The organism is Streptococcus sp. SP8 (assembly GCF_030440045.1).
Classification (GTDB): domain Bacteria; phylum Bacillota; class Bacilli; order Lactobacillales; family Streptococcaceae; genus Streptococcus; species Streptococcus parasanguinis_I.
In genome coordinates, this window is the sequence record NZ_JAQFJL010000013.1 from 1 (window position 1) to 57,671 (window position 57,671).

Consider the following 57,671-nt stretch of genomic DNA (forward strand, 5'->3'; position numbering starts at 1 on the left):
AAGCTCTTTGAAGCTTCTCCCTTGTTTTCTAAGTTCATAGACCTGAACTTTATCTTCATAAGTTAATTTCATTATAAAACACCCCAAAAGTTAGATTTTTTCTGTCTAACTTTTGGGGTGCAGTTCACTTCTTCTTGGACGTATTTGCAAAAGGAACTTACCTATCAAAAGTTTCGACTGAGAGATTATCTGTTTAGCAAACTTTTTAGAAAACCTATCCCTAAAGATCGCTCTGCTAGGATAGACATTAGTAGACTCTCTTCGCCAATCTTATTGCTCGGAAGTACTGTTGATGAAATATGGGATGCCTCGTCAGCAATAGCCAATATTGTCTCACATTATAAAGGCCACCACATTACATTTAAAAAATACCATGAAATAGGTCACATGTTGACAGTGGCTTATCAACCCAATCATCGCTATCGAAAAGATTGGCGTTTATTGATGAAAGAGAGTGAGGATTCTTGGTTGGCTACGATTCATTTTTTTGATAGGCATTGAAGAAGCAATAACATAAGATTATAAATATGCTATAATAGTCCCAACTAAGATAAAAACACAGTTCTGGTTGGTAGTCCAGACGTAGGCAAGCCTATCAGTAACCTTCCTCCTTGGTTGTCCATTCTTAGGGATAGATTTAAGGAGGTGCTGTCGTGGAAACAATTTCAATTGGATTGACAGTTTATTTTGAAGATGGATTTTGGCATGGTTTGTTCGAACAAGTGTATCGAGAAACTTATCAAGTTTGTCGTGTGACATTTGGTCAGGAGCCAAAAGATGATGAAATTTTAGAGATCTTACAGACTCAGTTTACTCATTTATCTTTTAGTCCAGAAGCTACAGTTAAGCAACATGTAAAAATCAAGAATCCTAAACGATTACAGCGAGCTGTGAAGAAACAAGTAAAGAAGAAAATTTCTTCCAAGTCGAAAGAACTATTGCAGTTGCAGTATGAGGAAAGGAAAAAGATTTCAAAACATCAATCTAGTGTCCAAAAGCAATTGCTCAAACAAGAGAAATTTGAACGCAAACAGCAAAAACGAAGGGAGAAGCGTAAAGGACATTAACCCTTATCTCTCTCATCAAAAAAGCTTCGGTAGGAAGAACCCTACCGAGGCTTTTTAACATGTTGAAAACGATTGTTGAATATCTGGATGATTTTCCCAATCAGCTCGATTGTAGCTTCCTGTAATAGTGTGCTCTTCAGAAAAGAGCAGAACCCGTTCCACAATCGGAGCGATTTGCTCGAAATGGTGGGAGGAAATAACAATCGTTTTTCCTGCTGTTTTGAGTTCTTGCAACAAGGCGACAATCAGCTTCTGGTATTTGGGGGAGAGACCGTTAAAGGGCTCGTCAAATAGCAAGAGACTAGGATTCATGGTGAGGACACTGGCGATAGCGACTAGCTTCTTTTCGCCACCAGAAAGATGGTAGGGAATGCGATCTCTTAGGTGTTCAATCTCTAGAAGACCGAGCGTATCCTTAACGCGTTGTTCGACTTCGGACTCGTCTAAGCCTAATTGACGTGGGCCAAAAGCCAGTTCATCATAGACACTTGTATTGAACAATTGGGTATCGCTGTTTTGAAAAATGAGTCCAACCTGCTGGAAGAGTTGCCCAGCACGATGGGGATCTTTCAAGAAGTCTTTGTCAATGGTCCAATCCTTGAAGTGGTACTGACCAGACGAGAGGGGCAAGAGCCCAACCAGAATTTTAAAGAGGGTCGATTTTCCAGCTCCGTTTGGGCCCATCAAGCCCACGGTTTCCCCTTTTTGAATCTGGAGTTGAATATCGTGGACACCAGTTTCTTCGGTATAGTGGTAATTTCCATCCTGAATGGTAATCATAGGGCTTCCTTTCTAGCCAAGTAAGGTCGTGAAGGTCGTGAGAACCGCCAATTCCAATAGGAAAAAGACGTCTTCCTTCTTCCAGTGGAAGGCTTCTTTGCGCTTTGTATCCATACCATATCCTCTCAGCAACATGGCCTCGTAGACCTCTTTGGTATGGTTCTTCGTTGATAGATACAAGAGACCCAGAAGAGAGCCAAAGAGATGGAGGTTCACTTTTTGACCAACGGTCCGGAGTTGGACGCACTCAATTTGTTGGTGAAGGTGTTTTCCCAAAATATAACTATATTTCAGCGTAATATCAATGGTCTGGACAAAGGTCTTGGGGACATGTAGCTGCCTTAGGGCCTCAACCAGTTGGATGCTTGTGGTAGTGGCTAAAAAGAGAGAAATATTGAGGACAATCATCCCTGCACGTAGCAAAAAAAGCCCTCCATTTTGAAATCCTTGAAATAAGATGCTAGGCAAAATCACAATTGTGGAAATCAGCAGCACCTTGAACAGGACCTTAAAGAGGTGGAGTAGGACCTCTCCAGGAAGCATGGCAATGTGCATTAACAAAAGGATACCAATCAACCACAGTTGGATGGGATGGTGGGCAGTCGTAATGAGAATGGCTAGAATTAAAAAGGAAACGAGTCGCATCCAAGACGAAGTTTTGGCCTTGAATGCGGGCGTCGTTTGTTTCATTTTGCCAAGAAAGTGGCGCAATGTTTGAAGATTCATTTGTAAATAGTGATGGCTTTTGGATGCTTCAAGAGTTGCTTGCTCTTGATGAAGCCAGTCAGGGAGTTTACGCATGAGAAGTTTTTTCTCCGTTCATTGATCGAATGATTTTACTGATGATATAGAAGATAAGGACGGCTGTCACGGCTGAGAGAATATAGCCGATCGCAATTTTAGTTCCAGGAATGGTGTAATCACTAAACAAGGCATCAAATGAGAATCCATTTTTGATCCCTGTTGGAACTTTGCCATGAAGCAGGCTACCCAATTCTTCAGCAGACCATTCACCAAAGGCTGTCCCATCTGCGAGAAGTCCAAGTGGGCTGAGGACGATCAAAGCAAGGAGCACCCAGCGAATTTTTTTAACGAATGAAGTTGTATTGACTGAACTTGGTGTGTACAACTCTGTAGGAGCGACTTGTTTGACAAAACGGTAAATCACAAAGGTGAAGAAGGCTTCGACCCAACCTGCTACAAGGAGGTGAGCTCCCAACATGGCAGGTACGGTAATACTCAATCCATAAGGGTTATAGAGCGGCTGACCAGCTTCTGAAGCGATGAGTGGTTGCAAGCCCAATTCAACACCAGCTAAGAAGGCTGCAGCATTGATCGAAAGATAAGAGCCGACAATGACGCCAAGCGTTTCCTGATGGTGCTTGCGGAACAAGCTATAAATAGCATAACCAACGAAAGGCATCACAATGGCCATGTTGAAAATATTGGCCCCAAGAGCGAGAATACCTCCATCCCCAAATAAGAAGGCCTGTAGCAGTAAGGCGACTGTCAGCGCCAGAGAGGCTGCATAGGGACCTATGAGAATGGCAAGAAGGGTTCCTCCGACAGCGTGAGCGGTCGTTCCGCCAGGGACAGGAACATTAAACATCATTAATAAGAAGGACAAAGAAGCAGCGATCCCAAGCATCGGAGCCAGCTCTTTATTTTCTTTTAATTGCACCTTGACTTTTTTGACAGATAAGACAATAACAGGTGCAGCAGCAACCGCTAAAACCGCACAACTTGCAGGACTAAGGTAATTATCTGGTATATGCATAACAAATTCTCCGTTAGTATGAATTATTTTCGTTAACAGATTACCACATTATAAAATCAGGTGTCGTTACAAAACGAGTCCAACATTTGTTACACATGCTAGAAAGAGGGCTATCTTGCTAAAAGAAATTAGTAGAAAGAAGAAGAAAAAACTAGTTTGAAGGGCTAGAAAGGCTTTTTTAAGGTGAATTTGGATAAAATTATTGGTTCCATATCGAAATAGTTGACAGATGTAACAAGCAGTGGTACAATGATTTTGATATTTCGATATAGAAATAAAAAGGAGACAAAATGGACAAGATGTTAGGGGGCTACCAAGCTTTACAGATACGCTTATTAGACGGGCGACTTTTTCAAAAACTCTTGAGCAAGGAACCAGATGCCCAATACCGAAGTGAACAGGGGAAAATTTTAACGATTTTGTGGAAGCAAGAGTTGGGGTGCGCTACTGCGACCGATATCGCTCTTGCGACGGGTCTAGCCAATAATACATTAACCAGCATGGTTAAGAAATTGAAAGAACAAGGCTTGGTTACGATTCAACCTTGTACGCAGGATAAAAGGAAAAAATATATTTCTTTGACAGACCTTGGTTGGGCGCAAAAAGAAATCGGTGACCGTGTCAGCAAAGAACTTGGAGAGATTTTTTACCAAGGCTTTTCGGATCAAGAAATCCGAGAATTTGAAGCCTATCAAGAGCGTATTATCACAAATCTAAAAGCTAAAGAGAGTGAACTGTAGTAGAGGGGAAAATGCTTATGATTGGAATAGCAGGTGTAACAGGGAAATTAGGCTCTTATGTGGCTGATCTTGTCGATCAGCAAGGAATTGCTTCTATCCATCTGGCAAGAAGCCCAGAGCGGGCAACAGTCTACGCGTCAGCGGAAATTCGTAAGATGGTGTATGCCAATACTCCAGAGGTGGTTGAGGCCTTAAAGGGTATCGATGTCTTATTGATGGTCTCTGCTCGGGAAAATCCAGAGCGTGTTGAGGAACACACGAGTTTTTTAAATGCCGCAAAGCTAGCGGGGGTGCAGCATATCGTCTATACCTCCTTTTACGGAGCAGATGAAAAAGCAACCTTTACCTTGTCTCGAGATCATGCCCAGACGGAAGCCTATATCAAGGAGTTAGGATTCACCTATACATTTTTGAGAGATAATTTTTACTTGGACTTCTTGATAGATATTGCTCTTGAAAATGGAGAGATTCGTGGTCCAGCAGGAAGTGGGAAGGTTTCAGCAGTTGCCCGTAAGGACACATCTAGTGTTGCAGCAGAGATTCTTTTACATGCTAAGAAATGGGAAAATCAAACCTTGAATCTAACAGGACCAGAGGAACTTTCCATGGAAGAGATCGTAGCGCTTCTCTCAGAAGAGACCGGTAAGACCATCGCGTATGTGGATGAATCAGTAGAAGAAGCCTATGAGTCACGGAAAAAATGGCCAGCACAAACTTGGGAGTATGATGCCTGGGTCAGTACCTATACAGCGATTAAAGCTGGAGAACAAGCTGGAGTTTCAGCAGATGTCGAAAAAGTCCTAGGGCATCCAGCAAGTAGCTTATTGGATATTCTTAGAGACAGAAAACTTATTGAGGAAAAATATGATTGAATACAAACATGTAGCCTTGCGCTACACGGAAAAGGACATTTTGAAAGATGTCAATCTCCGCATTGAAAATGGAGAATTCATGGTGCTAGTGGGTCCTTCAGGATCTGGTAAGACCACCATGATCAAGATGATTAACCGTCTTTTGGAGCCGACAGATGGCAATATCTATATGGATGGGAAACGTATCAAGGACTATGATGAACGGGAGTTACGTCTCAGTACCGGCTATGTCCTTCAAGCCATTGCCTTATTTCCTAACTTGACCGTTGCTGAAAATATAGCATTGATTCCTGAGATGAAGGGCTGGACTAAAGAACAAATCACTTCTAAGACAGAAGAACTCTTGGATAAGGTGGGGCTCCCTGCTGCAGAGTATGCAAATCGCATGCCTAGTGAATTATCTGGTGGGGAGCAACAGCGGATTGGCATTGTGCGCGCTATCATTGGAGAACCAAAAATTCTATTGATGGACGAACCTTTTTCAGCCTTGGATGCCATCTCTCGCAAGCAGTTGCAAGAATTGACCAAGGCATTACATAAAGAATTCGGCATGACGACCATCTTCGTAACCCATGATACGGATGAGGCCTTAAAATTAGGGGATCAAATTGCAGTGTTGCAGGATGGAGAAATTCGCCAGGTGGCAGACCCTGAAACAATTTTACAAGCGCCTGCGACAGACTTTGTCGCAGATTTGTTTGGAGGTGCTCACCATGTCTAAACTACTTACAACTTTTCAAGATCGTTTTGGGGAATGGTTAACAGCCCTTGGGCAACACTTGCAATTGTCTCTTTTGACCTTATTGGTTGCTATTTTTCTGACCATCCCACTTGCGGTTTATCTAAATAGTCACAAAAAAGTGGCGAATTGGGTGCTACAAGTTGCGGGTATCTTCCAGACCATTCCCTCAATGGCTTTGTTGGGGCTCTTTATTCCTTTCATGGGGATTGGAACCTTACCGGCCCTTACAGCTCTAGTCATTTATGCTATTTTCCCGATTTTGGAAAATACAATCACAGCCTTGAACGGCATTGATCCTAGTCTTGAGGAGGCAGGGATTGCTTTTGGAATGACCAAGTGGGAGCGACTCAAGAAGTTTGAAATTCCACTGGCCATGCCTGTTATTGTATCAGGGGTTCGTACAGCAACCGTTATGATCATTGGGACAGCGACTTTAGCCGCTCTTGTTGGAGCTGGTGGATTGGGCTCCTTTATCCTTTTGGGGATTGATCGTCGAAATGCTAGTCTCATTTTAATCGGCGCAATCTCATCAGCCATTTTGGCCATTCTATTTAATGTTATTCTCAAATGGTTGGAAAAGGCCAAGTTGCGTACGATTGTTGCGGCCTTTGCGGTGATGCTCCTTGGTTTGGGAGCGAGTTATGCTCCAAGCATGATTCCTCAGAAAGAAAAAGAAAACCTAGTCATAGCTGGGAAATTGGGGCCTGAGCCTGAAATTCTCATGAATATGTACAAACTTCTCATTGAGGAAAATAGTGACATGACGGTGACCGTTAAGCCTAACTTTGGGAAGACAGATTTCCTTTATCAAGCGCTTAAAAAGGGTGATATCGATATCTATCCAGAATTTACAGGGACCATTACAAGCTCTCTCTTGCAACCAGCTCCTAAAGTCAGCAACGACTCCAAAGAAGTTTTCGAGGTTGCGCGTGATGGTATAAAGAAACAAGATAATCTAGCTTTACTCAAACCGATGGCTTATCAAAACACCTATGCGATTGCTGTTCCGAAAAGTATTGCGAAAGAGTATAATCTGAAGACGATTTCTGATCTCAAGAAAGTTCAGGACAAGCTCAAAGCTGGTTTCACGTTGGAATTTAACGACCGTGAGGACGGAAACAAAGGACTTCAATCAGTTTATGGACTAAATCTTAATGTGGCTACCATGGAGCCGGCACTTCGCTATGAGGCAATCCAACAAGGCAATATTCAAATAACAGATGCCTATTCAACAGACCCAGAAATTGCTCAATATAATTTAGTTGTTCTAGAGGATGACCAACACCTCTTCCCACCTTACCAAGGAGCACCCCTCATGAAAGAAGCTCTTCTTAAGAAACATCCAGAATTGGAAGGCATTCTGAACAAGTTGGCTGGCAAAATCACAGAGAGCCAAATGAGTCAGATGAACTACCAAGTGGGAGTAGAAGGAAAACCTGCTGCTAAAGTCGCACGTGAGTTTTTGGTAAAACAAGGACTATTGAAGAAATGATTAAGCAAGAAGAAATACAAGAAACTCTTTTGCGACTCTGCAAGCACTATGGAGAACAAAATTGGTGGCAATCGGATAACAAGATTGAAGATTTGGTATCGACCATTCTGATCCAGCGAACAACAGAGAAGAATGCTAAGTTGGCTTTAGCTGGTCTAATGGATGTCATGACAGTAGAGGGTATCCTGGCTTTACCGCTAGAAGAGTTACAGGAACGTATTCGACCTGCCGGATTTTTCAAGCAAAAGTCACAAACGATTAGGGGACTTCTGACCTGGTTAAGAGAAGTTGGTGGTTTTGAGTTTCTTGCCAGAATTGGAACAGAAGATTTACGGAAGCTACTGTTGGAGTTAAAAGGGATTGGACCAGAGACTGCAGATGCACTTTTACTTTATCTTTTTGATCGTCCCGTTTTTATTTCGGATGAATATGCGAGAAGACTTTTTCGACGCTTAGGATTTGGAAACTTTGATACCTATAATGACATGCATGCTGTTTACGGTAACGTCTTGGAAGGCCTCACTCTCAAACAATGCCAAGAGATTCATGCTGTCATTGATGAACATGGGAAAGCTTTTGGCAAAAGTAAAGGCCAGTTAGACGAAAGTTGGTTACGATAAAAAGAGCCTAGGACAGTAGTCCTTTGACTCCACAAAAGAAACTGATTTTGTACTAACCTAAAGTTAGACAATTTATTTAAGCAAAGGATTTAGTTCTGTATTGCACAGGACTAAGTCCTTTTAGTTTTATCTTAATGCGTTTGTTGTTGTAATAATTAATACAGTCTACACTAGCTTGTTCCAATTGCTCAAGTGACTGAAACGTTTTCTCATGACCATAAAACATCTCAGACTTCAGAATGCCAAAGAAGGATTCCATCATGCCGTTATCTGGACTATTGTATTTACATGACATAGATGACTGGAGTATAAGAGTCATCCAAAAGTATGTGCCTCCTTGTTAAATATCAAAAGATTGGTGAAATGAATAGCGAATATCCCTTTTTATTTTACTTAAAATCAGATTTTTGGATGGAAATACCAGATGATAAAGTAAATCATTTAAAAAATAAAAAAGACAAACGCCCAAAATGACGTTTGTCTAGAATAAGGAAGTTATCCTTGTACTTTAGCTCTACTTATTAGCTTAGATCGTATGTTACTCAACAGATTTTAGGGCTTCGAGCATATTGACTTTCTTAAGGTGTTGGTTCACAAAGATACCGAGACCTGTCAGAATGATAATGACAACAAGTGTTGGAATGGCATAGATGAGCCAGCTCAGACCTGGATTGAACATAATATTTTCAGGAGGGATAACCTCTACCATGTATTGATGCAATCCCCAACCAAGTCCGAATCCAACCAAGATACCAATGATAGAGAGATAAATGGTTTCTCGATAGATGTAGAGTGTCACTTCTCTATTAAAGAAGCCTAGAACCTTAATGGTTGATAACTCACGGATACGTTCTGCCACATTGATATTTGTCAAATTAAAGAGAACAACTAAAGCAAGAAGAACAGAAATCCCAATCAATACTGCCATAACACGGCTAAGGGAGTTGACGATGGTCTTGATTTGTGCCTTTAGAGTAGTATTTTGAACAACCCCTTTGACACCATCAAGCTCCATAAATTGACTGGCTGTTTGCTCAACGTTTTTGTCTGAGTGATTCTTCAGTGTCAGAATAGTAGCATTTTGGCTCGCCTCTTTACCAAAAGCATTTCTGTAAGTAGTTTCATTCATAAAGATGAAGTGACCCATATACATTTCAGAAATACCAGCAACTTTGAGTTTGATATCCTTGTCTTGGCTATTTTGAACGGTTAACTCATCCCCTACAGAAACGCCAGCTAAGTCTGCCAATTTCTCAGAAATAATAATCCCTTTGTCGGTCAAATCGAGTTTTTGACCAGTTTCACGATTATTGAGCTTGATGTAATGTTGTAGAGTTTCTTGATCCTTGTCTTTGACCACAAGGGTTGTGATATCTTGACGATCGTTATTATTTCCTGCCACTTTTGAAAGCATTTCGTAATGAATAGAAAGATGTTCCTTGACCTTGCTATCGTTAATTAATTTTTGGATGTTTTACTTTTCCTGCCCATCCAGATGATCCTTGTTTGCGACAATCATATCATAGCGAATGATGTTAGGGAATTGGCGTGTGTTAAGGTCTCCAATAGAAGAACGAATACCGAGTCCAGCAAAGAGAAGTGCGATGGAACCGCAGACACCAAAAATAGTCATGAACATCCGTTGCTTGTATCGGAAAATATTACGGGCAGTGACTTTTTGTGTAAAGTTCATCCGGTTCCAAAGTGGGGTGATGCGCTCCAAAAGAATCTTAGAACCAGATGTTGGAGGTTTTGGAAGAAGAAGTTGGGCTGGCTTTTCTCCTAATTCGCGCTTGGCTACCATGAAAGCGGGAAGAACTGTGGACAAAAGACCAAGCACAATAGCTAGAAGAGTCTTAAATGGATAAAAGTGTAACTCAATTGGTGCGAGGAGGATTCGCTCTTTATAACTATTGTATATGATAGTTGGAAGGAGAATATGTCCAGCAGCAACCCCAATAGCAGTACCAATCATGCTCGTCACGAATCCATAAATAATAAATTTACGGATGATGTCCTTGTTTTGGTAACCGAGAGCTTTGAATGTCCCTGCCTTAATCCGTTCTTCTTCGACGAAGCGTCCCATTGTTACAAAGGTAACCAAGGCAGCAATAAAGTAGAGGATAACAGGGAAGATATTACTGAGGTTCTGAAAAACAGAAGCGTTGGTCTCATATGAAACGTACCCTTCTGACCAAGGAGCTTCACGACGTGTGTAGACATCGTAGCTTGGTTCAGCAATGCTATCGATTTTTTCTTGAGCTTCCTTTATTTGCTCCTTCTTGTCAGCGATTTCATCTTGTGCCTGAGTCAATTGTCCCTGGACAAGAGGATTCTTATCCTGACCGCTGGCTTTCGCTTGTTCAAGTTTCTTGTTAAGCTCCGTTTCTGCTTTCTGAAGTTGTCTTGTTTGTTGGTCAATCTTAGCCTGTGGATCAGCTTTTAATTCTTTCAAACGGTTAGCAGGCTGATTTTTTACTAATTTTTCAAGCTCATCCTCGTGTTTGGAAACCTTGTCAGTGTAATCCTGGGTATAGGGGTTAGCTCCACGGACGTCTTTGTAAGCTAAGCGTGCAATCATGTAGACGTCGGAATCAAAACTAGATTCAGGAACAACCGCATACCCTTTGAGTTCCCCACTACCAGCTGTCGATGAACCTAGGTCAACACTTGATAAGATTTCAGAAGACTGAACAAAGCCAGTGATGGTAAAACTGTGTTCTTTTAAGACATCCTTACCATTGTCACCCTCTTTTTCAGAAAACTCAATTTTGTCACCGATCTTATAGTTATCTTGATAGACTGAAGAAAGAGCAATTTCACCTTGCTTACTTGGAAGTTTTCCTTTTACAACCTCATAAGTTGAGATATCTTTTGGTTTTGAAAATAGTCGAAAGGAATCAGTGGAACCTTTCAGTACTACATCTTTAAAGTAACCATACTCAATGTTTGCCTCTGATGAGACTTGATTTAGGAGGTCTTGATCTGACTGGTTCAGTCCATAGCTACCAGTAACTGTGAGGTCAGCTGTTTGGTGTTTAGTAAAATAGCTTGTTCCCGTGTGTTGCATATCAGGTGTCGTCACCTTTAGACCCACAAGAGCGAAAGAACCTAAGGCCATGAGTGAAGCAATAGAAACCACCCGTCCTTTAGAACTAGAGAAAGACTTTCTCACGTCCTTCCAATAAGTTTTACGATTCATGAGACATCCTTTCTAGTACTCGAGGCTATCAATATCTTGTGGATGGGCATTGAGTTCAATACTTTGAACACGCGCATCATGCATACGAATCACACGATCAGCAATAGGTGCAAGCGCCCCGTTGTGAGTGACGATGATAACGGTAGCTCCTTCATTGCGAGCCTTGTCTTGGAGAATCTTCAAGACCTGTTTTCCAGTATTGTAATCCAGGGCTCCTGTAGGTTCGTCACAGAGGAGAATTTTCGGATTTTTTGCGACGGCGCGAGCGATAGCTACCCGTTGTTGCTCACCACCAGACAATTGTGCAGGGAAGTTGTTGATGCGTTTTCCTAGACCAACATCAATCAAAGTTTGTTCCGCATCTTTAGCATCCGCGACAATTTCAGAAGCCAACTCTACATTTTCTTTGGCCGTTAAGTTTGAGACCAAGTTATAGAATTGAAAGACGAATCCGACATCGTCTCTACGATAGGCTGTTAATTGTTTCGCATTATAATTGGAGATGTCTTTCCCATCGATGACGACCTTTCCTTCATCATTGGTATCCATACCACCAAGAATATTGAGAACAGTTGATTTTCCTGCCCCAGAAGAACCGAGTATAATCACTAACTCCCCTTTTTCAATTTCGAAAGTGATATCATTGTTTGCGATGATTTCCACATCACCTGTTTTATACCGTTTGTAACTATGTTTCATTTCAATATACGCCATGTGTATTTGTCTCCTTTAAAAATTATCAGCTGCTAAAACAACAACCTGTTGAATAATTACGAAGGTTATTTTATGATTTTTTAAATACGATTGCTACAACAGAAAACAACAATGTGTTGAAATAACGAAGAAAATATGATAATCATAACTGAAAATATCAGATGATAGTTGACATTTTCAAAATTCGAGATATACTTTAATCAACAATATGTAGAAATAAGGGGTTCGTATGCAACAGAGACAAACGACAACTAAGTCAGATATTAAAGAAGCCTTCATTCAGCTTTTGGCTACAAAAAGTTTAGAGGATATAACGATTAGTCAGTTAACTAAAAAAGCGGGTGTCAACCGCTCGACATTTTATCTGCACTACCTAGATAAACAGGATTTTTTAGAGCAATTAAAAGAAGAAACCATAACGACGGTTCGTATGATTTTGAGGAAAGAAACCTTTTATCCCAAAGAAGCCTTAGAAGCCATCTTGTCTTATTTCCAAGAGAACAGTGCTTTTTTTGCTGAAATTGCAAAAAATCCAAGCTTTCGTTTTGCAGACAACATTCGTTATTTTATCTTGGGGATGATTGAGTCTACGCCACGTTATCGACCAGTCATTGTGGCAGCTTATCAAATGCCAGAGCGCTATGCTATTACCATGTATGTTTCTGGTTTGACAGGACTTATTGTCGACTGGATTATCAATGGGACTCAGGAAAACCCCCAACAATTGACCAAGATTATACTGGATTCCCCAGGGATGGAGTGGTTTAAAGAAAAGTAACTACTTAAGAATCCTCAGGGGCTTTGAAACAGAATTGCCTCTTATTGACAGAAGTTAGATGGCTGAGTCCTTTCATTCTAATTGTTGACTGTCTCTTCAAAAAAATCTCCATTGAGTCTGGCTTGAAATTGTGTTACAATAAGCCTTGAAGATGAATGAAAGAATATGGAAATAAGCATGAAAATAAGACCAGTGATTGGAATTACAGGAAATGAAAGACCCTTCCCAGATGATCCAGACGCGAACATGAGCTATGCGGCGACTGGTTTTGTCGAAGCGGTCAAAGAGGCAGGAGGGATTCCCTTGATCTTGCCGATTGGAGATGCGGCCTTGGCCAAAGACTACATATCGATGATTGATAAGCTCATCATCACCGGTGGACAAAATGTCTTGCCCAAGTTTTACGGAGAAGAAATCACCATCGACAGTGATGACTACCTCTTAAAACGCGATCTCTTTGAGTTGGCCTTGATTGAAGAAGCGCGTGCGGCTAAAAAAGCTATCTTTACCGTTTGCCGTGGGACCCAGCTCTATAATGTCGCTCTAGGGGGAACTCTGTATCAAGACATTGAACACCACTGGCAGGACAATCCAGGTCAGTACACCAGCCAAGAGTTGGTGACCAAGGATCAGACGATCCTGCAAGAGATCTATGGTAAGACCAGTCGCATCAATTCTTTCCATCATCAAAGTATTAAAGACTTGGCAGATGGTTTAGAAGTGATCGCGCGGGATCCTAAAGATGACATCATAGAAGCCGTTCAATCCACAGATGAGAGTCGTTTCCTCGGCGTTCAGTGGCATCCGGAATTTCGTTTTGACAAGAGCCCAGCAGATCGCAAGCTCTTTGAATATGTCGTGACTCAATTGTAAAGAGGACCAGCTTCCTTAGGAATTTTTCCTAAGGGGCTTTTTCTTTAATCTGCGTAAGAAAGACTGTAAATTGTGCCTAGGTTTTGGGGGAGGATTCGCTACAATAGAGCTAGTAGAATGAGGAGGATTAGGACATGTATCAATTTCCAAAGGATTTTTTATGGGGGAGTTCGACCTCGGGCCCTCAAACAGAAGGGCGTTTCGCCCAGGATGGAAAGGGAGACAATCTCTGGGATTACTGGTATAAGATCGAGCCCAACCGCTTTTATCAAGGGCAAGGACCAGAGAAAACATCGACTTTTTATGAACACTGGGAAGAAGATCTGGACCTCTTGTTAGAAACCGGCCACACGGCCTTTCGAACCTCTATCCAGTGGTCACGTATTTTCCCAGAAGGACGAGGGGAGATCAATCAAGCAGGTGTTGATTTCTACCGCCGTGTCTTTGAAAAGATTAAAGAAAAAGGGATTCACCTCTTGGTCAACCTCTATCATTTTGATTTACCGATGGCTCTTCAAGAGCAAGGGGATGGTTGGGAAAATAAAGAAACCGCCTATGCTTACCAGGAATATGCGCGTTTTTGTTTCAAGACCTATGGAGATCTGGTCGATCAGTGGATCACCTTTAATGAACCTATTGTCCCTGTAGAATTTGGTTATTTTTATGATGCCCATTTTCCTCATAAGGTAGACGCAGCAGCAGCTGTTAAAGTAGCCTACCACACCCAGCTAGCAAGCTCTCTAGCAGTTAAGGCCTGTCATGAGGTGGATCCTAATTACCGTATCGGGATTGTGCTCAATTTGACACCAGCCTATCCTCGGAGCCAGCATCCAGAAGATGTGAAAGCTGCGCGTATTGCTGAGCTCTTTCAAGCCAAATCTTTTTTAGATCCATCTGTTCTTGGTCATTATCCTGAAGAATTAGTGGAGATCCTACGGGAGCGCGATCTCTTACCGGATTATGATCCCTTTGAATTGCGCTTGATCGAGGAAAATACGGTGGATTACCTAGGGGTTAACTATTACCAACCACTCCGTGTGGCGGCTCCTCGTTATGCTCCAAATCCAGCATCTCCCCTACTCTTTGAACAATTTTATGAACCCTATGTCATGCCAGGTCGCAAGATCAATCCCCACCGAGGTTGGGAAATCTATGAGCAAGGCTTGTATGACATTGCCCAAAATATCAAGGAAAACTATGGCAATATCGAGTGGATCCTGACCGAAAACGGGATGGGAGTTGAAGGAGAGGAAAAATTTCGCAAGGATGGAGTGATCCAAGACGATTACCGGATTGACTTTGTCAAAGACCATCTTCGCGAGCTCCACCGGGCTATTCAAGATGGTGCCAACTGTAAAGGCTATCTGATCTGGACCTTTATTGACTGCTGGTCATGGCTCAATGGCTACAAGAACCGCTATGGTTTAGTTGAGTTGGAGCTCGAAAGTCAAAAACGAACCCTCAAAAAATCTGGTCATTGGTTCCGTAAGTTGAGTCAGCGGAATGGATTTGAAGAGTAGAAAAAGCAACCTATCAACCAAGATGTTGATAGGTTTTTCTTAACCCTCCCTTAACTAGACCAATTTTCTTGAATTTCCTAGTTGACAAACTGGAAGAAGCATTGTATACTGACTCCGCTGGTTGCTTTTTGGTCAAATTAGACTAGACCAATTTTAAAGTAACTGAGAAATCGACCATGGGTCGTTTGACTAAGTAAAGGGGAAAGTATAGCAAGGCTATATCGTAAAAACTATGTGCGGAATCGTTGGTGTTGTAGGAAATACAAATGCTACTGATATTTTGATTCAAGGACTTGAAAAACTCGAATACCGAGGCTATGACTCTGCGGGTGTTTTTCTGGCTAGTGAAGGCAAGAGCCAATTGGTAAAGGCAGTTGGCCGTATTGCAGAATTGTCATCTAAGGCAGAAGGTGTCGAAGGGACAGCTGGGATTGGACATACCCGTTGGGCCACTCATGGAAAACCAACTGAGGACAATGCTCACCCACACCGCTCTGAAACAGGTCGCTTTGTTTTGGTCCACAACGGGGTCATTGAAAACTATCTTGAAATCAAGGAAGAATACCTAGCAGGTCACCATTTCAAGGGGCAAACAGATACAGAAATCGCTGCCCACTTGATCGGAAAATTTGCTGAAGAAGATGGCTTATCTACGCTCGAAGCCTTCAAAAAAGCCCTCCACATCATCCGTGGGGCCTATGCTTTTGCTTTGATGGATGCGGAAGATCCAAGCACGATCTATGTGGCAAAAAATAAATCACCACTCTTGATCGGTCTTGGCGATGGTTACAATATGGTCTGCTCTGATGCCATGGCCATGATTCGTGAAACCAACCAATACATGGAAATCCATGACCAAGAGTTGGTCATTGTCAAGGCTGACAGCGTTGAAGTGCAAGACTATGATGGCAACGTCAAAGAACGGGCTAGCTACACGGCTGAACTCGACCTTTCTGATATTGGAAAAGGGACTTACCCATACTACATGCTCAAGGAAATCGATGAGCAACCAACTGTCATGCGTAAGTTGATCCAAGCCTATACAGATGAATCTGGTCAAGTAGTAGTAGACCCAGCTATTATCAAGGCTGTTCAAGAAGCAGACCGCATCTATATCCTTGCGGCTGGGACCTCTTACCATGCTGGATTTGCGTCTAAAAAAATGTTGGAAGAGTTGACGGATACCCCAGTAGAACTCGGTATTTCATCTGAGTGGGGATATGGTATGCCACTTCTCAGCAAGAAACCACTCTTCATCTTTATCAGCCAATCTGGTGAAACAGCTGATAGTCGTCAGGTATTGGTCAAAGCCAATGAAATGGGCATTCCAAGCTTGACAGTAACCAATGTTCCAGGATCAACTCTTTCACGTGAAGCAGACATGACTATGTTGCTCCATGCTGGTCCTGAAATTGCGGTAGCTTCTACTAAGGCTTATACGGCTCAAATCGCAGCTCTTGCCTTTCTGGCTAAAGCTGTTGGGGAAGCCAATGGCAATGAGAAGGCCAAAGCCTTTGATTTGGTGCACGAATTGTCTATCGTTGCCCAATCGATCGAATCAACCCTTTCAGAAAAAGAAGTGATCGACGAAAAAGTTCGTGGCTTGTTGGAAACAACCCGCAATGCTTTCTATATTGGACGTGGCCAAGATTACTATGTTGCTATGGAAGCCAGTCTGAAACTAAAAGAAATTTCTTACATCCAATGTGAAGGCTTCGCTGCGGGTGAGTTGAAACACGGTACTATCGCTCTGATCGAAGAGGGTACACCGGTTATCGCCCTCTTGTCTGATCCAGTCCTAGCCAGCCACACACGTGGAAACATCCAAGAAGTGGCAGCACGTGGGGCTCATGTCTTAACCATTGCAGAAGAAAATGTCGCTAAAGAGACAGATGATTTGGTCTTGACAGCGGTTCACCCTTACCTCTCTCCAATCTCAATGGTGGTACCAACCCAATTGATTGCCTACTTTGCAACCCTTCATCGTGGGCTCGATGTTGATAAACCACGGAACCTTGCTAAGTCTGTAACAGTTGAATAAAATTATCTATATAGAAAAAAACATCCTCGTTAGGTTTTTCCTAGCGAGGATGTTTGCTTTATTTATCAAAACCTTGCAAGGCTTTGAGGCGTTCTTCTGTTTGTCCCTTGGCATCTAGTTTTTTACCTTGGTAAACAGCAGATTCCCATGATCCATACATTGGATTTGGGAAGATGATGAATTTTTCACCGAATTCTTTTTGCAATTCGTCCAATTTCTTGTCGCGATCAGCTTCAGATGTCTTAGAGAAGTCTGCAAAGTCAACCAGGTTGTCCCCAAAAAGCAAGACAAGATTGGTCTTTTCTTGCACAGCTTGGCGACGGCCTTCTTTTGATTTGACGCCATCTTCTAAGAACATGAGGTGGTCACGTCCTTGAACAGGAATGCCTTCTTTTTCAAGATTCTTGATGGTATCATCTATTTGAGAGGTTGTACGGTCAGAAATGTAGTAGATTTGAACCCCGTTTTGATCCGCGTATTGAAGGAAATCTTTGGCACCTGGCACCGCTTTTGCGGCTGCTTTTTTCACCCAAACATCCCAATCTTTAGGATTGAAGGCCGTACCATCTTTGACGTTTTGAACTTGGTAAGGGCTGTTGTCTAAAACAGTTTCGTCCAAATCCAAGACGATGGAATAAGGCTTATCAGAAGGCGTTTGGAGGATCTCTTTCAAACGGTCAGTAGCGACATTGTAGCCTTGTAAATACAAAGCCTTGGTTTCTGCTGCCTTTTGGTACCAGAGAACAGACATGGTATTTTCTTGTGAACGCTGCTGATCATAGGTCATCGTCACCTGATTTTTAGTGCTGCTTGCTTTTGTCTCTTGCGTTTTAGTAGTGTTGCTTCCACAACTCGTCAGTAAAATGACAGAAGCAAGAGCAGAAACGATGGTAAAGGTGGTTTTTGTTGTTTTCATAAACCGTACACTCCTTAAAATTATTCTATAAAAATTATACTCCTTTCAATCTTGCCTGACAAGAAAGAGGAGAAGGCGAACCAGGGAATGGTAAAATGAATAGGAAGAAAGAAATGCTGATATGAAGGGCTTTTTCACATCAACATGTGCCATTTTTTCCTTTAAAAGAAGGGGTATAGTTTTCTGCTATAACCGGATCAAGAAATGATCAAAGCGGTCCTTTTCTTCTAAAATGAAGCAATAAAGAAAGATACTCGCAGGTCCCTATTTTCAAGGGCTTGCGTTTTTTTGATGCCTTCCTTAATAAAGAAATTTTAAGGCCTTGATAAGGAAAATATATTAGTCAGCTACTTTTCGAGGTGATATCATGGTTACAAATTCCAGAAGGAAAGCAGTTAGCCTTTCTATTGGAGAAATATTGAGGAGGATTCACAGTATGAGTAAAAAAGAATTGGTTCTTCGTGCCATTCGAGGCGAAACAGTAGAGCGAATCCCTGTAGGATTTTGGCTCCATTATGTGACCCAAGAAGAAAAAGAATTGGGTCTAGACAATCCGGCTGTAGTAGCAAAAAGTATTAAGGGCCACCAACACTATGTAGAAGAAATTTCACCTGATTTTGTCAAGATCATGAGCGATGGCTTCTTCCGCTATCCGAGTGCTCTTTATTCGAAAGAGATCCAATCAATCCAAGAATTAAAGGATATCCAACCGATTGGAGAGCATCATCCATGGATTGAAAAACAAATTGAAGTGGTCAAGGAAATTCGTTCTCATTTCCATGAAGAGATTGCTTCTTTCTACAATATTTTCTCGCCTATTTCTTATTTGAAACGCTGGTTCCGTACGGATCAATCCCGTGGAGATCAAGTGATTGCAGACTTTATCAAGGAAGATCCAGAAACTTTAGCTCATGTCCTTGACGTGATTGCAGGAGACATCGCTACTTTAAGTCGTCGCTTGATCCAAGAAGCAGGTATTGAAGGTATTTACTTTTCAACCCAGCAGATCCAAGATGAGCGTGTGACAGATGAAGAATACCGCAAGTTCATTGAGCCTAGCAGCATCGCTGTCCTAGAAGCAGCCAATGAAGCTGGAGGTATCAATATCCTTCATATCTGTGGTTTTGAAGGGGCTAGCAATGAAGTGGAGCTCTTCAAGGATTATCCAGCTCAAGTCATTAACTGGGCGACCCATCATGAAGGCCTTAGCCTAGCCGCAGGTCGTAAACTTTTCGGCGATCGTGCCGTTTTGGGTGGCTTTGTCAACGGCAAGAAAGGTTTACTCTACCAAGGGGAACGAGAAGCTATTGAGCAAGAAACGCGTCGCTTGGTGGCTGAAGCCGGAAGCCGTGGTTTGATTCTTGGAGCAGACTGTACCGTGCCAGATGATTTCCAATTGGAACGCTTAGATTGGGTACGTCAAGCAGCTGTATTGTAAGAAGAAAGGAGAGGGAGATGAAAAAGATCAATGTATGGTGTATCGTGGTAACCGTTTTGTTTTTGATTCTAGGGCTTAGTAAAGCAACTCTAGCAAGTAGTCAGGGAAAAGCAAAAAAAGATCCAGATATGGCAAGACTGGAGAAAATTCCAGCTCATAGTTTCTCCCTCATCCGCCCATCTGACCTAGCAGGAATTCTACTTCTCGAAGATCAGTGATAAAAAAAGATGAAGAGCTTGATAAAAAATATATATTAGTCAAACAATTATCGAAGTGATAAGATAACAAACAAGAAAAGATTAGAACGAGGTAAGAACATGTCATCAAAAAGAGAATTAGTGTTAAAAGCTTTCAAAGGAGAAGCAGTCGACCGTGTGCCAGTTGGATTTTGGCATCATTTTACAACAGAAGAAGAATGGTTGAAAGGATTTTCAAATCCGGAAATTATTGAAAAAAACCTCAATGGCCATAAAAACTTCCTTCACAAGGTCAAACCAGACTTTGTCAAACTCATGAGTGATGGTTACTTTGCTTATCCAAATCCAGCCATTCACAAAGGCCTTGAAAATATCTCTGACTTAGCAGGGATTGAACCACTCGGAGCAAATCATCCATGGATCACAGAGCAAGTAGAGCTCGTTAAAAAAATCCGTGCCGGTTTTGAAGAAGACATTGTGGCTATCTACAATATCTTTGCTCCAGTGACCTACTTCAAATGGTTGGTCGGAGAAGTTTCAGGAGGAGATGACTTGATCGCCAACTTTATCGATCAAGATGCAGCAACTCTTAAAAAAGTATTGGATACAATTGGCCAAGATATTGCAAGTTTGAGCCAACGAATCATCAAAGAAGCAGGGGCAGACGGGATCTACCTCAGTGTTCAAAGTATCCAGGATGCGCGGGTTACACAAGAAGTTTATAAAAACATTATTGCACCGAGTGAACTCCATGTCTTAGAGGCAGCCAATGAAGCTGGTGGCGTAAATATTCTTCATATCTGTGGCTACGAAGGAGCTCGCAATGATATCCATCTCTTCACAGACTACCCAGCCCAAGTCATTAACTGGGCAGTCGGGCCAGAAGGAATCAGCCTAGCAGAAGGACGCGAAATCTTCGGTGGACGCACGGTTCTTGGTGGCTTTGAAAATGGAAAAAATGGACTTCTTTACACAGGAGATAAGGCTGCGATCCAAGCAGAAACCAAACGCATCATCGCAGAAACTGGAACCACAGGCTTGGTCATTGGTGCCGATTGTACCATCCCAAGTGACATTGATGAAGAACGAATCGAATGGGTTCGTGAAGCTGCAGCAGAATAAGGAAAATAGAAAGAGGGAGAACAGAGTATGAGTAAAAAAACATGGATTATCGGTGGGGTGGCCGTTCTTGCCCTTGCAGGTGCAACCATTCTTGGTCGAAGCTTGAACCACGCAAACGAAAGTAAAGGATCAACAGGATCTAATAAAGTAACAACCTTGAAAGTAGCCCACACTCAAAACTATGTGCCTTACGATTTCGTCGATGAAAAAGGGGAATCAGATGGTTATGAAGTAGCCGTGCTCAAAGCCATTGACGAAAAACTACCAGACTACAAGTTTGAGTACACTGGAACAAGTGATGACGATCTCTTGATCGGTCTAGAATCTGGTAAATACGATATCGGAACCAAAGGAGCTTGGTATACCGAAGAACGTGCCAAGAAATTTATCATTCCAAAAGAACCAATCGGAGCAAGTATCATCGGATTTACCGTTCGGAAAGAAGATGCGAATAAATACAAGAATATCGATGACTTCGCTAAAGAAAAAGGAAAATTGGTTCCAATTTCACCACAAAATGCGCAGTGGAATGTTATTAAAGAATACAATGAAAAGCATAAGGACCAACAAATCGAATTAACAGCTGCCGAATCTTTCAAAGTCGCAGATGCCTATGCTTGGGTTCTTGAAGGACGTTACGATGCCTTCTTTGACATCAAACTTTCCTTTGAAAAAGCTGTCACAGATAAAGATGGTTCTTACCACCAATATGCGGACAAACTGAGCTGGTTTGCCTACAAAGGAATTCCAACTTACCCATTGATCCATAAGGATAAGAAAAACGAAAAATTTGCGGAAGCATACAGCAAGGCCATCAAAGAATTAGAAAAAGATGGCACACTTGCTAAATTGTCGAAAAAATATTTCGGTGAAGATGTCTTCAGTTATGTAGATAAAGAGAAATAAGATGGAACTGGGTGCGCATAGCCCCAGCTTCCTTATTTCTATACGGATACAGAAAGGAAAAGAAACATGGTCTCATACGACATTTCCAAGGTCTGGTCATTTCTTCCAACCTTGGTCCAAGCTCTGCCAGCGACCCTAGCTTTGATGTTTTTAACGACGGTTCTCGGTTCTGCATTTGGCTTGGTTTTGACCTGGGCACAAGTATCAGAAGATAAGGTAGGAGCAGGTCTGGCAAAAGGCTATGTCTTTACTTTGCGTTGTACCCCTCCGATTGTCTTGCTCTTTTTGGTCTTTTATGGGCTCCCCCAATTTTTGAACTGGTGGTTGGGCATTGACATTGACCACTGGTCCAAGTTTGTCTTTGTCCTTGTTGCCATGTTTCTTCTCTTTGCTGCTATGATCTCTGAGGTCTTCAAGGCAGCCTATTTGGCCATTCCAAAAGGTCAGATGGAAGCGGGCTTGAGTATTGGCTTGACGCCAGCTCAAACCATTTGGCGGATTGTCCTTCCCCAAGCCTTTCGCGTGGCTCTTCCCAATATGACGACTGCCATCTTGAACCTCATGCGCGATGCCGCTTTGGCTTATACCATTGGCTTTATCGATATCATGGGAGCAGGTAACAACTTGATCAGCCGCAATCTTGGGAATTATTCCCTCGAGACCTATACAGCCGTCGCAGTGATCTACTGGGCAATTGCCCTTGTGATTTCCTTCTCCGCTCAACTCCTCGAGAAACGACTCAGTGTAACAGAAAGGTAGCTTATGGATTTCAATTTTATTAGTAAAGCATTTCTAGCCACCTTGGGTGGTGTTCCAGTGACCCTTCTGATCATGGTCGTATCAATTCTCTTGAGTTTTCTTCCAGCCCTCTTTTTGGCACTCGGTCAGATTTATAAGGTCAAAGGTGTTCGCAGTTTCTCAGTGGTTTACTTAGCCTTTATCCGCGCGACGCCTCCTATTCTCTTGATTCTCTTCTTTTATAGTCTCTTTCCTAGCCTCTTAAATAGCTTTTTTAAGAGTATTGGTAGTCACTTTAATGTCTTTGAGATCAATCCCATTTATTATGCCTTTATCATCTTTAGCTTGATGACAACAGGAAGTCTTGCTGAAATTCTACGGTCAGCTATTCTAACGGTGGATAAGGGCCAGCTAGAAGCAGCGCAAGCCATTGGTTTGACTAATTGCCAAGCCTATATCCGCATTGTTTTTCCACAAGCCTTGCGTTCAGCCCTTCCCAATTTGTGTAACTTGGTTATCAACTTGGTCAAAGGAACTTCCCTTGTCTTTGTCATGACGATCAAGGATATCACCGCCATTGCCAAGGTCGAAGCCTCTTATGGCTATCAATATTTTGAATCCTATCTAGTGATTTTTATTCTTTATATTGTCATTTGTGGGGTGATTCAGTGGGGATTCAATCTCTTAGAAAAACGCCTGACACTCGCATAGAAGAAGGAGAAATAAGAAGATGTTAGAAGTAGAACACGTATCGAAAAAATTTAAGGACCACCAGGTCCTGGTAGATGTTAATCTCAAGGTCAACCAAGGGGATGTGGTCGTTATTTTGGGTCCATCTGGATCAGGAAAAACAACCTTCCTTCGCTGCCTCAATCACTTAGAAAAGGCAGATACAGGGCACCTCACCCTAGGTGGAAAAGAGTATGACCTCTCAAAACTTAGTAAAAAAGAGATTCTAGAAATCCGCCAAAAGACAGCCTTTGTCTTCCAGCATTACAATCTCTTCGCTAACAAAACAGCGCTTGAAAATATCTTAGAAGGCCTGGTTGTAGCCCGTAAGGTTCCAAAAGAAGAGGCCATCCAACGGGCAGAATCAGCCCTTGAAAAAGTTGGTCTCCTCGCTTATAAGGATTACTATCCTTCTCAATTGTCAGGTGGCCAGCAGCAACGGATCGGAATTGCGCGTGCCATCGCAGTGAAACCAGACGTGATCTTGCTGGACGAGCCGACTTCAGCGCTAGACCCAGAGTTGGTCGGGGATGTCTTAGATGTCATGAAGCAATTAGCCCAAGAAGGAGTGACCATGGTTGTCGTAACCCATGAGATGGGCTTCGCGCGTGATGTGGCTAACCACGTTATCTTTATGGATGGCGGACACATCATCGAAGAAAACGAACCTCATGAATTCTTCAACAGTCCAAAAGAAGAACGAACCAAACAATTCCTTTCACGGATTTTATCCGATGCCACTTATAGCGTCGAATATATGATTTAACAGGAGACACACCCAGTAAGGGTGTGTTTTTTAGGATCTGGAAAAAATTTTTAAAAATTGGGTCATTTTTTAGAAATCATTACGAATAATATAAGTGAGAGGGAACATATGACTGATAAAAAACAACGATTTGTACTACTATTCTTACTGACTTTGTTTCTAGGAGGTTGCGGCCTTTTTACGGATAAAGCTGCTGAGAGAAGGGAAATGATTCAGATTGCAGAGAGTCAGAAGATGAAAGTGGCAATTGAAACCTATTTAAAAAATCTGGATCCAGAGGCATTAACTCCAAATGGGAAAATAAAGTCTTATAGAATTTTAAAAGATAAATTAAAATATAATCCAATGGAAGGAATTATTGTCGAAATTGTCATTAATAGGGATGATCGGTTGACGATTGATATGACGGTCATAGAAAAGGATTCAGGAGAATATCTTGTTGCCACATCAGGAACGCCTAAAGAATTAACGAAATTAATAGAAAGAGATTAGCAATAGCAACCTCATTTATTTTATAGAATTTATTGATTGGGCCAAGTATGTTACATCAATACGTAGTGCTTGTAACCTTTTGGCAATGTTTTTTAACAAAAGTAACATTTCAGGTATGGATGGAATTTTGTATAATAAATTCTAAGAAACCTGAAGAAAGAATGGGAAGAAGATGAAAAAAAGTAAATTTATTGTGTTGATAATGGTAGCATTTAGCCTGAGCTTAGGGGGATGTAGCTTTTTTAATGGACAATCTGCCAAGAAACAAGAAATGATTCAAATTGCAGAGAGTAAGAAGATGAAAGTGGCGATTGAAAATATGTTAAAGGATATTGATCCTGAAGCATTAACTCCGCAGGGGAAAATACACTCGTATAAAATCTTGGAAAATCAATTGGAATACAATCCAATGGGTGGGATGAATGTATATTTGGAAGTCAATAATGATGAAAAACTAACTATTGATACTACTGTTCATATGGAAGATTCGGGAGAATTTGAGGCTGGAAGTTATGGTATTTCTGCAGAGTTAAGTCGTTTACTGAGGGGAGATGAATATGGTAAATAACACAAATTTTTCAGACAGACAGCATGTAGAAGCATCATTAATTGAATATAGATCATTAAAATTAGGAAAAAATCAAAAAATTAAAGAAGGTAGTGAATATGTTGGCAATGTTTCTCACATCTATGATAGTGTAAATGGCAATGAAGAACAAGTCTTCGTACTAACGGATAGTGGCAAGGGTGTTGAACAAGATCCAGTCCCCTATACTGCTTCAGATGAAGAACGTGCCCAAATCCATGACGTGACTGTCTTGATGAAGGGATCTGAAACTGAAATAAGTACACAAAAATTACTCCATGATACATATACGGATTGGGTAAAGACAGATTTGCCAGCAGCTTCCAATATTTTGAACCCTGGTGGTGCGAGCGAGTATGCAACAGAATATGCGAAGAATTATGCGCGAGATAAGGCTAAGGATAGTTTTAATAATTTTGTAGAAGCTTTTGAAGATGCGATTATTCCTACTTCTGTTAATCTTCCGCCGGAGGCCACGCCCTTAGGTAGGTTTATGAAAAAAGCGCTGGACAATCCTGTCAGCAATTTCGTACAGGAAAAAGCATCAGATGTGGTCGGCTTTTTTGCAGAAAGAACAGCCGAAGAACAGGTTAAATTTCCTGCTTTAGTGGGAGCTGCTTTTTTAAAAAAATACAATGACGAAAACGGGACTTTCCCGCCTCCGCAGTTTAAAGATGCTGCAACTCATTTGAAAGAGGTGATCCGAAAATACCCCAATGCCAAGATCGATCTATACGGTCACTCTCTGGGGTCTATGAATATTCAGTATGCGCTTGCCTGTTTGACGGAAGAGGAAGCTTCTCATATTGGGACCGTACATCTATACAATGGCCCCAATGCCTATCCCATCTTAACACCCAAGCAAAAAGCGCGTATAGATTCGCTGAAGTACAAAATCTACAACCACATTGACCATAAAGATTTGGTTAGCTTGGGCTATCAGGATTCTGGAAGCAAGGAATCCAGTGGGATTGTCAAGCACCTCAAAACTAAGAATTTGATAAATACTGGCCTGCAGCACATGATGCATGGTTATATCTATGATAAGGATGGGAATTTGGTTCTTGAAAAGGGAACGGAAGCCATCACTCGCAAGGAAATCATTGAAGAGCGGATGAAGGTTTACTATCGCCTAAAGGATAAATTACAAAAAACAGGTGGTGGACTGAGTTCAAGTGAACAAATCTATCTCGATGCCTTGCAGGCACGCCTGGCTTCTGATGAGCTGATTCGAGTAGTGGATGAAGGGCTGGAGCAAGCTCAGAAATCTAAGGCACGACTGGATACAGATTTAGAAGCTTTGGAGAAAGTATTACAGACCGTTCCGAAAGGCTTCATTCTCAATCTTGCCGAAGTAGAAGAGGCCTATGCACAGGCTGGTGCAACAAGGCAAACAGTTGTCACTCAAGTAAGAGAAAGATTCGACAACCGTTTGGCTGCATATCAGTCCTTATCGAATGAATTCCATGCTTTAAACAAGCAAGTGAATGCAGGAATTGAGCTCTTAAAAACAAAAGATCAAGAAATAGCAGGAGAAATGAACCAGTGGGAACAACTAGCTTATTAATTTCATCTACTCTTTCGAAAAAGGAAAAGAAACTAGATCACTTGGAAAGAGAGTTTCAAAAAGCGCGTTTGGAGCTAGATGAAAAGCGTTGCCTAGTGGAAAGAAAACAGCAGCTCTTCACCCAGATGCTGGAAGAAGAGTATGCGATGGCAGCTTCCTTCTTACAAGAGCAGGAGGTTGATGTCAATTGTGGATGGGAGTCCCTCCATCGCTGTATCGAAGAGTATGATCTCGAAGCTAGAGAAGCTGCACAAGTAGCCTTAAAACAGATCGAAATCGAGGAAGAGAATTTATGGCAATCCTACCGGAAAGATAGACGCCAACTGGAAGAGGAGTTTGCACAAGATAAAGTTTCATAGTATAGAAGAGGAGGAAGTATGGGTGATAGTCCAGTCAAAGATTTCTTTGATTTAGATATGAAAGATAAGATGAGGATCATCGAAAGCCGAAAGAAACTTGAAAAAGATTTAATCCGTGTTGTCTATGCGCCTGTTTTATTGACCTGCAAGGCAGGAGTTGAGAAGCGTTACAATGATGGCTTGACTGCGATTACAACAGTAGCCGAAGAAGACGTCCAGGTCGTTGGAAAGCAACTGGATCAGTCCATGGTGGGGCAATTTGCTAAAAATGTACAGACAGTTATTCAAGAAAAAGCTGGGAAATTTAAATCTATCTAGCCAAGAACTTCTATTTAAAATGGAATCTGGAGTGACTCCAGATTTTTTTAATAAATTTAAAAAATTATGTAAAAAAGTGTTGACAAATAATTCAGTCTGCGTTATAATAATTTATGTAAACAAAAAGAGGTTGAAAAAACCTACTGGTTTACAAGATCAATAGTGGAAAGGAGATGGTGATATGCTATTTCCAAAATTAAGACAACTAATTGATAAAAGGGAAAATAGAAACTGTTAGCCTGTAGGGCTATTATTAAATAAATGAATTAAAATTATGTAAACAATTAAGCAGCAGCCAATTGGTCTGCTAATTTTCAAGAATGAATTAAAATTATGTAAATTAGAGGTATACAATATGAATAACAACTTTAACAATATGGATGATCTTTTCAATCAACTAATGGGAAACATGGGTGGTTTTCGTTCTGAAAGCCGTCGCTACATGATCAACGGTCGTGAAGTGACACCAGAAGAATTCGCTATTTACCGCCAAACTGGTCAACTTCCAAATGAAGGAAGTGAGCAAGTGCAACACCATCAAGGTAAAGGAATGAAACAAGATGGGATCCTTGCAAAACTTGGTCGTAACTTGACCGAAGAAGCTCGTGAAGGAAAATTGGATCCGGTCATCGGACGTAATAAAGAAATTCAAGAAACTGCTGAAATCTTGTCTCGTCGTACCAAGAACAACCCTGTCCTTGTAGGGGATGCCGGTGTTGGTAAAACAGCAGTTGTAGAAGGTTTGGCACAAGCTATTGTGAACGGGGATGTTCCAGCGGCTATCAAAAACAAAGAAATCATCTCGATTGATATTTCTGGTCTAGAAGCTGGTACGCAATACCGTGGTAGCTTTGAAGAAAATATTCAAAATCTGATCCAAGAAGTCAAGGCTATGGGAAATGTCATTCTCTTCTTTGATGAAATCCATCAAATCCTTGGTGCAGGCAGCACAGGTGATGGTCAAGGATCTAAAGGTCTTGCGGATATCATCAAACCTGCTCTTTCACGTGGGGAATTGACTGTCATTGGTGCAACCACTCAAGATGAATATCGTAACACCATCTTGAAGAATGCGGCTCTTGCTCGTCGTTTCAACGAAGTGAAAGTCAATGCTCCATCAGCTGAAGATACTTTCAAGATTCTCCAAGGGATCCGTGATCTTTATGAAAAACACCACAATGTCATCTTGCCAGATGAAGTTTTGAAAGCAGCGGTTGATTATTCGATCCAATACATACCACAACGTAGCTTGCCTGATAAGGCCATTGACTTGGTCGATGTGACAGCTGCTCACTTGGCAGCCCAACATCCAGTAACAGATGTCCATGCTGTGGAACATGAAATTGAAGAAGAAAAAGCTAAACAAGAAGCTGCAGCTGCTAAAGAAGATTACGAAGCAGCTCTTAATGCAAAAGTTCGTATCGAAGAACTTGAAAAGAAAATTGAAAACCATACGGAAGACCATAAAGTAACAGCAACAATCAACGATGTGGCTGAATCAGTAGAACGGATGACGGGTATTCCAGTGTCTCAAATGGGTGCAACTGATATTGAACGTTTGAAAGATATGGGTCACCGCTTGCAAACTAAGGTTATCGGTCAAGATAAAGCCGTTGAAGCAGTGGCACGTGCTATCCGTCGGAACCGTGCAGGATTTGACGAAGGGAACCGTCCAATCGGTAGCTTCCTCTTTGTAGGTCCTACTGGTGTCGGTAAGACTGAATTGGCTAAACAATTGGCGCTTGATATGTTCGGTACCAAAGATGCCATCATCCGTTTGGATATGTCAGAATACAGCGACCGCACAGCCGTTTCTAAATTGATTGGTACAACAGCTGGTTATGTTGGTTACGATGATAACAGCAATACCTTGACAGAACGTGTTCGCCGTAACCCTTACTCAATCGTCCTTCTCGACGAAATTGAAAAGGCAGATCCTCAAGTGATCACCCTTCTCCTTCAAGTCTTGGATGATGGTCGTTTGACAGATGGTCAAGGGAACACGGTCAACTTCAAGAACACTGTGATTATCGCCACTTCAAACGCTGGCTTTGGTTACGAAGCCAACTTGACAGAAGATGCGGATAAACCAGAACTCATGGATCGTTTGAAACCTTACTTCCGTCCAGAATTCTTGAACCGTTTCAACGCTGTCATTGAATTCTCACACTTGAGCAAGGAAGACCTTTCTAAGATTGTTGATTTGATGTTGGTAGATGTCAATAAGACCCTTTCTAAGAAAGAAATCGACTTGGCAGTGAGCGATGCAGCTAAAGAATACATGACTGAAGAAGGTTATGATGAAGTGATGGGTGTTCGTCCACTCCGTCGGGTAGTTGAACAACAAATCCGTGACAAAGTCACAGACTTCCACTTGGATAACTTGGATGCCAAACATCTCGAAGCAGACATGGAAGATGGTGTCCTTGTGATTAGAGAAAAAGACACAAAGAAGGAAGAAAACACTGATAAACAAGCAGATTAAGGCGAATTAGTTTGTGAAAAATAGAGACTGCTATCATATAGCAGTCTTTATTTTTTCTTCCCACCTGGGGGAAATTATTCGCCGTATGAGGCGAAAAATACCCTATTTGGGCTAAAAAAACATCAATAATTAGTGAAATTAATCCAATTTGAGCAAAATTATTAATAAATAAAGAAAATAAGTATATAATCTATACAAGAATAAAATTTGAGGAATGGAAGTAAGATGAGCAATACAATTGATATCTACTCAACTCCCGAATACAGAAAAGTGGAAGCCGTTGTTCAACTGATGGTTGACGGTCGCTTGACGAGCTATCGTGTCGCAACTGAAACAAACATCAGCAAAATGAGCTTGGCGACTTTGACGAAGGGAACGAGTAAAATCAAAAATATTACCTATCAAACGGCTTTGGCCTTGATTGATTGGTATGATGAGAATCATGAAAAGTATGGCATTACGATTGACTAGTCAGTAGCCCACTTTTCGTGGTTTTTTTCTTTTTCATCAAAACTTGCCTCCTCTCTGAGACTGGAGCCTGATTTTGCTTGAAGAGGATGGGAAAACTTGAAAAGACGGGCGAAATTTGATATAGTATAGCATATATGAAAATTAAAGGAGAAACATATGCAAGGCGGAAGTTTGCTAATTATGCTCGTTCTTATGGTCGGTTTGATGTACTTCATGAGCCGTAGCCAAAAGAAACAGTACCAAAAACGGATGGAAAGTTTGAATAAACTTCAAAAAGGAAATGAAGTCATCACGATTGGTGGCTTGTACGGAACCATCGATGAAGTCGACACAGACCGCAAGACCGTTGTCTTGGATGTTGATGGTGTCTACCTGACCTTTGAATTGGGAGCGATCAAAACAGTTCTTCCTGTATCAGAAGGAATCTCAGCTACTGCGACAGAAGGTGCTAGCTCAGATGCTGATTCAGCCATCGAAGAATAATCATCAAAGAAGAGGCAAGGGCCTCTTTTTTGGTGGGCAAATAGGACGATGTGATGAAGGAAAGTCCTGCTGGTTCAAAAAAGAGGCCAGAGTCCCTATTTTATGGGGATTTATGGTATAATGAAGCGATAAATATTGAAATAGGTAGAAAAACATGTTTCGTTTTAAGAAAAAAGAAAAAATCGAGATACCTTTAGAAGTCCCGAAACACATTGGGATCATTATGGATGGCAATGGTCGCTGGGCGAAAAAGCGGATGCAACCGCGCGTCTTCGGTCATAAGGCGGGGATGGAAGCTCTCCAAGAAGTGACGATTGCAGCAAAAAATATGGGGGTTCAGGTCTTGACTGTCTATGCCTTTTCTACGGAAAACTGGACACGCCCTGAAGATGAGGTCAAGTTCATCATGCACTTGCCGGTCGAGTTTTATGATCGTTTCGTCCCCGAATTGCATCGCAACAATGTCAAGATTCAAATGATCGGTGATATCAAGAAATTGCCAAAAGAAACGCTGGAGGCTTTGGAAAGAGCAGAAGCGATGACCCATCTCAATACAGGTTTGATCCTGAATTTCGCACTCAATTATGGTGGACGTGCTGAGATCACTCAGGCTGTGAAGCAGATCGCCCAAGAAGTCTTGGATGCGAAGTTCAGCCCAGAAGATATCACAGAAGAGATGATCGCAGATTCTCTCTATACCGAGAGTTTGCCACGTGTCCTAAGGGACCCGGATTTGATTATTCGTACCAGCGGAGAGATCCGTTTGAGTAATTTCCTTCCTTGGCAGGCTGCTTATAGTGAGTTGTATTTCACAGATGTGATGTGGCCAGATTTTGGAGAGGAAGCACTACGAAGTGCTGTAGTAGAATATAGCCATCGCCACCGGAGATTTGGCGGTGTTTAGGAGAAGATGATGACGAAAGATTTACAAAAACGTGTGATTTTTGGAGGAATTGCCCTGCTCTTTTTCATTCCAACAGTAATGGTTGGAGGGGTGTTCTTTCAGATTGTGATTGGCTTGATCGCCATGCTAGGGGTTCATGAATTGCTCAAAATGAAGGGGCTTGAGACAGCGACCTTTGAAGGAGCGCTAGCCATGTTAGCGGCCTTTGTCCTGACTTTGCCGATCGAGGACTACCTCCCTTACCTTCCAGCAGATGGCAATATGATTGCTTATGGTTTGGTTGTCTTGATTCTCATGGGAACAACTGTTCTTGCTCAGAATTACAATTATGAAGATGTGGTCTATCCCATTGCGTCTAGCTTTTATGTTGGACTTGGTTTCCATTCCTTAGTAGATGCGCGAATTGCTGGTATTGACAAGGTCTTATTGGCCCTCTTTATTGTTTGGGCTACAGATTCAGGTGCTTATCTAGTAGGAAGTCGGTTTGGGAAACGCAAGCTCATGCCTGCGGTTTCTCCTAATAAAACGATTGAAGGCAGTCTTGGGGGAATCTTGTCTGCAGTTGCGGTAACTGTGATCTATATGATCGTGGATCGTTCTGTGGCGGGTGGACATGGTTTTCTTGCTATGATCTTCTTTACCATCCTCTTTAGTATCGCAGGTCAGTTTGGAGATCTGGTAGAGAGTGCGATTAAACGCCACTTCGGTGTGAAAGATTCTGGGAAATTTATTCCAGGACATGGTGGTGTTCTAGACCGCTTTGATAGTTTGATCTTTGTCTTTCCCTTGATGCATTTCTTGGGCTTGTTCTAAGACAGAAGAGATAGAAAGGAAACCACGTATAGAACGATGCAGTTTATTGCCTTTATTGTTATTTTTGGAGTGATCGTTCTCGTTCACGAGTTTGGTCATTTCTATTTTGCAAAAAAATCGGGCATCCTGGTGCGAGAATTCTCGATTGGGATGGGTCCCAAGATCTTTGCCCATATTGGTCAAGATGGAACAGCCTATACGATTCGCATTCTACCTTTAGGTGGCTATGTTCGTATGGCTGGCTGGGGTGAGGATACAACTGAGATTAAAACCGGAACGCCTGTTAGCTTGACGCTAAATGAGGCTGGCAAGGTCGTCCGGATCAATCTTTCAGGAAAGAATCTGGATCAGACAGCCCTTCCCATGAATGTTACCCAGTTTGACTTTGAAGACAAACTGGAAATTACGGGTTTGGTTCTCGATGAGACCAAGACTTATAGTGTTGATCATGATGCGACCATCGTTGAGGAAGATGGGACGGAAGTGCGGATTGCGCCGAGAGATGTTCAGTATCAGAATGCCAGCATTTGGGGACGGTTGATCACCAACTTTGCGGGTCCTATGAACAACTTTATCCTCAGTATTGTCGTTTACTCACTTCTAGCTTTTATGCGTGGTGGTGCGATTGACTACTACAGCAACAATGTTCAGGTGGCACCCGATGGGGCGCTGGCTAAGGTCGGTGTCAAAAGTACTGTTCAGATCCTTCAAGTCAACAACGATACCGTTAGCAACTGGGATGAGCTGACAGATGCTGTTGAGAAAGCAACTAAGGACAGCAAGACGGCTCCTGAATTGACCCTGAAAGTCAAAACAGACGGCCAAGAAAAAGAAGTCAAAGTGAAGCCAACCAAGTCAGGGAATCGTTACTATCTGGGTGTGACAAATGGCCTCAAGACAGGATTTGTGGATAAACTCTTGTCTGGTTTTACAGATACCTGGAATACAGCGACACGGATTCTGGGAGCTTTGAAAGATATCATTTTCCACTTTAGTCTCAATAAACTGGGTGGTCCGGTTGCCATCTACAATGCCAGCTCACAAGCTGCTCAATTAGGGATTCCGGCAGTCTTATCTCTTATGGCCATGCTCTCTATTAATATTGGGATCTTCAATCTAATCCCGATTCCAGCTTTGGATGGAGGAAAAATCTTGATCAATTTGATCGAGGTCGTCCGGAGAAAGCCACTGAAACAAGAAGTAGAAACCTATATGACGCTTGCAGGTGTAGCTGTAATGGTTATTTTGATGATTGCTGTCACCTGGAATGATATTATGAAATTATTTTTGAAATAGAAAAGGATATTGTCCATGAAACAAAGTAAAATGTTGATTCCAACGCTTCGCGAAATGCCAAGCGATGCTCAAGTCATTAGCCATGCTTTGATGTTGCGTGCAGGTTATGTTCGCCAAGTATCAGCTGGTGTCTATTCGTATTTGCCACTAGCTAATCGAGTGATTGAAAAAGCAAAAGGCATCATGCGCCAAGAATTTGAAAAAATTGGAGCAGTAGAAATGCTTGCTCCAGCCCTTTTGAGTGCGGATCTCTGGCGTGAATCTGGTCGTTACGAAACTTACGGGGAAGACCTCTATAAGTTGAAAAACCGTGAAGGCTCTGACTTTATCTTAGGTCCAACTCACGAAGAAACCTTTACCGCTATTGTGCGCGACTCCGTAAAATCTTACAAACAATTGCCGTTGAATCTCTACCAAATTCAACCAAAATACCGCGATGAAAAACGCCCACGGAACGGTCTTCTTCGGACCCGTGAGTTCATCATGAAAGATGGTTATAGCTTCCATGCTAACTACGATAGCTTGGACGTTACTTATGATGAATACAAGGCAGCTTATGAGCGGATCTTCACACGCAGTGGCATCGACTACAAAGCCATCATCGGTGATGGTGGTGCCATGGGCGGAAAAGATAGCCAAGAGTTTATGGCTGTTACACCTGCTCGTACAGACTTGGATCGTTGGGTTGTTTTAGACAAATCAGTGGCTTCCTTTGATGAGATCCCAGCAGAAGTCCAAGAAGAAATCAAAGCAGAATTGCTCAAATGGATGGTCTCTGGTGAAGATACCATTGCCTATTCAAGTGAATCCACCTATGCTGCCAACTTGGAAATGGCTACTAACGAATACAAGCCAAGTAACCGTGTTGTAGCGGAAGAAGAAGTGAAACGCGTGGAAACACCAGGTGTCAAATCGATTGATGAAGTAGCTGCATTCTTGAATGTTCCAGAAGAAGCTACTATCAAGACTTTGGTTTACATCGCAGATGGTGAGCCTGTTGTTGCCCTTCTCGTAGGTAATGATCAGCTCAATGAAGTGAAGTTGAAAAACCACCTCGGCGCAGACTTCTTTGAACCTGCAACCGAAGTGGAAGTGAAACAATTATTAGGAGCTGATTTTGGCTCTCTCGGTCCAGTTGATCTTCCTGAAAATGTTAAGATTATCGCAGACCGCAAGGTCCAAGACAGCCGTAATGCAGTAGTCGGTGCCAATGAAACAGGCTACCACTTGACTGGTGTCAACCCAGGACGTGACTTTACTGCAGAATACGTCGATATCCGTGAAGTTCGTGAAGGCGAAATCTCACCAGATGGGAAAGGGGTCTTGAACTTTGCACGTGGGATCGAAATCGGTCACATTTTCAAACTCGGTACACGCTACTCCGCTAGCATGGGAGCAGATGTCTTGGACGAAAACGGTCGTGCAGTTCCGATCATCATGGGCTGCTACGGAATCGGTGTCAGCCGTCTTCTTTCAGCTGTTATGGAGCAACATGCACGCCTCTTTGTCAATAAGACTCCAAAAGGGGAATACCGTTACGCTTGGGGGATTAACTTCCCTAAAGAATTGGCGCCATTTGATGTGCATTTGATTCCAGTCAATGTCAAGGATGAAGCAAGCCTTGCTTTGACCGATCGGATCGAAGAAGCTTTGGTGAATAAAGGCTACGAAGTCTTGGTGGATGACCGAAATGAACGCGCTGGTGTCAAATTCAGCGATAGTGATTTGATTGGACTTCCAATCCGCGTAACAGTTGGTAAGAAAGCAGCTGAAGGCATCGTTGAAGTGAAAATCAAAGCGACAGGAGATACCATTGAAGTTCATGCGGACAATCTCCTTGAAACTCTTTCAATCTTGAACAAATAAGAAAAAGCTTTCTGAGCTCTCACCAGTGTGGTGATGAAACTCAGGAAGCTCTTTTTATTTTTCTTCTTTGAGGCCTTGATCTTTGAAATAGGTAAAAAGATCTTGAGGTTTGCCATTGAGGTATTTCTTGAACTCGGCTCTTTCTTCCTCCCCTTGATCCCCGTAGATGGAAGCAAACTCATCTTTCTTGATTTTTGAGAAGTCAGCTTGTAAGACCTTGGCATAGGATTGTTTATCTTTCAAAATTTGAATGCGGAAGCTAAGACCAGGCTTGCCATTTAAGCTTTTATAGATATCGCTATGTTCTAATTCTTCCTGGTAGATTTCCTTTAACTCGGAAAGATCCATGTCTTGCAAATCTGAGGAAATGGGTTCAAAACTAAGAAAAGTAAAAGAGACAATTTCATCTTTTTTGTAGCCGATTTGAATTTTGTTTTGGTGGTGATCGCCGAGGTCACTAACAAAGGTCTTGTTTTGGACTTGCTCCTTTTTGGTTTGAGTGGCCTCTTGCTTGGAAGAAGCGTTAGTAGTCCCTTTGCCTTGTTGGCCTTGGCTACAAGCGGTAAGAGCTAGTAGACAGACAGAGACAAGTAGAAATTTTTTCATATATACTCCTTATAGGTTAATGGTGTTCGATCTTGTATGAAACAAGTTTTGAACAGGTTTCATTATACCATAAAAGTTTTAAAAATGAAAAAATATACAAAAGTCATCGAAATTTGCTTTTAAAAACACCTAAAATCAACAACTTTTATCTATGTGTTGAGTTAAAATAAAAGGACAGAGTGTCTTCTTTTCTTTCCAGAAATAATACTAGTTGGAGACTACTGGGGCAAGGAATTCGGGAAATATATTACAGTTTTATGACAAAATGTTACACAATTGTAACAAAGTTACAATGTTTTATCAGTTAGTCCTCTAAACTTGACATTCTGGCAATATTTCATTAAGATATTTTTAAGTAAATAATACAAACAGGGAGAAAAAGGTAAAATATACAGTTATCTGGCATTTTACTAATTCGTACTAAAATGTATTGTTTATGAAAAAAATATAAGGGTATCAGCCCAAAAGGAGAAACATATGGCTCAAATTAAATTAACTCCAGAAGACCTACGTGCTTCAGCACAACGTTATGCACAAGGTTCTCAAGAAATCGATCAAATCCTTACTACTTTGACTCATGAACAACAAGTCATCGACGCAAACTGGGATGGATCTGCATTTGATAGCTTTGAAGCACAATTCAACGAATTGTCTCCAAAAATCAAACAATTCGCTCAATTGTTGGAAGACATCAACGGTCAATTGATCAAAGTTGCTGATATCGTTGAACAAACTGACCAAGATATCGCTGCACAAATCCACTAAGATAGTCTTGGAGGTGATCTTACTTCTTGTAGGTAGATCACCCTTTTGTCTTTTGATATATAGAAAATAGGGGTTAGATTCTTAATTCCTAACCCCTATTTTGTATCTATGAATTAGAAAAAGGAAAAGGTATGGAAGTTAAAAATAAAAAATGGTTAAAATACATCGGTCAGAGTGCGGTTGTGCTCCTTTTGATGGGATCTGTCGTGGGTCTTTATACGACGGTTCAAAAGGACCAAAAGCAAAACGAAGCCAAGACCGTGCAAACAACGGAAAACACTAAGCTCAACATTGCGGTTGTCAATGAAGACAAGGCGGTCAAGCTGAATGATAAAGAATATAACCTTGGGGCTAGCTATGTAAAGAATATCGAACGGGATAATTCGCAAAACTGGTCTGTACTCCCTCGTGGAGCTGCTGAGTCAGGGCTTGCAGATGGCAAGTACCAGTTGATGATCGTTATTCCAAGTGATTTCTCAGAGAAGGTCTTGGAAGTGAACGCGGTTAATGCAGAGAAGACAACGGTGACGTATAAGGTCAATGCGGCTGGGAATTCTCAGGTTGAGAACGAGGCCAATAAAGTCGCTAAAGATATCGTTTCAGACTTGAATAGCCAGTTGGTTGATATGTATATGGTCAGCATTTTGAGCAACCTTTATACAGCTCAAAAGAACGTGGAAACAAGTAACAAAATTCAATCCACCAACATTGGTTCTTACCGAAGCAACTTGCTGGATTCGGCCTTGGATTCCAAGAATATCTTCCCAAGTCTCTATAGCTTGTCTACGTCATCTGTCGAGTCGAACAATGCCTTGAAGACAGTCCTTGAGTCTTATACACAGGCTTTTGATCAATTGACCCAATCTCAGGATCAGTACGGTCAAAACTTCGACACATTGATCAAGCAACGCTCTGAGGATAAGATCAGCCATGAAGAGTTCATGAACCAGCTGATGTCTATGAACCAGTCTGTTGTCAGTGAAAAGACCCAAGAGTTGTATAAGAATCTACAACAAAACCAAGAAGCAATTACCAAACAATTGAGTCAACCAACTGAAACAGCAGGAGATGCTTCAGGTACCAAGACCTATGCAGGCTTGACAAAAGATGTGAATGATCGTGTGGCAGACCTTGAAAAAGGGATCAAGGCAGAACGCGACAAATTAGATGAGCACGAAAAGAACATCGAGTCTTCTGTAAAAGCGAAGATCCTTGACTACTATGGTCTAAATGAAGGAGACAAAGTCACTCTTCGTACCTTGCTTGGAAAGCCAAAAATCGAAACTATCAGCAAGGCTCGAGATAAAGCGGATGATGACATTCGTCAAGCAATTGAAAAACTTCCGTCTTTAGATCCTGCTAGTCTGAATTTGAATAAGTATGGAAATCTCAACGCAGCGATTAATTTTGATAGTGCTTTTGCTGGAACAAAGGCGCATCCAAAAGGGAACGCCGATGACTTAAAAAAATTGGCTGCAGAAGTGGATGCCAAATCAACGGCAGTTGCGGATGTCCTTAATGCTAAATCTGGAAAACAAAAAGTTAGCATTCAAGTACCTGCCGGAGTCAAGGTTGATACTTGGACCTATGATGGACAGACTTATGCAGGCAGTGGTGAGCAGGAAGTTGAACTGAAAGATGGCAAACAAATTCAAATTCACCTTGTTGAAGATGGAGGAGCTATGCCAAGCGCGATTGATGTTGAAGTTCTTGTGAATGGAGTTTCTTCAACCAGTGTGACTGTATCTGCAGATGAATTGAAAACAGCTGTCGCTAACTATGCATCGAAAGCTAGTGAAATCGCCTTGGATTATCAACGCGCAGGAGCATTGATCGATGCCTACTATCCAGAAGATGACAACCATGTTCGTCATTCACTCTATGATCCAATCGAAGATATGGATTTGACAAACGCTTTGGTCGACATCGTGAAGGCTGCTGTTTCAAGTAACATGAAGGACTACCGTAAGAGTATTGAAACGGATGAATCTGGGGATGCAACGAAGAGTGTGAAAGCCCAGTTAGATGGTACCCTTAAACAGTTGCAAGACTTGGGACCACAATTGCAGGCCAATCTTCAAGCAATCGAAAACACTAACAAAGATCTAACCCAAAATATCAATGATCAATTGACGCAATATGCTGATCTTCAAAAACGTTTAGAAGAGATATCAAAAGCGCAAGAAACAGTGACACAGGCTCAAACCAAGACCGATGCAGATTTGTCAGCCCTTGGTTCTGAATACACGTCATTATTGAGCTCGACAGAAGGCGTTAAGAGCTCATCTCGTAGCAATGTAGAAGCTGCTAACTCTACCAATGAAATCTTTAGCCAATTGAACAAAGAATTGGCTAAAGCCCAAGGCAATACAGAGAAATTGTCTAGCAATGCAGAGAGCTTGATGGGTGAATTCGACAAGGAATTGTCTGAAAATGGGAACTTCGTCGAAGCCTTCCGTAAGGTCTTCAACAATGCCTATGAAAACGGAGTGCCGAATGAAGTCTTGCTCGACTTCTTGTCAAATCCAGTTGCAGAGAAATCTTCTTCTGTGAAAGCGACTATCAACGTCTACCGTCCATTTATCTGGATCTTTATGTTGGAAGTCTTGAGTCTCTTTACAGCTTATCTCTTTGCGACTCAGCCAATCATCCGTAAGGTTAAGGATCGTTTCAAATTGGATCGTTTGCAAGAATCAGATCTCTTGTCTGTCGGTGTCCTTGTGGGACTTTCTCTCATCCTTGGACTGGTGATCGGAATGATTTCAAGTATTCAACTCTCTGTTGGTCGTGAATATGTACCTTCATGGGTATTCTTAGCGGTTCTAGCAAGCTTTGTCTTGGTACAACTACAATACCTTCTCTTGAAACACTTCCGTGTGATTGGAATGGGACTGGCCTTCTTCATGTTGATCAGCTATGTCTACCTATCAAGCGCGATCGGAACGACCGCGACCTTGTCAGGCCTTCCAGCACTGGTGAAAAATGTCAACCTCCTTTCTATTTTAGAAGGACAGTTTGCGGGTTACTTTGATGGACAAACAGCCGGTATCGGCGTCTTCTTCGGATTGTTGGTCTTCTTCGGACTTTTGGCGGTTGCCAATATCTTCATTCCAAAGAAGTTTACTCAAACAAAGGAAATTGAATCAAGCTTATGAAAAAAATGATGTATCTTCTCTTTGTCTTAAGTCTCTTGCCAGCGGTTGTTGTTTCTGCAGATGATTTTATTGATAATCGTCTGCAGGTCAACAACTCACGTCTTGAGACAGAGCAGGAAAAGACACTTGGGGGCCAATTGGATGCGACTGAGTCTCTTTTCAATGAGAAGGATCAGAAAAAATTAGCAGATGAAAAACGCAAGCAAGAGAAACAATTGACCGATTCAGACGGCCAGTTGTTTTCTGCTATAAAGGGAAAGAAAAAAACGGGGCCTGAAGCGGACCTGTTCCAGCCTGAAAATCAAAAATTATCTAAATTCGAGTCCAATGTGGAGGACAATTCGGCCAGCTTGTCGGATTTTATTCCAGCTTTGCAAATGCTGGCTTGGAGTGCTCTTCTCTTTGGGATTGCTGGCTATATTTCCTATCGAATCTATAGAAAAGAGGCCTAAATGGACCAACATATCAATGTCACCTTCCGTATGAATGGTGCAAGCCATGACCTCCGAATCCCAACGCGGATGGAGGTGCGACGCTTGATTCGGGAATTGGATCAGATCTTTGGGTCTGCCATGGAGCCTAGAAGCAAGTATCAGTTGCGCGTGGTAAATAAAGGCATCTTGCTGGATGAAGGCAAGGTGGTACAGGAGTATCCGATCACGAGTGGTGATCTGATCGAGATTGAGGAGTGGTAAGGTGAAAGAAGAACAATTTACACTGGAAGAACAAGTCTTCCGTTTTGAAAAAGAAGAAACGAGCTGGCGGCTGGACCTTAAGCGTTCAGAAGTGGATAGCCAGGATTTACGCAATTTATGGATTTTGGATCTCCATCATCCCTTGTTTTTAGAGCAAAGCATGACAGCGGATCAAGACCAGATTCATCTGACCTATCAGACAGACGCGCTAGGCTTGACTGCAGAAGAAATCCAGGCATTACCGGTTTCAGACCGTCTGCGTCTAGCTATCAATGTCTTGGATTTGGCGCCAGCCTTGGAGCTTCCGGTGACCTTTATGTTGCATCCTATCAATTTGTTTGTGACCAAGGATGCGCAAGTCAAGATCGCTTATCGCGGGGTGCCGGGAATGATGGTGCCACGCAAGTGGGATCAGGTTGAATTCTTGCGGCAGGCCAAGTGCTATGCGGTCACTCTTTTTGGGGACTGGGATTTCATGGAGCTCTATCAAGGCACACTTGAATTAGAAGATCTGCCTGATTTCTTGGTAGAAATCCGTGATGCTGCTAGCTTAGAAGAGATGAAAGCTCTCTTAGAGAAAGCCTACCAAGAACGCAAGGAAGAGGAAGAAAAGACCTTGACCTTGGTTTCAAGTCGTCAACACCGAATCTTTAAGTTGGCAACCGTATGGCTTTCCGCTGTAGTGGCCCTCTTACTCTTGCCCTTGATTTATTTGGTCTTTTTCCAAGCCCCCTTTAAAGAAAAGTTGCTTCAAGCGGATACTGCTTTTCTTAAAGTAGACTACACCGGTGTGATCGATGAGTTGGAGGGAGTGGCTCCAAGCAGTCTTCCAACGACACAGAAATACGAGTTGGCGACGTCTTACTTGCAAGGCTTGAATTTCTCAGAGGACCAAAAGAAGGTCATCCTCAACAACGTCACGCTCAAATCAGACAGTCTCTATCTCCACTACTGGATCTATATCGGCCGTCATGACTTTACCCAAGCGCTGGATACAGCCAAGCGGATCGACGATTCAGACTTGATCATCTATGCCCTTCGCAAAGAAATCAAGGCGACACGTGATAGCGAAAAACTCTCTGGTGAACAGCGCGAGAAGAAACTCTCTGAGCTAGAGGGCGAATACAAGAAATACTGGGATGCCCGCTCTAAACTCTTGGAAGCAGAGACAGATGAAACCAAATCTTCCACTAGCAGCTCAACAACGGCTTCGTCTACAGAAGGCTCCTCTACAGAAAGCTCGTCTTCTACAACAGCAAGCTCAACTGAGTCTAGCGAACACAAGGAGTAGTCTATGAAAAAACGTATCATACTCTATAAAAAAGGCTTTCGCTATGAGCTAGCACTAGAAGAGGGGAAAACAGCGACCGTATCGAATCAAGAAACGGCTCAGTTGACCATTTCTTCGCAAGAACATCCCCTTCATTTCCAATGGAGTCAAGGAGAAGTCTTCTACCAATATGGGGAAGACAAGGGCGTGCTAGAAAATAGCAAGATCCTTGGGGATGTGGTCTGTTACTTGGCGACAGGAGAAGTCCATACCTATGAGCTGCTAGACAAGGAAGAGATCCTCGTAGCAGATGAAGAGGGTGCGGATGTGCGCGTGCATTATCCAGTGCGCTTTCTCCTTGTGAAAAAAGACCAGACCTGGACTTGTCAGCTCCTATCAGGGAAACTCTACCATAACCACAAACTCGTCACTGAAGCGACTGTTCCAATGGCTTTTGGAGATGAGCTGGCGATTGGAGATGTGACCTTTAAGCTCTATCCAGAAGAATTTGGCGTGGAAGGAACTGTTGAAGTAAGTCCTTATCTGGTGCCGCGCTTGCATTCGCGCTATGACTTCTACAAGGACTATCCAGAGTACCACCGGTCTCCGCGGATCATCTATCGGAGTTCGGAAGACAAAATCCTGATCAATCCTCCGGGTGCGGAGCCTCAAAAACCATCCGATGAACTCTTGAAGTTAATTATGCCTCCTCTCATCATGGTTGGGGTGACCCTCTTGATCACCATTTTCCAACCGCGAGGGCTGTATATCATCGCGACGGTATCCATGTCTGTGGTCAGTGTGATCTTTTCGGTACAAGGATTTTTCAAGAATCGTAAGAAATACAAAGAAGATAAGAAAGAGCGCGTGGAGCTCTACCATCTCTATCTCAAGGACAAGGCCAAGGACTTGGAACAGCTCTCTCGGAAGCAACGAGAAGGCATGTTTTACCATTTCCCAGCCATCGAAGACTTGACAAAGATGGTCAAACGCTATGATTCGCGGATCTACGAAAAAACACCGCTTCATTTTGACTTTTTGGCCTATCGTTTGGGATTGGGCAAGGTTCCAACCAGCTATGAGCTCAAATATGGTCAGGAAGAGCGCAGTGGGAAGAAAGATGCCTTGGAAGAAGAAGGCTATGCCCTTTTCCAAGCTCATCAAAAAATCGACAATCTTCCGATTGTAGCCAGCCTTAATCGGGGACCAGTAGGGTACGTTGGCCCTCGTCCCATCGTGCTAGAACAGTTGCAACTCCTCGTTGCCCAATTGGCTGTCTTTCATTCCTACCATGATCTGACCATTATTCCGATCATTCCAGAAGAGGAAAAAGAAAGCTGGGATTGGATGCGCTGGTTGCCTCATGCAACTCTGCAAGACATGAATGTCCGTAGCTTTGTCTACAATCAGCGGACACGCGATCAGGTCTTGAACAGTCTCAACCAAATCCTCAAGCTCCGCAAGGCGCAAAAAGAGGAAGAAAAAGCCAATGATACCAAGATCTTCCATCCTCACTATGTGGTCCTCATCACCGATGAAACCTTGATTTTGGACCATGTCATCATGGAGTTCTTCCGTGAGGATCCGACAGAGCTGGGCTGCTCCATCATCTATGTGGCAGACGTGCTCTCATCTCTTTCTGAAAATATCCAAACGGTTATCTCCATCAAGGACCGCAACCAAGGGCAATTGCTCTTGCAAGAAGGGGTCCTTCGGGAGCTCGACTTTCAATTGGATCACTTCCCTGAAGGTTATGACAAGGAAGCCATCTCGCGTGGCCTTGCGCCTCTCAAGCATATCCAACAGCTCAAGAGCTCAATTCCGGACTCGGTGACCTTCCTTGAAATGTACCAGGCGGAAACGTTCAATGACCTCAAGGTTTTGAGTCGTTGGGAGAGCCATGCCCCTTACCAAAGTTTGGCCGTGCCGATCGGTCTGCGCGGGAAGGACGATTTGGTTTACCTCAATCTTCATGAAAAAGCTCATGGACCACACGGCTTGATCGCAGGGACGACAGGATCTGGTAAGTCTGAAACCATTCAGTCTTATATCCTGAGCCTTGCTGTCAACTTCCACCCACATGATGTGGCTTTCCTCCTCATCGACTACAAGGGTGGGGGAATGGCCAACCTCTTCAAGGATCTGCCTCACTTGCTTGGGACCATCACCAACTTGGATGGTGCCCAGTCTATGCGGGCCTTGGCCTCTATCAATGCGGAGATCCATCGTCGAGAACGCCTCTTTGGTCAATATGGGGTCAACCATATCAACCAATACCAAAAGAAATTTAAACTGGGTGAAGCGACAGAACCGCTACCTCACCTCTTCTTGATCAGTGATGAGTTCGCCGAACTCAAGGTCAACCAACCAGACTTCATCAAGGAGTTGGTCTCTATCGCGCGTGTCGGGCGTTCCCTCGGGGTGCACTTGATCCTTGCGACGCAAAAACCTTCTGGGGTCGTGGATGACCAGATCTGGTCCAACTCCCGCTTCAAGCTGGCCCTCAAGGTAGCAGACCGTGGCGACTCTATGGAGATGCTGCGGACAGCAGATGCGGCTGAGATCACGCAGACCGGTCGTGCCTACCTCCAAGTCGGGAATAACGAAGTCTATGAACTCTTCCAAACCGCTTGGTCAGGAGCAGACTACCAGCCTGAGAAGGACCAGCTAGGGATCGAAGACCATACCATCTACTTGATCAATGAACTGGGCCAATACGAAGTCCTCAATCAAGACCTATCTGGTCTGGATATGGCAGAAGAAATCAAGGAAGTTCCAACAGAACTAGATGTCATCGTGCAAGAAATCAACCACTTGCACCAACAAGAAGGCATCGCAGCTGTGGCCCAACCATGGTTGCCACCCCTCAAAGAGCGGATCACGCTGGATGAGTTGGACAAGGTCGTGCCGATCGAGGCTTGGCAAAAACGGACAGCTCCAAGCGTCCTGATTGGGGTCGCCGATATCCCGCAGGCGCAAAAGCAAGAAGCAGTCGCTATCGATCTGTCAAAAGATGGGAATATCCTCCTTTACGGAAGTCCAGGTACAGGAAAGACCACTTTCCTTCAGACAGTCGCAATGGATCTAGCTCGCAAGCAGAGCCCAGAAAATCTGACCATGTACCTGCTTGATTTTGGAACCAATGGTCTAGCGCCCTTGACGCAATTGCCACATGTGGCAGATAGTCTCCTACTCGATCAGACGGAGAAAATCCAGAAATTCATCCGGATCATCAACCGCGAGTTGGATCGTCGTAAGAAGCTCCTCTCTGAGCATGGTGTCGGCACCATCGCTCTCTACCGTGAAGTGACCGGTAAGCAAGAGCCAACCATGGTCATCCTCATGGATAGCTATGAGTCTATGAAGGACGAGCCTTATGAGACAGACCTCTTTAAGCTCTTCATGCGGATTTCTCGTGAAGGTCTCAGCATCGGTGTGCACTTGATCATCACAGCTAGCCGTCAGAACAACCTACGGGCTCAGCTCTATTCCAACTTCAAACACCAGCTGACCTTGCCGCAAAATGATATCTCTGAAGTCCGCGGTATCGTGGGAGCAACCCCACTGGCGTCTACGATGGAAGACATCAAGGGACGAGCGCTCATGAAACGTGACGAAGTCGATGTCGTCCAGTTTGCCCTACCAGTCGCAGGGGACAATGATATCCAAATCATCAACAACCTCCGCGACCAAGTCCAAAGTCTCAAAGAGATGTGGACAGGCCGCACTCCAGCAGGCATCCCAATGGTGCCAGATGAGTTGACAGAAGCAGCCTTCTATGGACGTGAGGATGTAGCAGCTTTACTGAATGAAGGAAAGGTACCACTCGGATTGGATCTGGAGACGGTTGAGCCGGTGACATGGGATCTCAAGAAAGGCAACCTTCTCTATCTGACAGACAAAGAAGAGCAGATGACTCAATTCGTCAAACAAATTGCTCGTAGCAAGCAGAAGGTGATTGTGTTGGCGCCGAAGTATCATAAACTACCAAATGCAGATAATTTATTTGTCTTTTCATCGGCTGAGGAAGTTCTAGAATCTCTTAAAGATATGAATAAGCGTATTGATGAGAGATTGGAGAAACAGTTGTTTTCTCATGATGCTACTATTATTATATATAATATGATTGATCTACTGCAGGAGTTAACACAAAATGGTATTGACTACTTGACGTACTTATTGGAAAAAGGTTTGAAGGTTGGATACGGTGTTGTTGTTATGACTTCGGCTTCTATAAGTCGCAATATTGATTCAGCTTCGAAACAAGTAAGAGCATATAAACAAGCTTTCTTAGCAATTAGATTTAATGATCAAACTATGTTGAATGCAGTCAATAAGCCACTAAGAGAAGGAGTGTTAGAAAAACAATTACATTATTATGTAGTTGATAATCAACTAAGAATAATCAAGGTTTTGATATCGTAATATTATAGGAGATGTAATGGGAAATAAATCTGAATTAATCCAACAGTATAATGAAATTAGTGCTAAGAGTAATGCATTAAATGCAAAAATCGCTGAGTTATCAGAAGCTTTAAAGAATTTAAATAATGTTTCAACTACAGTAGATTATATTCTTAAAAATCATGAAAATATAAAAAATAATTATAATTTGGCTGGAACAGCATATAAAAATGAAACAGAAGCAGAACAAACAACTGTAAAGATAGCTTCGGAGAAATTTTCAAAATATAAAGAAGATATTGCAGGGGAACTCAATGCTAAAATATTATTTCTTGGCTTTGAGGCTGCTGCATGTAGAACGTCAATGAATACATTATCTATACTTATAGATATGGCGAAGGAGTGATAGTTTTATGAGTGACATTATCAAGATACATAATTTACCTGGTATAGATGATTTTGGAAAGTCTATTTCAGAATTTTCAAAATCATATTCAGTTGCTGTTAGTGATACAGAAAGAAAGTTTTCTATTAAAAAAAATAATTCAGAATTAGATGCGTTAGAAGCTTTTTACAAAAAATTAAACATTTTACAAGAAAAAGTTTTTCATAAAGTACCTGAAGAGTTAGAAAAATATTCTACACTCAATATCACGTTTAGTTCAACTATTAAGGATGCTGGATTTGATGTCAAAGCTTGGACTTCAGAAAGCGGGAAAAATACTGTAACACAGACTTTGACAGGTGATCAGTCAACTGCTGTTGAAGATGTCAAGTCTAAATTGCAACCTGCGTTGGATACTGCCACAAGATTATTAGAAATTGATAGTATAAATTTGACCCCTATCCAAACAACAGCACAGCAAGAATTATTAACTGAGTCTACGAATAGATCAAATACACATGATGCGATCGAAGGAGCACACAAAACATTTGTACAGGGGTTGGATGAAATAACGAAGACAATAAATCTGCTTCAAATAGAAGTCAATCATGCAAAGTCGATTTTAAGGATGCCTGCAGATTTTATTTTGGATAGTATTAGCCATAAAATTTTAACGAAGGATAAAATGTATTATCTTGATTCTATGTCAAGCGATGTTGATGCAACAGTAGTAAAAGATATCCTTAGTGAATCTCCTGGAAAAATAATGAAGCAACGACCTGAGGGGATTAGTGGTGGTACATATAATGTACTTTCCGCAGAAGTTACGGATTGGATAGTGCGTGGGAAAAATGGAGATAAACTAGCAGTAAAAAAATTAAATCATCTAGTAGATGCGATGGGGAGTGAGTCGATTGACACTGTATCTCAGTTTACAACTTCAATGATAGAAGCCGGTGATAGAGAAGCTTGGTTTCTAATTGGAAATATGAAAAAGAACCATTCAGAAAATCCGAATGATTCTAAAATTGGTAGAGATCAGAATCGATTAAATAACGTGAATGATTTCATTGGTTTGATGCAGTCTATTAATTTAATTGGTATCGGAGAAGATATAGAAAGATTAAATTATGGTGAATACACTGAGCCAGAAACTAAAATGACCAACAAACAAATGAAAGACATACAAATAACAAGTGATGGAATTTCTTTCTCTGTAAAAACAGATTTTAAACATGTAATACATAAAAATGTTTTGGGAATGGTCAAAGTAGATCAAATTATGACTGCCACTACAACAACGGAAAATTATAATAGTAGTACAATGGCTGGAGCAGGTGCAAATTTGATCTATAATCAAGAAAGGGCATCTAAACTTAAGAAAGCTCGAAAAGAAGCGTTGGAAGAATTTCAGAAAGAAATGGGTAAAGCTATTGGGCAAGGCTTATTAAATAGTCTTATTCCTGGTTCTGGAACAGTCATGGAGCTTTTAGGATCGTTTGCTGGAGATGACAAGGAGAAATCGGATGGTATTAAATCACTTAGTGATTATATTCCAAATAAATACGGGAAGAATGCACTGAAGGTTATTGGTAACATTGCTAAAGACCATTTTGAGTTTAGTAGTAAGATAGAGAAACTGTCAAAAGAGGAATTAAGTAATCAACAAAAAAGCATAGGTGAGTATTTGAAAAAAGGGACTTGGTATCTCAAATCGAATAAAGATACTTATACAGACTCTTCTGTTTACTATGACTTTAATGCAACTCTTCGAGCGGAAGAAATGGACGATAGAGGTATGAAAGGCTATGTAGAAGAAAAAATTCCAGAAGCTACTCGCAATGGTTTAACTCCGGAACAGTGGATAGAAAACCAAATTAAAAAGAACGAAGTTAAAGTTGATAATGATACCAAGAACTATCTTATGGGAGTATCTGATAAAAAAATAACAGATATGAAGCAAGAGGAAATAGATAAACTTACAAATGCTTTAAATGCTATCATTCCGCAGAATGAAAGTACGGGAAACAGAGGCGTAGAAAGGTATATTTTATACCTAGATGAGAAATTTGAATACAAGGAGAGATAAGTATGACTTTTAAAAAGTTTGCAATACTTTCAACGATTTTTGTCGCAATTTTAGGATTTTTTGTCTATAAATACTACCAAGATAAACAAGAAAAAGAAGATTATTACAATAATGTGTACACTTATAGTGGTGACTACGAAATTGGTGATTATGAATTTCTAGGAGATAAGGGTATCGTAGCAAAGTGGGTTAGTAAAGATCCGGAAGAAGATAAACAAATTCGTAAGCACCTTAAGAACGATCCACAAAGTAAAGTTGAATATCATAACAATGATGTTATCATGGCAGGTAAACGTTTTATCATTAGAGAGAATTTTAAAACGATGTCGCGCAAAAAAGGTGGAAGTACCTATCGTTTATTAATCTATGATACAAAAGATCAAACTTTAAAAAAGAAAGAGGTTGATGTATTAAAATGGCTTCGAGAAAAAGGTGAAGGCTGGGGATTAAGTACAGTTGGTCCATCTTTAAATACACTACCTAGCGGAAAGGAAGTGTTGTCTGTCAATATTCAAAAGAGTACAGAAAAAAAGGTAAATGGTATTCCGGTCTCTAAGACAGAAATTAAACCATATTATTTAGATTTGGAAACGGGTAAATTCATTGATTATCAGAAGGAAAGCAAAAAATTAGAGGGATTATATTCTTCAATCAATGAAAATTACCAAGGGGATTCTTTACCAGGAGATGAATTATTACATTATGGTCTTGATTTAAACTATAATACTGTAAACATCAAAAAAGAATTATTTGAACAAAGTAAAGATCTACCAATTCAGAAAGAATATCCGAAGGCTTACAAAATTTTAAAAGAAAATAATAGCGCTTATTATCCAACTTTTAATAGCGATCGAAGTCCAAAAGAAATTTTAAATCATTTATCTCCTCTTATACCAGAAGGTAGTGACATTTTACAAGATACAAGGATTCAATAGTTAAATAAGAAAGGAGATAAAATGGGAACAGGTACTAAACGAATTAGCTCAGAACATATAAAAGGAGTTAAAGCAAGTTTTAAGGTTGCGGATGAACATTTATCAGATAAGTCCTCTGACTTGATAGAATCAGATGCAACAGAAAAATTATCAGCAGCAACAAGCTCCATTAAACAAATGATTACTGATTTGAGTGATACTGTGGAAAATCTTGATCAGTATTTAAATTCAATAGCGGATGCTTTTGATAGAGTGGATGGCGATTTAGCTGAAGCGATTAAAAATAATATAAGTGAATCATTTTCAAATGGGAAGTCGACCAAGCAAATGCAGTCAGAAGAAGAAAAACGTCAAAATGCAGAGAAAAAACAAGAAACAACAAAATCTAAGAAAAAAGTTCAATATCCATAAGTGTCTTATTGTATTTGGGAAAATTTATTGTTTATAGCTGATTTTATTTTAATGAGGAAGTCGTTTATAAATTGGGAGAACCAAATATGAACTGCGATCAAAAAGTTAGACAGAAAAAATCAAACTTTTGGTGTCAGTACACAGGTTCTCTCTTTTTTCATCCCCTCAGCTCTCTCCACCTAGTGACGAACTTGCTCTTCAAACTAATTTCCGGTATGATAGTAGAAAATGTTTTTGAATCTAACTCAATTATAAAAGAAGGGAAATGATCCATGAAAAAGATGATGGTATTACTGGCGAGTGTGTTTGTATTAACAGCTTGTGCTCAGCCGAAAAAAGAGGTCAAGGAGGCGACTGCAAAGAAAACTGAGCAAACTACAAAAGCCTCCTCGTCTGCTAAAGAGGAACAGGGGTTGAAATTTGTAGTGGCACCTCAGTATGAAGGAAAAACATCTGACTTGATCGAACTAGGGAAGAAGTTAGTTAAAGAGCATCCGGAAGCTGGCAAGCAAGGTGAGATTACTTTGTATTATACAGGTAGTACCTATACTTTGAACCAACAAGAATATGTAGTATTTATGTTGGTCAACAAAACGGCAACGAATATTGATCATGATGCAGAATTTAAGCTAAATTGGAGTTACGATGGACAATCTATATATCAAAACCAGTTAGTTGAGTATAGGATTTCTGAAAATGGCAAATTACCGACTCAATCGGCAACGATCTTTTTGCTTCCTTTGACTAAGGAGCAACAATCAATTGTCGAAAGTATAACAGATGAAACGAAAATGAGTCTGAGTATCACAGACATTATGATGAAGTAGGTAATGGGGATGCCTGATATCAGAATACTTCTAGTCATTGCTGTGGCTGTTATTGGATTTCCCTTGTTTACCGTACTCTTTTTTGGACATTTTTGAAGAGAAGTTAGGATTAAGACCCTCTCGTCAAAGAGCGTTGAGGGAGTGGTAGTTGGCTATAAGCGGGCACAAATTGTGGTGGCTCCAATTGTAGAATATAGAGTGGATGGTCAGACCTATCGTAATAGTCTAAAATATTATCGGGTGGTGCGGGCAACACTTCCTTGGAAAACGAATCAAGCGGCTAGCGATATCGATTTGATGGCACAAAGGATAACCATCTACACCAATTCTACAGTCTCAAAGGGCAATCTTTTTCAAGATGCTTTTCCACTGGGATCGAAGATGACGGTCTGGTATAATCCAGCCTGTCCAAAAGAATCCTACGTTGAACGCTATAGTGGATTAGACAGGCTTTTTAAACGGCAGATATGGATTGGAATCTGGAGGTTAATTTTATTGCCTATTTTAGCAGTTGTGGCCATCACTATGGGGATGAAGTATAAATAATGGATCAGCCCTAACTGAATAAATGATGAAGAGAAATCACCGTCCTATCGGTGGTTTTTTCGTCTTCACTTCTCCCTCGAATTAATCCTTAAATTGTGATAAAATAAGGGTTACGAATGTTTTTGAATGGTCTGTTTTTGCATAGAGTCGGGCCGCTCAAAAGCGAGCAAAAGAATCAAGATCAAGGGAGAAACAATGTCCAACACCTTTGAAATTTTAATGGATCAGCTGGATATGCCGCTGGAGATGCGATCTTCCAGTGCCTTTTTGCATGCGGAGATTCAAGAAGTCGTGGTGCACAAGGTTAGTCGGGTTTGGGAGTTCCGCTTTGCCTTTGCGGAAGTTTTGCCGATTGCTTTGTTTAAGGAATTGCGCCAGCGCTTGAAGGATGAATTTTCAAAGACAGGAAACCAGGCGACCTTTACCATCCAAGTGGCCAATCAGGATTTTTCTGCAGATTTATTGCAGGCCTACTACCAGGAGGTCTTTGAAGATGGGCCTTGCGCTAGTCAAGGCTTTAAGGGACTTTACCAAGACTTGCAGGTGCGTGCGGAAGGGCAAGAATTGATCATCTCTGGGCCTTCTTCGGTTGATACGGAGCATTTTCGTAAGAACCATTTGCCTAACCTTGCCAAGCAGTTGGAAGCCTTTGGTTTTCCGCATTTCACCTGTCGAGTGGAGTCTGATGAGGAGTTGACAGAGCAAGAAGTGGCGCGCTTTGAGGAGGAAAATGAAAAGATCTTCCAAGCAGCCAATGAAGAGACCTTGCGGGCTATGGAATCCTTGGCCCAGATGGCTCCGCCACCAGCAGTTGAAGAAAAGCCGGTATTTGATTTCAAGGCTAAGAAGGCGGCGGCTAAACCTAAGCTAGACAAGGCCGAGATCACTCCGATGATCGAGATCACGACGGAAGAGAACCGGATTGTCTTTGAGGGTGTGGTCTTTGACGTGGAGCACAAGGTGACACGGACCGGTCGGGTCTTGATCAGCTTTAAGATGACCGACTATACCTCGAGTTTTTCCCTTCAGAAATGGGTCAAAAATGAGGAAGAAGCCCAGAAGTTTGACATGATCAAGAAGAACAGCTGGCTACGGGTGCGGGGAAATATCGAAATGAACAATTTCACGCGCGACTTGACCATGAATGTCCAAGACATCCAGGAAGTCGTGCATTATACCCGCAAGGACCTGATGCCAGAAGGTGAGCGCCGGGTGGAATTCCACGCCCATACCAACATGTCGACCATGGATGCCCTACCGGAAGTCGAAGAGCTGGTTGCCAAGGCAGCTGAGTGGGGCCACAAGGCGGTGGCCATTACCGATCATGGCAATGTGCAGAGCTTCCCACATGGCTTTAAAGCAGCCAAGAAGGCTGGGATCCAGCTGATCTATGGGATGGAAGCCAATATTGTAGAGGACAAGGTGCCGATCACCTATAACGAGGTGGATCTGGATCTCAATGAAGCGACCTATGTGGTCTTTGACGTGGAAACGACGGGACTTTCAGCCATTTACAATGACTTGATCCAGGTTGCCGCTTCTAAGATGTACAAGGGCAATGTCATTGAGGAGTTTGACGAATTTATCGATCCGGGCCATCCTCTGTCGGCCTTTACGACCCAATTGACTGGGATCACCAACGAGCACGTCCGTGGAGCCAAGCCCTTGGTGCAGGTCTTGAAGGAGTTTCAGGCCTTCTGTGAGGGAACGGTTCTTGTCGCCCACAATGCTACCTTTGACGTGGGCTTCATGAATGCCAACTACGAGCGTCATGGCTTACCAAAGATCACCCAGCCAGTCATCGATACGCTGGAATTTGCCCGCAACCTCTATCCAGATTTTAAACGGCATGGCTTGGGACCCTTGACCAAGCGCTTTGGAGTAGGCTTGGAGCACCACCACATGGCCAACTACGATGCGGAAGCAACGGGGCGCCTGCTCTTTATCTTCATCAAAGATGTCGCTGAAAAGCATGGGGTGACCAATCTCAAGGATCTGAATATCGATTTGATCGATGAGAATTCTTATAAGAAGGCCCGGGTCAAGCATGCGACTCTCTATGTCAAGAACCAGACCGGCCTTAAGAACATGTTTAAACTGGTCTCGCTGTCTGGGACCAAGTATTTCGAAGGAGTTCCACGGATTCCCAAGACCGTGCTGGACGCCCACCGCGAGGGCTTGATCCTTGGATCGGCCTGCTCAGAAGGGGAAGTCTTTGATGCGGTCATGTCGCAAGGTGTGGATGCGGCAGTCGAAGTGGCTAAGTACTATGACTTTATCGAGGTTATGCCACCGGCTATCTACGCACCTCTCATTGCCAAGGAGCAGGTCAAGGACATGGACGAGCTCCAGACCATTATCAAGAGTTTGATCGAAGTGGGGGATCGTCTCGGCAAGCCTGTTCTCGCGACAGGTAATGTCCACTATCTGGAACCGGAAGATGAGATCTATCGGGAGATCATTGTCCGTAGTCTCGGTCAAGGGGCTATGATCAACCGGACCATTGGGCACGGAGAAGATGCCCAGCCAGCGCCACTGCCAAAAGCGCATTTCAGAACCACCAATGAAATGCTGGATGAATTCGCCTTTTTGGGAGAAGACTTGGCACGCAAGATTGTCATTGAAAACACCAATGCGCTCGCAGAGACCTTTGAGCCGGTCGAAGTGGTCAAGGGGGACCTCTATACGCCATTTATCGACAAGGCCGAAGAAACAGTTGCGGAATTGACCTATAAGCGAGCCTTTGAAATCTATGGTAATCCACTTCCTGATATTGTCGATCTGCGGATTGAAAAGGAATTAACTTCTATCTTGGGGAATGGCTTTGCCGTGATTTATCTGGCATCGCAAATGCTGGTGCATCGTTCCAATGAGCGGGGCTACCTGGTTGGGTCGCGTGGATCCGTTGGGTCCAGCTTTGTGGCGACCATGATTGGGATTACCGAGGTCAATCCGCTTTCGCCTCACTATGTCTGCAGTCAGTGCCAGTACAGTGAATTCATCACAGACGGTTCTTATGGATCTGGTTTTGATATGCCGGACAAGGATTGTCCAAACTGTGACCACAAGCTCAGCAAAAACGGGCAGGATATTCCTTTTGAAACCTTCCTCGGTTTCGATGGGGACAAGGTACCCGATATCGATTTGAACTTCTCCGGGGAAGACCAGCCGAGTGCCCACTTGGATGTCCGCGATATCTTTGGGGAAGAATATGCCTTCCGGGCAGGAACGGTAGGTACGGTCGCAGCTAAGACTGCCTACGGTTTTGTCAAGGGTTATGAGCGGGACTATGGCAAGTACTACCGGGATGCCGAGGTCGAGCGCTTGGCTCTTGGTGCAGCTGGGGTCAAACGGACGACCGGTCAGCATCCAGGGGGAATCGTTGTTATTCCAAACTATATGGATGTCTATGACTTTACTCCGGTCCAGTATCCGGCAGACGATGTGACCGCTGAATGGCAGACCACTCACTTTAACTTCCACGATATCGATGAGAACGTCCTCAAGCTCGATGTCCTGGGACATGATGATCCGACCATGATTCGGAAGCTCCAAGACTTGTCAGGCATTGATCCAAATGATATCCCTATGGATGATCCAGGGGTTATGGCCCTCTTTTCTGGGACAGAAGTGCTAGGGGTGACAGCCGAGCAGATTGGAACGCCGACAGGGATGTTGGGGATTCCAGAGTTTGGGACCAACTTTGTTCGGGGCATGGTCGAAGAGACCCATCCGACGACCTTCGCAGAGTTACTTCAGCTCTCTGGTCTGTCTCACGGTACCGACGTGTGGTTGGGAAATGCCCAAGACTTGATCAAGGCGGGCATTGCCGATCTATCGACCGTTATCGGGTGTCGGGACGACATCATGGTTTACCTCATGCACGCGGGTCTCAAGCCTAAGATGGCCTTTACCATCATGGAGCGCGTGCGGAAAGGCATGTGGCTCAAGATCTCAGAAGAAGAGCGCAATGGCTACATCCAAGCCATGAAGGAAAACAATGTTCCTGAATGGTACATCGAGTCCTGTGGGAAGATCAAGTACATGTTCCCTAAAGCCCATGCGGCGGCCTATGTTATGATGGCCCTTCGTGTGGCCTACTTTAAGGTGCATCATCCACTTTATTACTACTGTGCTTACTTCTCGATTCGGGCCAAGGCTTTTGACATCAAAACCATGGGGGCAGGCCTTGAGGCCGTGAAAGCGCGGATGAAGGAAATTGCTGAGAAACGTAAGAACAACGAAGCTTCCAACGTAGAGATCGATCTCTACACCACCCTTGAGATTGTCAATGAGATGTGGGAGCGGGGCTTCAAGTTTGGCAAGCTAGACCTCTATCGCAGTCAGGCGACAGAATTCTTGATTGATGGGGATACCCTGATTCCACCATTTGTCGCTATGGATGGTCTGGGTGAGAACGTTGCCAAGCAAATCGTGCGGGCGCGTGAAGAAGGAGAATTCCTTTCTAAGACCGAGCTCCGGAAGCGTGGCGGTGTTTCGTCTACCCTGGTTGAAAAGATGGATGAGATGGGTATTCTTGGCAATATGCCGGAGGATAACCAGTTGAGCCTCTTTGATGATTTGTTCTAGAAACAAAGGAGGAGAACATGAAGTTAGAAATTTTTGCAGAAGACAAACCAGCTGAAAAAGTCTTTGAGTACAAGCTAGAAGTGGCAGACAATGTGCTGCTCCTTTCCACTGCCATGCTCTCAGGAGCAATTGCTCTAGCCGGCTTATTTTCAGCCTTGAAAGATTAACTGACAGCCTCTATTTTCCTTTTGAAAATAGAGGTTTTTCAGTCCTTTCAGATCTGATAAGTGTTTTCTTTGGCACGGGATTGTGTTACAATTTTTAGTAACGATTGTTTATGACAAGGAAATAGAAAAACAATGGATGTTCTTCCAAAAAGAGGAAATAGAGGAGAAGCGCGTGGCAAGATATTTAGTAGGGCCTTACAACAATAGTTGGAACTTTATGGATGCGATTGAAAAAGCGCAGGATGGGGATACCATCGAGTTTGAAAATGGGTATGTCTTTCAATGGCCGACAAATAAAGTGATCGAGATCGACAAGAACCTTCATTTTGTGGGGCATGTGGTCCCAAATCCAAATGGCAATGGGCGCATGTTTAACAACACGATTGAGGCTTCCTTCCGATTTGTAGAGGGAGCTCAGGTGACATTTGAAGATCTGTGGTTTAAAGTTGGTGGGAATTATACTACCTTGCTCTTATGGAATAGCTCAGATATCACCTGTAAACAGGTCTATTTTGAAGCAACCACTCCAACAAATAATGAATTTTTTATCTATATGGATACGCATTCGAAGTTGACACTGGAAGGAGTCGGGATGAAGGTTCCGGAAAAACACCAAAGTGCCATCGGAATGTCAGCATCAGAATTGTCTATTCGCAATTCAACGATCTTTTCTAAGATTGATCTGTCAGAAGGATCTAAATTGACCTTAGAAAATGTCCATATTGAAAAATTTGGGAATAATACGATCCATGCCAAGGACTCAGAAGTGATTGCAAAAAATTCAACGATTACAGGCGGGGATCTGGAAAAGGATTTTCCACCAGTTTGGTTGAGGAATGTCATCTGGGAGTCTGAAAACTGTAAAATTGAGCTACCTACCGGTACTGGGGTCTGTCTTGATAATAATGTTCAATTCAATTCGGATTCGGATCGTATAACCTCCATCAATTCATTCAATAGTATGATCCGAGCTCACCAGGCTACATTTACAGAATTTTTATGCGTCTATGAAGAGTCCTTTGCTTCCCTGACTGGAGAAACAACCTTCTTGAATGAGAATGCCGAAACCATTTCATTTGGCGTTTTTGATGATGGTGTGCTGATGGCTGAGCATATGATTTGTCATAAGATTGCGGATCCTAATATACGGCTTCAA

The 57,671-nt window shown here is 42.4% G+C and carries 50 protein-coding genes and 3 pseudogenes (1 of these 53 running past the window's edge); 45 read left to right on the forward strand and 8 right to left on the reverse strand.

Annotated features, from left to right (window positions below):
* Window positions 1–126 precede the first annotated feature (126 nt).
* Window positions 127–501 (forward strand): annotated as a pseudogene (locus PCY11_RS08290) (acyl-CoA thioester hydrolase/BAAT C-terminal domain-containing protein); the annotation flags it as partial.
* A gap of 152 nt (window positions 502–653) precedes the next feature.
* The gene (locus tag PCY11_RS08295; RefSeq protein ID WP_061591276.1) at window positions 654–1,067 is read left to right on the forward strand and encodes a YjdF family protein; all 414 of its coding nucleotides are present in this window, start codon (window positions 654–656) and stop codon (window positions 1,065–1,067) included.
* A 54-nt stretch (window positions 1,068–1,121) separates the two neighbouring features.
* Here PCY11_RS08295 and PCY11_RS08300 read toward each other — a convergent pair whose 3' ends face one another.
* From PCY11_RS08300 to cbiM, 3 genes are read right to left on the reverse strand one after another with little or no spacing between them, the layout of a single operon-like run.
* On the reverse strand, window positions 1,122–1,847 hold the full coding sequence (locus PCY11_RS08300; protein WP_049474416.1) for an energy-coupling factor ABC transporter ATP-binding protein: 726 nt from the start codon (window positions 1,845–1,847) through the stop codon (window positions 1,122–1,124).
* A gap of 12 nt (window positions 1,848–1,859) precedes the next feature.
* Window positions 1,860–2,648 carry an energy-coupling factor transporter transmembrane component T gene (locus PCY11_RS08305; protein ID WP_049522963.1) on the reverse strand — a complete coding sequence of 263 codons (789 nt, stop codon included), beginning with the start codon at window positions 2,646–2,648 and terminating at the stop codon, window positions 1,860–1,862.
* The gene (cbiM, locus tag PCY11_RS08310; protein WP_021154344.1) at window positions 2,641–3,624 is read right to left on the reverse strand and encodes a cobalt transporter CbiM; all 984 of its coding nucleotides are present in this window, start codon (window positions 3,622–3,624) and stop codon (window positions 2,641–2,643) included. Before cbiM ends, PCY11_RS08305 begins: the two co-directional genes overlap by 8 nt.
* Before the next feature lie 290 nt (window positions 3,625–3,914).
* Here cbiM and PCY11_RS08315 point away from each other — a divergent pair, with 290 nt between their 5' ends.
* From PCY11_RS08315 to PCY11_RS08335, 5 genes are read left to right on the forward strand one after another with little or no spacing between them, the layout of a single operon-like run.
* Window positions 3,915–4,364 (forward strand): MarR family winged helix-turn-helix transcriptional regulator, encoded by a 450-nt coding sequence (locus tag PCY11_RS08315; RefSeq protein WP_301362674.1) that lies wholly within the window; start codon window positions 3,915–3,917, stop codon window positions 4,362–4,364.
* A gap of 17 nt (window positions 4,365–4,381) precedes the next feature.
* The gene (locus tag PCY11_RS08320; RefSeq protein WP_021154346.1) at window positions 4,382–5,236 is read left to right on the forward strand and encodes an SDR family oxidoreductase; all 855 of its coding nucleotides are present in this window, start codon (window positions 4,382–4,384) and stop codon (window positions 5,234–5,236) included.
* Window positions 5,229–5,957 carry an ABC transporter ATP-binding protein gene (locus PCY11_RS08325; RefSeq protein ID WP_003009931.1) on the forward strand — a complete coding sequence of 243 codons (729 nt, stop codon included), beginning with the start codon at window positions 5,229–5,231 and terminating at the stop codon, window positions 5,955–5,957. Before PCY11_RS08320 ends, PCY11_RS08325 begins: the two co-directional genes overlap by 8 nt.
* Entirely contained in the window at window positions 5,950–7,470 is a 1,521-nt protein-coding gene (locus PCY11_RS08330; RefSeq protein WP_045759037.1) for an ABC transporter permease/substrate-binding protein, read from the forward strand. Before PCY11_RS08325 ends, PCY11_RS08330 begins: the two co-directional genes overlap by 8 nt.
* Window positions 7,467–8,090 carry an endonuclease III domain-containing protein gene (locus PCY11_RS08335; protein ID WP_003009934.1) on the forward strand — a complete coding sequence of 208 codons (624 nt, stop codon included), beginning with the start codon at window positions 7,467–7,469 and terminating at the stop codon, window positions 8,088–8,090. The genes PCY11_RS08330 and PCY11_RS08335 overlap by 4 nt, the downstream gene beginning before the upstream one ends.
* Before the next feature lie 76 nt (window positions 8,091–8,166).
* On the opposite strand, the pseudogene PCY11_RS08340 reads toward PCY11_RS08335, so the two are convergent.
* From PCY11_RS08340 to PCY11_RS08350, 3 genes and pseudogenes are all read right to left on the reverse strand, one after another.
* Window positions 8,167–8,397 (reverse strand): annotated as a pseudogene (locus PCY11_RS08340) (IS3 family transposase); the annotation flags it as partial.
* 231 nt (window positions 8,398–8,628) lie between these two features.
* Window positions 8,629–11,292 (reverse strand): annotated as a pseudogene (locus PCY11_RS08345) (FtsX-like permease family protein).
* Window positions 11,293–11,304: 12 nt separating this feature from the next.
* The gene (locus PCY11_RS08350; RefSeq protein WP_003009942.1) at window positions 11,305–12,006 is read right to left on the reverse strand and encodes an ABC transporter ATP-binding protein; all 702 of its coding nucleotides are present in this window, start codon (window positions 12,004–12,006) and stop codon (window positions 11,305–11,307) included.
* Window positions 12,007–12,235: 229 nt separating this feature from the next.
* Between PCY11_RS08350 and PCY11_RS08355 the strand changes: the two genes are divergently transcribed.
* From PCY11_RS08355 to glmS, 4 genes are all read left to right on the forward strand, one after another.
* Window positions 12,236–12,784, forward strand: a complete 549-nt coding sequence (locus PCY11_RS08355; protein WP_301362676.1) for a TetR/AcrR family transcriptional regulator — start codon at window positions 12,236–12,238, stop codon at window positions 12,782–12,784.
* Window positions 12,785–12,961: 177 nt separating this feature from the next.
* Entirely contained in the window at window positions 12,962–13,657 is a 696-nt protein-coding gene (locus PCY11_RS08360; protein WP_301362677.1) for a gamma-glutamyl-gamma-aminobutyrate hydrolase family protein, read from the forward strand.
* Between the two features lie 134 nt (window positions 13,658–13,791).
* Complete coding sequence (locus PCY11_RS08365; RefSeq protein ID WP_301362678.1) at window positions 13,792–15,177, forward strand: glycoside hydrolase family 1 protein; 1,386 nt, start codon at window positions 13,792–13,794, stop codon at window positions 15,175–15,177.
* Between the two features lie 232 nt (window positions 15,178–15,409).
* Window positions 15,410–17,218, forward strand: coding sequence for a glutamine--fructose-6-phosphate transaminase (isomerizing) (glmS, locus tag PCY11_RS08370; protein ID WP_045759041.1), 1,809 nt, complete (start codon window positions 15,410–15,412; stop codon window positions 17,216–17,218).
* A 58-nt stretch (window positions 17,219–17,276) separates the two neighbouring features.
* On the opposite strand, the gene PCY11_RS08375 is transcribed toward glmS, so the two are convergent.
* A complete protein-coding gene (locus tag PCY11_RS08375; protein ID WP_301362679.1) occupies window positions 17,277–18,134 on the reverse strand; it encodes a 5'-nucleotidase, lipoprotein e(P4) family in 858 nt (285 codons plus the stop codon).
* A 367-nt stretch (window positions 18,135–18,501) separates the two neighbouring features.
* Between PCY11_RS08375 and PCY11_RS08380 the strand changes: the two genes are divergently transcribed.
* The 19 genes from PCY11_RS08380 (at window position 18,502) to PCY11_RS08470 (ending at window position 35,670) form a co-directional block, all read left to right on the forward strand.
* Entirely contained in the window at window positions 18,502–19,572 is a 1,071-nt protein-coding gene (locus PCY11_RS08380; protein WP_301362680.1) for a uroporphyrinogen decarboxylase family protein, read from the forward strand.
* Between the two features lie 17 nt (window positions 19,573–19,589).
* A complete protein-coding gene (locus PCY11_RS08385) occupies window positions 19,590–19,790 on the forward strand; it encodes a hypothetical protein (protein ID WP_301362681.1) in 201 nt (66 codons plus the stop codon).
* 99 nt (window positions 19,791–19,889) lie between these two features.
* Window positions 19,890–20,891: a uroporphyrinogen decarboxylase family protein gene (locus tag PCY11_RS08390; RefSeq protein WP_301362682.1), complete on the forward strand. Its 1,002-nt coding sequence runs from the start codon at window positions 19,890–19,892 to the stop codon at window positions 20,889–20,891.
* A 27-nt stretch (window positions 20,892–20,918) separates the two neighbouring features.
* Entirely contained in the window at window positions 20,919–21,797 is an 879-nt protein-coding gene (locus tag PCY11_RS08395; RefSeq protein ID WP_045759046.1) for a transporter substrate-binding domain-containing protein, read from the forward strand.
* A 66-nt stretch (window positions 21,798–21,863) separates the two neighbouring features.
* Window positions 21,864–22,556 (forward strand): amino acid ABC transporter permease, encoded by a 693-nt coding sequence (locus PCY11_RS08400; RefSeq protein ID WP_049482370.1) that lies wholly within the window; start codon window positions 21,864–21,866, stop codon window positions 22,554–22,556.
* Between the two features lie 3 nt (window positions 22,557–22,559).
* Window positions 22,560–23,246 carry an amino acid ABC transporter permease gene (locus PCY11_RS08405; protein WP_070845818.1) on the forward strand — a complete coding sequence of 229 codons (687 nt, stop codon included), beginning with the start codon at window positions 22,560–22,562 and terminating at the stop codon, window positions 23,244–23,246.
* 19 nt (window positions 23,247–23,265) lie between these two features.
* A complete protein-coding gene (locus tag PCY11_RS08410; protein ID WP_070845816.1) occupies window positions 23,266–24,030 on the forward strand; it encodes an amino acid ABC transporter ATP-binding protein in 765 nt (254 codons plus the stop codon).
* A gap of 108 nt (window positions 24,031–24,138) precedes the next feature.
* The gene (locus PCY11_RS08415) at window positions 24,139–24,522 is read left to right on the forward strand and encodes a DUF1310 family protein (protein WP_070845814.1); all 384 of its coding nucleotides are present in this window, start codon (window positions 24,139–24,141) and stop codon (window positions 24,520–24,522) included.
* A 172-nt stretch (window positions 24,523–24,694) separates the two neighbouring features.
* Window positions 24,695–25,090 (forward strand): DUF1310 family protein, encoded by a 396-nt coding sequence (locus PCY11_RS08420; protein WP_070845812.1) that lies wholly within the window; start codon window positions 24,695–24,697, stop codon window positions 25,088–25,090.
* Window positions 25,080–26,675 (forward strand): hypothetical protein, encoded by a 1,596-nt coding sequence (locus PCY11_RS08425; protein WP_070845810.1) that lies wholly within the window; start codon window positions 25,080–25,082, stop codon window positions 26,673–26,675. Before PCY11_RS08420 ends, PCY11_RS08425 begins: the two co-directional genes overlap by 11 nt.
* Complete coding sequence (locus PCY11_RS08430) at window positions 26,654–27,034, forward strand: hypothetical protein (protein ID WP_049491017.1); 381 nt, start codon at window positions 26,654–26,656, stop codon at window positions 27,032–27,034. The genes PCY11_RS08425 and PCY11_RS08430 overlap by 22 nt, the downstream gene beginning before the upstream one ends.
* Before the next feature lie 18 nt (window positions 27,035–27,052).
* The gene (locus tag PCY11_RS08435) at window positions 27,053–27,352 is read left to right on the forward strand and encodes a hypothetical protein (RefSeq protein ID WP_049523162.1); all 300 of its coding nucleotides are present in this window, start codon (window positions 27,053–27,055) and stop codon (window positions 27,350–27,352) included.
* A gap of 355 nt (window positions 27,353–27,707) precedes the next feature.
* The gene (locus PCY11_RS08440) at window positions 27,708–29,837 is read left to right on the forward strand and encodes an AAA family ATPase (RefSeq protein WP_070845809.1); all 2,130 of its coding nucleotides are present in this window, start codon (window positions 27,708–27,710) and stop codon (window positions 29,835–29,837) included.
* Between the two features lie 225 nt (window positions 29,838–30,062).
* A complete protein-coding gene (locus PCY11_RS08445; RefSeq protein ID WP_003009969.1) occupies window positions 30,063–30,308 on the forward strand; it encodes a hypothetical protein in 246 nt (81 codons plus the stop codon).
* 156 nt (window positions 30,309–30,464) lie between these two features.
* Window positions 30,465–30,791, forward strand: a complete 327-nt coding sequence (yajC, locus tag PCY11_RS08450; RefSeq protein WP_003004444.1) for a preprotein translocase subunit YajC — start codon at window positions 30,465–30,467, stop codon at window positions 30,789–30,791.
* Between the two features lie 154 nt (window positions 30,792–30,945).
* Window positions 30,946–31,695, forward strand: a complete 750-nt coding sequence (locus PCY11_RS08455; RefSeq protein ID WP_070845808.1) for an isoprenyl transferase — start codon at window positions 30,946–30,948, stop codon at window positions 31,693–31,695.
* A gap of 9 nt (window positions 31,696–31,704) precedes the next feature.
* Complete coding sequence (locus PCY11_RS08460; RefSeq protein ID WP_023919527.1) at window positions 31,705–32,508, forward strand: phosphatidate cytidylyltransferase; 804 nt, start codon at window positions 31,705–31,707, stop codon at window positions 32,506–32,508.
* Window positions 32,509–32,544: 36 nt separating this feature from the next.
* On the forward strand, window positions 32,545–33,804 hold the full coding sequence (gene rseP, locus PCY11_RS08465) for an RIP metalloprotease RseP (RefSeq protein WP_049523159.1): 1,260 nt from the start codon (window positions 32,545–32,547) through the stop codon (window positions 33,802–33,804).
* Between the two features lie 15 nt (window positions 33,805–33,819).
* A complete protein-coding gene (locus PCY11_RS08470; RefSeq protein ID WP_070845807.1) occupies window positions 33,820–35,670 on the forward strand; it encodes a proline--tRNA ligase in 1,851 nt (616 codons plus the stop codon).
* Window positions 35,671–35,724: 54 nt separating this feature from the next.
* On the opposite strand, the gene PCY11_RS08475 is transcribed toward PCY11_RS08470, so the two are convergent.
* Complete coding sequence (locus PCY11_RS08475) at window positions 35,725–36,276, reverse strand: hypothetical protein (protein ID WP_070845806.1); 552 nt, start codon at window positions 36,274–36,276, stop codon at window positions 35,725–35,727.
* A 477-nt stretch (window positions 36,277–36,753) separates the two neighbouring features.
* On the opposite strand from PCY11_RS08475, the gene PCY11_RS08480 reads away from it, so the two are divergent.
* From PCY11_RS08480 to PCY11_RS08550, 15 genes are all read left to right on the forward strand, one after another.
* Complete coding sequence (locus tag PCY11_RS08480) at window positions 36,754–37,041, forward strand: WXG100 family type VII secretion target (protein WP_003016069.1); 288 nt, start codon at window positions 36,754–36,756, stop codon at window positions 37,039–37,041.
* Between the two features lie 131 nt (window positions 37,042–37,172).
* Window positions 37,173–40,196 carry a type VII secretion protein EsaA gene (gene esaA / locus PCY11_RS08485; protein ID WP_070845804.1) on the forward strand — a complete coding sequence of 1,008 codons (3,024 nt, stop codon included), beginning with the start codon at window positions 37,173–37,175 and terminating at the stop codon, window positions 40,194–40,196.
* A complete protein-coding gene (gene essA, locus PCY11_RS08490) occupies window positions 40,193–40,648 on the forward strand; it encodes a type VII secretion protein EssA (protein WP_024054630.1) in 456 nt (151 codons plus the stop codon). Before esaA ends, essA begins: the two co-directional genes overlap by 4 nt.
* Window positions 40,649–40,891, forward strand: a complete 243-nt coding sequence (locus PCY11_RS08495; protein ID WP_003013697.1) for an EsaB/YukD family protein — start codon at window positions 40,649–40,651, stop codon at window positions 40,889–40,891.
* A 1-nt stretch (window position 40,892) separates the two neighbouring features.
* Complete coding sequence (essB, locus tag PCY11_RS08500; protein ID WP_049514928.1) at window positions 40,893–42,182, forward strand: type VII secretion protein EssB; 1,290 nt, start codon at window positions 40,893–40,895, stop codon at window positions 42,180–42,182.
* A gap of 3 nt (window positions 42,183–42,185) precedes the next feature.
* A complete protein-coding gene (gene essC / locus PCY11_RS08505) occupies window positions 42,186–46,586 on the forward strand; it encodes a type VII secretion protein EssC (RefSeq protein ID WP_070845801.1) in 4,401 nt (1,466 codons plus the stop codon).
* Window positions 46,587–46,602: 16 nt separating this feature from the next.
* Entirely contained in the window at window positions 46,603–46,971 is a 369-nt protein-coding gene (locus PCY11_RS08510) for a hypothetical protein (RefSeq protein WP_024054634.1), read from the forward strand.
* A gap of 7 nt (window positions 46,972–46,978) precedes the next feature.
* Complete coding sequence (locus PCY11_RS08515; RefSeq protein ID WP_049523158.1) at window positions 46,979–49,039, forward strand: hypothetical protein; 2,061 nt, start codon at window positions 46,979–46,981, stop codon at window positions 49,037–49,039.
* Between the two features lie 2 nt (window positions 49,040–49,041).
* On the forward strand, window positions 49,042–49,974 hold the full coding sequence (locus tag PCY11_RS08520) for a hypothetical protein (protein ID WP_024054636.1): 933 nt from the start codon (window positions 49,042–49,044) through the stop codon (window positions 49,972–49,974).
* Window positions 49,975–49,995: 21 nt separating this feature from the next.
* Entirely contained in the window at window positions 49,996–50,385 is a 390-nt protein-coding gene (locus tag PCY11_RS08525; protein ID WP_024054637.1) for a hypothetical protein, read from the forward strand.
* 272 nt (window positions 50,386–50,657) lie between these two features.
* Window positions 50,658–51,212, forward strand: a complete 555-nt coding sequence (locus PCY11_RS08530) for a hypothetical protein (protein ID WP_024054639.1) — start codon at window positions 50,658–50,660, stop codon at window positions 51,210–51,212.
* A gap of 141 nt (window positions 51,213–51,353) precedes the next feature.
* On the forward strand, window positions 51,354–51,758 hold the full coding sequence (locus PCY11_RS08535) for a DUF3592 domain-containing protein (RefSeq protein ID WP_024054640.1): 405 nt from the start codon (window positions 51,354–51,356) through the stop codon (window positions 51,756–51,758).
* Between the two features lie 195 nt (window positions 51,759–51,953).
* A complete protein-coding gene (locus PCY11_RS08540; protein ID WP_070845799.1) occupies window positions 51,954–56,348 on the forward strand; it encodes a PolC-type DNA polymerase III in 4,395 nt (1,464 codons plus the stop codon).
* A gap of 17 nt (window positions 56,349–56,365) precedes the next feature.
* Window positions 56,366–56,515, forward strand: coding sequence for a hypothetical protein (locus PCY11_RS08545; RefSeq protein WP_003004689.1), 150 nt, complete (start codon window positions 56,366–56,368; stop codon window positions 56,513–56,515).
* Window positions 56,516–56,687: 172 nt separating this feature from the next.
* Window positions 56,688–57,671, forward strand: partial view of an AAA family ATPase gene (locus PCY11_RS08550; RefSeq protein ID WP_061591298.1) — the beginning only. It continues 1,869 nt past the right edge of the window; 984 of the gene's 2,853 nt are visible here — the first part of the coding sequence; the start codon lies at window positions 56,688–56,690; its stop codon lies beyond the right edge, outside the window.

Coding starts and splice junctions, on each gene's coding strand:
- PCY11_RS08325 (WP_003009931.1), top strand. CDS start 5,229: ATGATTGAATACAAACATGTAGCCTTGCGCTACACGGAAAAGGACATT.
- PCY11_RS08300 (WP_049474416.1), bottom strand. CDS start 1,847: ATGATTACCATTCAGGATGGAAATTACCACTATACCGAAGAAACTGGT.
- PCY11_RS08510 (WP_024054634.1), top strand. CDS start 46,603: ATGGGAAATAAATCTGAATTAATCCAACAGTATAATGAAATTAGTGCT.
- PCY11_RS08350 (WP_003009942.1), bottom strand. CDS start 12,006: ATGGCGTATATTGAAATGAAACATAGTTACAAACGGTATAAAACAGGT.
- PCY11_RS08420 (WP_070845812.1), top strand. CDS start 24,695: ATGAAAAAAAGTAAATTTATTGTGTTGATAATGGTAGCATTTAGCCTG.
- PCY11_RS08495 (WP_003013697.1), top strand. CDS start 40,649: ATGGACCAACATATCAATGTCACCTTCCGTATGAATGGTGCAAGCCAT.
- PCY11_RS08545 (WP_003004689.1), top strand. CDS start 56,366: ATGAAGTTAGAAATTTTTGCAGAAGACAAACCAGCTGAAAAAGTCTTT.
- PCY11_RS08515 (WP_049523158.1), top strand. CDS start 46,979: ATGAGTGACATTATCAAGATACATAATTTACCTGGTATAGATGATTTT.
- PCY11_RS08480 (WP_003016069.1), top strand. CDS start 36,754: ATGGCTCAAATTAAATTAACTCCAGAAGACCTACGTGCTTCAGCACAA.
- PCY11_RS08365 (WP_301362678.1), top strand. CDS start 13,792: ATGTATCAATTTCCAAAGGATTTTTTATGGGGGAGTTCGACCTCGGGC.
- PCY11_RS08460 (WP_023919527.1), top strand. CDS start 31,705: ATGACGAAAGATTTACAAAAACGTGTGATTTTTGGAGGAATTGCCCTG.
- PCY11_RS08405 (WP_070845818.1), top strand. CDS start 22,560: ATGGATTTCAATTTTATTAGTAAAGCATTTCTAGCCACCTTGGGTGGT.
- yajC (WP_003004444.1), top strand. CDS start 30,465: ATGCAAGGCGGAAGTTTGCTAATTATGCTCGTTCTTATGGTCGGTTTG.
- rseP (WP_049523159.1), top strand. CDS start 32,545: ATGCAGTTTATTGCCTTTATTGTTATTTTTGGAGTGATCGTTCTCGTT.
- PCY11_RS08355 (WP_301362676.1), top strand. CDS start 12,236: ATGCAACAGAGACAAACGACAACTAAGTCAGATATTAAAGAAGCCTTC.
- PCY11_RS08435 (WP_049523162.1), top strand. CDS start 27,053: ATGGGTGATAGTCCAGTCAAAGATTTCTTTGATTTAGATATGAAAGAT.
- PCY11_RS08400 (WP_049482370.1), top strand. CDS start 21,864: ATGGTCTCATACGACATTTCCAAGGTCTGGTCATTTCTTCCAACCTTG.
- PCY11_RS08475 (WP_070845806.1), bottom strand. CDS start 36,276: ATGAAAAAATTTCTACTTGTCTCTGTCTGTCTACTAGCTCTTACCGCT.
- PCY11_RS08305 (WP_049522963.1), bottom strand. CDS start 2,648: ATGCGTAAACTCCCTGACTGGCTTCATCAAGAGCAAGCAACTCTTGAA.
- glmS (WP_045759041.1), top strand. CDS start 15,410: ATGTGCGGAATCGTTGGTGTTGTAGGAAATACAAATGCTACTGATATT.
- PCY11_RS08415 (WP_070845814.1), top strand. CDS start 24,139: ATGACTGATAAAAAACAACGATTTGTACTACTATTCTTACTGACTTTG.
- PCY11_RS08525 (WP_024054637.1), top strand. CDS start 49,996: ATGGGAACAGGTACTAAACGAATTAGCTCAGAACATATAAAAGGAGTT.
- PCY11_RS08380 (WP_301362680.1), top strand. CDS start 18,502: ATGGTTACAAATTCCAGAAGGAAAGCAGTTAGCCTTTCTATTGGAGAA.
- PCY11_RS08410 (WP_070845816.1), top strand. CDS start 23,266: ATGTTAGAAGTAGAACACGTATCGAAAAAATTTAAGGACCACCAGGTC.
- PCY11_RS08445 (WP_003009969.1), top strand. CDS start 30,063: ATGAGCAATACAATTGATATCTACTCAACTCCCGAATACAGAAAAGTG.
- PCY11_RS08390 (WP_301362682.1), top strand. CDS start 19,890: ATGTCATCAAAAAGAGAATTAGTGTTAAAAGCTTTCAAAGGAGAAGCA.
- PCY11_RS08315 (WP_301362674.1), top strand. CDS start 3,915: ATGGACAAGATGTTAGGGGGCTACCAAGCTTTACAGATACGCTTATTA.
- essA (WP_024054630.1), top strand. CDS start 40,193: ATGAAAAAAATGATGTATCTTCTCTTTGTCTTAAGTCTCTTGCCAGCG.
- cbiM (WP_021154344.1), bottom strand. CDS start 3,624: ATGCATATACCAGATAATTACCTTAGTCCTGCAAGTTGTGCGGTTTTA.
- PCY11_RS08330 (WP_045759037.1), top strand. CDS start 5,950: ATGTCTAAACTACTTACAACTTTTCAAGATCGTTTTGGGGAATGGTTA.
- PCY11_RS08530 (WP_024054639.1), top strand. CDS start 50,658: ATGAAAAAGATGATGGTATTACTGGCGAGTGTGTTTGTATTAACAGCT.
- PCY11_RS08440 (WP_070845809.1), top strand. CDS start 27,708: ATGAATAACAACTTTAACAATATGGATGATCTTTTCAATCAACTAATG.
- PCY11_RS08385 (WP_301362681.1), top strand. CDS start 19,590: ATGAAAAAGATCAATGTATGGTGTATCGTGGTAACCGTTTTGTTTTTG.
- essC (WP_070845801.1), top strand. CDS start 42,186: ATGAAAAAACGTATCATACTCTATAAAAAAGGCTTTCGCTATGAGCTA.
- PCY11_RS08455 (WP_070845808.1), top strand. CDS start 30,946: ATGTTTCGTTTTAAGAAAAAAGAAAAAATCGAGATACCTTTAGAAGTC.
- PCY11_RS08395 (WP_045759046.1), top strand. CDS start 20,919: ATGAGTAAAAAAACATGGATTATCGGTGGGGTGGCCGTTCTTGCCCTT.
- PCY11_RS08320 (WP_021154346.1), top strand. CDS start 4,382: ATGATTGGAATAGCAGGTGTAACAGGGAAATTAGGCTCTTATGTGGCT.
- PCY11_RS08540 (WP_070845799.1), top strand. CDS start 51,954: ATGTCCAACACCTTTGAAATTTTAATGGATCAGCTGGATATGCCGCTG.
- PCY11_RS08470 (WP_070845807.1), top strand. CDS start 33,820: ATGAAACAAAGTAAAATGTTGATTCCAACGCTTCGCGAAATGCCAAGC.
- PCY11_RS08520 (WP_024054636.1), top strand. CDS start 49,042: ATGACTTTTAAAAAGTTTGCAATACTTTCAACGATTTTTGTCGCAATT.
- esaA (WP_070845804.1), top strand. CDS start 37,173: ATGGAAGTTAAAAATAAAAAATGGTTAAAATACATCGGTCAGAGTGCG.
- PCY11_RS08335 (WP_003009934.1), top strand. CDS start 7,467: ATGATTAAGCAAGAAGAAATACAAGAAACTCTTTTGCGACTCTGCAAG.
- PCY11_RS08360 (WP_301362677.1), top strand. CDS start 12,962: ATGAAAATAAGACCAGTGATTGGAATTACAGGAAATGAAAGACCCTTC.
- PCY11_RS08375 (WP_301362679.1), bottom strand. CDS start 18,134: ATGAAAACAACAAAAACCACCTTTACCATCGTTTCTGCTCTTGCTTCT.
- PCY11_RS08425 (WP_070845810.1), top strand. CDS start 25,080: ATGGTAAATAACACAAATTTTTCAGACAGACAGCATGTAGAAGCATCA.